Source organism: Streptosporangium sp. NBC_01639, assembly GCF_045209755.1.
Classification (GTDB): domain Bacteria; phylum Actinomycetota; class Actinomycetes; order Streptosporangiales; family Streptosporangiaceae; genus Streptosporangium.
This window is the reverse complement of record NZ_CP109272.1, coordinates 7,219,353-7,277,023: the sequence shown is the minus strand read 5'-3', so window position 1 is coordinate 7,277,023 and position 57,671 is coordinate 7,219,353. Positions and strand designations below refer to the sequence as shown.

Sequence of the window (57,671 nt, the reverse complement as noted above, 5' to 3'; positions counted from 1 at the left end):
GGAGCGACGACACGTCGTAGGAGTCGCGGACCTCGGCCGGCAGCCGCAGCATCCGGTGGAACATCGTCGGGACCATCATGGCGTTGGTCACCCGGTGCCTGTCGATCAGTTCGAGGACGAGGGCCGGCTCGAACCTGGGGGCGATCACCAGGGTGTGGCCCAGGTGCAGTGCGAACATCGTGTGGGCGCACGGTGCGGAGTGGTACATCGGCGAGGTCACCAGATGGATCTCGTCGCCCGGCCGCAGGTCGCAGACCTCGCCGAAGAACCAGGCGACGAGCGGGATCACCGCCTCCGGCTCGGCCCCGGACAGCGGCCGCTGCACGCCCTTGGGGAATCCGGTGGTGCCCGAGGTGTACCACATGACCGCGCCCGCCGTCCTGTCGCCGGGCGCGGTCACGGGCTGCCCCTCGGCCAGTCCGGCGGTGCCGGTGAGGGCCCCCGGCACGGGGTGGTCCCGGTCGGCGACCACGACCCTGGCGTCGCAGTCGGCCAGGATGTAGGCGATCTCGGCTTCGGTCAGATGCCAGTTGACCGGCACGTAGTACAGGCCGATCTGCCCGGTGGCCATCAGCATGACCACCGCGTCGAGGCCGTTGGGCAGCACTCCGGCGACCACGTCCCCCGAGGTCAGCCCCCGGGCCCGGAGCCCGTGCGACACCTGGTTCACCCTGGCCAGCAGTTCACCGAAGGTCGTCACCGTGCCGTCGGCGTCGATCACCGCCCGGCGACCGGGATCGGCCTCCGCGATCCGGTAGAAGCCGGGGAGCGCGCTGATGTCGGGCATGGGGTCCCTCCTGTCGGCTCAGAGCACCCGGGCAGCGCTCTACAGAGGTAGCAAAAGTGGTCTTTGCCTCCTCTTGGCCGTTAAACACCAGGAATCGGTAATCATTCCTTCAATGTGATCGTCTGATCTCGGGGGGAGATTGGCGTGATCACACGGAAATCACGGTCGGTGCGGACCCGGCTGACGTTGGTCGCCGTCGCCGTGGCCGCCCTGGGCAGCCTGCTCGTCACCGCCGTCCTGACATTCTCGCTGTACAAGGTGGCGAACGGCCTGCGCACGAACGAGGTGGCCGGCGCCGTCCTGGACATCATCCAGCTCGACAGGCGGGCGGAGACGCCCGTCGTCCTGCCGCAGGGGGACGCCGCGGGCGTCCAGGTCCTGGACGCGGCGGGACGGGTCGTCGCGTCCACCGCGTCACTGACCGGCGCCCCCCGGATGGCGGACTTCACCCCTCCCGACGGGAAGGCGCGAGCCGACCGGGAGGTCTGCGACATCCCCGCGTTCCCCGGCCGGTGCATGGTGGTCGTGGCCTTCCGGGTCTACCGGCCGCAGGGCGACCTGCTCGTCTACTCCGCCGACGACGTCGTCCCCTGGTACGTCCAGCCGGAGGTGTTCGCCCTGTTCGTCGGCGCGTCCCTGCTGTTCACCGCCTTGGCCGGGTTCGGCACCTACCACCTGGTGACCCGGGCGCTGCGCCCGGTGAGCGACATCAGCGACAACCTCGCGGAGATCACCGCGACCGACTTCGGCAAGCGCGTCCCGGTGCCCCGGGCACGGGACGAGGTCCGGCATCTGGCTGAGACGATCAACCAGACCCTGGACCGCCTGGAGGCGGCGGCGGAGCAGCAGCGCCGGTTCGCCTCCGACGCCTCCCACGACCTGCGCAGCCCGCTCACCGCCATGCGCGCCCAGGTGGAGGAGGCCCTGCTGTACCCCGAGGACACCGACTGGAACGCGAAGGCCGCCGCGATGCTCGGCAGCCTCGACCGGCTCCAGGCGATCGTCTCCGACCTGCTGATGCTGACCCGGCTGGACGCCGGCACCCCGGCGCTCAAAGAGCGGATCGACCTCAGCGACCTGCTCCGCGACGAACTGGACCGTCGGCCGCGCCGGGTCCCGGTGATCCGGAAGCTGACGGCGGGGCTCGTCGTGGAGGGCGACCGGCTCCGGCTGTCGCGGCTGCTGACGAACCTGCTGGACAACGCCGAACGGCACACCGCGTCACGGATCACGGTGAGCACCGCGGAAGAGGACGGCATGGCCGTGCTCGAAGTGCTGGACGACGGCGAGGGAGTCCCCAGGGACCAGTGGGAGATCGTCTTTCGCCGGTTCACCCGGCTGGACGCCTCCCGGAACAGGGACGCCGGGGGCACCGGGCTGGGGCTGGCCATCGCCAGGGAGATCGCCCAGGCGCACGGCGGGACCCTGGGGCTGGCGGAGAGCTCGCAAGGTGCACGTTTCGTCCTGCGGCTGCCCCTGATTCGCTAGGGTTCCCCTGTGGCACGGGGATTTGGGCGACTACGCCGCGATGATCTGCTCCGGACCGCCGGTGACGTCATCGCGGCCCAGGGATTCGGGCACACCCGGACGGTGGACATCGCACAGGCCGCCGGAGTCAGCCAGGCACTGCTGTTCTACCACTTCGAGACCAAGGAGAAGCTCCTCGCCCAGGCCTTCGCCTACGCGGCCGAACGCGACCTGGAGGCGCTCACCAAGCTGGAGGAGTCGGGCGGCTCCCCACTGGAGCGGCTGCGCGGCCTGCTCCGCCTCTACTCTCCCGCCGGCAGGTCCAAGGCGTGGGCGCTGTGGATCGACGCCTGGGCCGAGTCGATGCGCAACGCCGAACTGGAGGAGATGTCCCGCAGGATCGACCTGCGCTGGAAGCAGGCGTTACGCGCGATCGTCGACGAGGGAACCGAGACCGGAGCCTTCACCTGTGCCGACCCCGACGGCTCGACCTGGCGGATCATCTCGCTGATCGACGGCCTGTCCACCCAGATGACCGTGCACCGGCGCGTGCTGTCCCGGGCCCGGATGGCCGAGTTCGTCCGGACGGCTACCGCGGCGGAGCTGGGCCTGTCTCCCGACGCGCTGTCCTGAGCAGCCTGCCGGGCAGCACGACCAGAAGCATGGCCAGGGCGATCAGCCCTCCGCCCAGGAAGACGGTCCCGGTGAGCGGCTCGCCGTACATCATGACGGCCAGGGCGGTCACCCAGAGCGGCTGGGCCGCCAGGATCACCGCGGCGGCCACCGGCGGGACGTGGCGCTGGCCGAACGAGCGGGCCAGGAACCCCAGAGCGCAGGCCACGATCGACAGATGGCCGAGGACCGCCCAGTCGCCGGACGTCCGGGGCAGCGTGAGACCGTCCGGCGCGGCGAGGACACCCGTCATGATCGCGATGATGCCGAGCTGGATCACCGCGACCGCGTAGACGTCTCGCCGCGACCCGGCGAAGCCGCCGAGCACCAGCGTGTGCGCCGAGTACAGCACCGCCGACAGCAGGGTGACCGCCAGCGCGGGGAGGGAGACGCCGCTCCCCTCCACCTCCTGCAGCAGGGTGAAGGCCGTCAGCGCGGCCAGTGCGAGTGCCACCGCGGCCCAGGTGCGTCCCGAGACCCGGGCGCCGAGCAGGATCAGCCCGAGGACCGGGGTGATCACCACATTGGAGCCCACGGTGAACCCGGAGACCGGCGAGGACAGGTCGTGCAGCGCGACGGCCTGGGCCGTCTGCCCCACGCCGAACAGCAGTCCGAGCAGGACACCGGTCAGCCAGGTTCGCTCCGACAGCCCGCGCAGGCAGGACGGACTGAGGCCGAACAGGACGAGCGCCGCGATACCGTACCGCTCGGCGAGCAGGTCGGCCACCGGTATCCGGATGATGAGATCTTTCATCAGCGGGAACGCCGACCCCCAGGCGGCGCTGACGAACATCAGAAGCACTACTCCCACGAGGGGTCGGGGAGTGGAGACCACTGCCATGACGGCAGGATTGCATCACTGCTAGCTACCTCATGGTCACGGTGCGGATCGGGAGTGGCCTGAATACAACGTTGAGGGAAGGAGTTCACACCGGCCGGGAGAGCCGCCCTTCCCCCTCCAGCCGGGCGGGATCGGAGATCCGGAGACACCCAGGGTCATCGAACCTCCCGCCCGCCGGAACGTGCACCGGAACGCTCACCGGGGTCGCCGGCCCCGGCGCCCGGGCGGGACAGTGGACGTGGCCATTTGAAAGTTTCAATCTAGTTCCGAATATTGTGCAATCACAAAAATAAGTAAGGTAGTCGTAACACGTCGGCAGACCATGGGCTTCATGGACGTGACCCCGCCCCCTCCATGGCCGAACCTCCGAAAGTTTCGGTTATACTCCGTCGCATGCCAGCGAAGAGGCGGGTGACGATCGCCCTGATAGCCGAAGAAGCCGGGGTCTCGGTCCCCACGGTGTCCAAGGTCATCAACGGTCGCCCCGAGGTCGCCCCGAGCACCCGCCGGCGGGTGGAGCACCTGCTCCACAAACACGGCTACCAGCGGCGCGTCAGCCAGAGCGACGGGCCGGTGGGCCTGGTCGACCTGGTCTTCGCCGAGATCGAGAGCCCATGGGCCATGGAGATCGTCCGAGGCGCCGAGACCGCCGCCCGCGAAGCCGACGCCAGCATCGTGATCTCCGTGCTGCACACGCACGCCGGGCCCGGCCGCGACTGGCTGGAGCGCATCGCGGCCCGGCGCACCGACGGAGTGGTCGTCGTGGCGTCGAAGCTCTCCGGCGCGCTGCAGGGCCAGCTCAACGCACGCTCGATGCCCTTCGTCGTCGTCGACCCGGAGGGCGAGCCCGCCCCGCACGTCGCCTCGGTGGGCGCGACCAACTGGAACGGCGGTCTGTCGGCCACCCGCCACCTCCTGGAGCTCGGACACCGCAGGATCGGGATGATCGGCGGCCCGGCCGACATGCTGTGCAGCCGGGCCAGGATCGACGGCTACCGGGCGGCGCTGGAGACCGCGGGCGTCGCCGTCGACCCCGAGCTGGTCCGCCACGGCGACTTCCTGGTCGACTCCGGCCGTGACCAGGGCCACGCGCTGCTCTCCCTCGACGCCCCGCCCACCGCCATCTTCGCCGGCAGCGACCTGCAGGCGTTCGGCGTGTTCGAGGCCGCCCGCCAGCGCGGCCTGCGCGTCCCGGAAGACCTCAGCGTGGTCGGCTTCGACGACCTGCCCCTGGCGCGCTCGGCGTGGCCGCCCCTGACGACCGTCCGCCAGCCGCTCCAGGACATGGCCACCCTTGCCACCCGGATGGTCCTGGCGATCGGCCGGGGCGACTCCGCCCAGACCCGGCGCGTCGAGCTCGCCACCGACCTCGTCGTCCGCGAAAGCACGGCACCGCCCCGCGGCTGAACGTCCTTATCGACACCGTGACCGGCGCCGGTGGTAACACCGGCCCGCCGCCCCCGACGGACCGGCGGTCCTACACCTTGCGACGTAGCGTGCGGTGGACGGCCACCCCGCCGAACACGAGCGACAGGGCGGTCAGGACGGCGGCGTCGGTCCACTGGAACCGCCAGAACCGCGTGGGCGGGTGGTGGTAGACGACGAACCGGTAGCCCTTGCCGAACAGGCAGTTCTCGTACGTCTTCTGGTTCCGGTCGCTCCGCCCGACGTCCACCCTGCGGGGGCAGATCCCCGCGGGCGGGCTCATGACCTCCTTCCCGGCGGGGTCCAGCCAGGCGCTGCCGGTCAATCTGGCGTCGGAGTCCTCCAGCACGGTCGTGCCGGAGAGCACGGCCCGTGCCGGTTCGGCGTAGTGATCGCTGAGGCTGAACAGGGTGAACATCGTCACCGCGATCCCGGCGACGACCAGCGCCATCGCCGGCAGGGTCCGCCGGAACAGCACTCCCGCCAGGGTGCCCAGGGCGAAGGCGTACAGCCACCACGCGGCCGGGGCCACGCCGACCATGTTGAACACGCCGATGTTGCCGAACGCCGAGTCGATCCCGCTGCGGAAGATCGGCCGCCACAGGCTGACCATCAACGAGAGCGCCAGCCCTCCGGTGACCACCGCGCCACCGAGTACGGCGAGCTTGACCGCCAGCCAGCGGCCGGTGGAGACGGACTGCGTCCAGGCCAGCCGGTGGGTGCCGCGTTCGTACTCCCGGCCGAGCAGGGGCGCGCCCCAGAACGCCCCGATCAGCGCGGGGGCGACCAGGGGCAGCCAGCCGAAGATCGTGTAGATCGCGTCGTACCGCTCGCCCAGCGCCACCTCCAGCTCTCCGCAGGCCGGTGCGGGTCCGGGACAGCCCGGCGGCGCGTGGTCGGCGATGTAGACCACGGCCTCCACCGCCGACCCGAGGAGGAGCAGGCCGAGCGCGACCAGCATCCCGGCGGTGACGAGGATCTGCGCCCGGTGCTGGCGCCAGGTCAGCCAGATCATCTCCGCACCCCCGCAGGTCTCGGCAGCGCGGCCGACTCCGGGCTGCGCAGGTATGCCATCACCAGTTCCTCCAGATCGACCTGGTGCGCGTTCCATCGGGGATCGAGCACCGGCGTGTCCCTGACCAGCAGGCTGGCCTGCCTGCCGGTACGGCTTGCGGCGACCACCTGCGCCCGCGCCGCCATCCCGTCGGCCAGTTCGGCGGGGCCGGACAGCATGAGGTGGCCCGCGAGCAGGTCGTCGATGTCGCCGCTCACCTGCACGCGGCCGCCGTTCAGCACGACCAGCCAGTCGCAGGTGTCCCGTATGTCGGTGACGACGTGCGAGGAGAGCAGCACCGTCATCTCCCCGCCGGCGACCTCGGCCATGATCGACCGCATGACGTCGTGGCGGGCCAGCGGGTCGAGGTTGGCCAGCGGCTCGTCCAGCACGAGCAACTCGGGACGCTTGGCCAGAGCGAGAGTGAGGGCGACCTGGGCCTGCTGTCCGCCGGAGAGCCCGGTGACCTTGCGGTCGAGCGGGATGCCCAGCTCGGTCAGCCTGCTCCGCGCGGCCGAGTCGTCCCACCCGGGGTTCAGCCGGCGTCCGAAGGTCAGCATCTCGGTGACCGTGAACCCGTCGTACAACGGCTTGTCCTGGGCCACAAAGGCGACCTCGCCGCTGACCCTGATCGAGCCCCCGGTGGGGGTCTGCAGTCCGACGATCTCGTGGAGGAGCGTGGTCTTCCCGGCGCCGTTGGGTCCGACCAGGGCGGCGACCCGTCCGGCCGGGATGGACAGCGAGCAGTCGCGCAGTGCCCAGGTGCGCCGGTAGCGGACGCTCAGGCCGGTCACCTCAAGAGCGGCGTTCACGCTATGCCCTCCCGAAACGAGTCGGTCACCGCCACGTCGAACAGCGCCTCGATGTCCTCCTGGTCGAGCCCGGCGCCGCGGGCCTGCCGTACCCACTGGGCCAGGCTCCGCCGCAGCACGGTGTGGTCGGCCAGCGTGGCGCCCCCGACGGAACGCTGGACGAAGGTGCCCAGCCCCGGTTTCCCCTCGACCAGTCCCTCGCGCTCCAGCTCCCGGTAGGCCTTGAGCACGGTGTTGGGATTGATCGCCAGATCGCCGACCACCTCCCGCGCGGTGGGCAGCTTGTCGCCCGGCCGCAGCGTGCCCAGCCGGAGTGCCTGCTTGACCTGGTGAACAAGCTGGAGGTACGTCGACACCCCCGATCTGCGGTCCAGATGGAATTCGATCACGCGATAAACACCCTTTCACTAATTAAGTAGTGAAAGGGTGTTGCACGGGACCTCTCCCCGTCAACTCGGCCCCGCGCTCAGGAGGAGTCGGTGCCGGCGAGCAGGTTCATCGCCTCCTCGTCGGTCATGCCGGCCAACTCCTTGATCAGCAGGTCCTCCACCGCCTCGGCGAGGGCCGCGACCGTGCTCTGGGCGAAGATCGTCCGGATCGGGACCTCGACCGCGGTGGCCCGCCGGATGCGGGCGGCCACCCGGGTCGCCAGCAGGGAGTGGCCACCCAGGGCGAAGAAGTCGTCGAAGATCCCGTACGGACCGGTGCCGAGCAGCTCGTCCCAGATCCCCGCCACCAGCCGCTCCGCGTCCGTGCGCGGGAGGACCCGGTCGGCCGCCGGGGTGAGCACCGGCTCGGGGAGCGCGGCCCGGTCGACCTTGCCCCCGGTGGTGAGAGGCAGCGCGTCCAGGTGGACCCAGACGGTCGGGACGAGCTGGCGCGGGAGCGTCCGCTCCAGATGGGCGCGGAGGTCGGCGGGGTCGGCGGCGCCGGTGACGTAGGCGAGGAGCTCCTCCCCCCGCCCCATGACGAAGGCCTGACCCACCCCGGGGTGGGCGAGCAGGCGGCTCTCCACCTCGCCGGGCTCGATCCGGAAACCCCTGATCTTGAGCTGGCCGTCCGACCGGCCCAGGAACTCCAGCTGCCCGTCGGCGCGCCACCGCGCCCGGTCCCCGGTCCGGTAGCGGCGCGCTCCCGGCATGCCGGTCGGATCCGGGACGAAGGCCGCCGCGGTGAGGGCGGGCCTGCCGAGATAGCCGCGGGCCACCCCGGCCCCGCCGATGACGAGTTCGCCGGAGGCACCCGGCGGGAGGGGCTCTCCGCGGGCGTCGAGCACGTGGACCGTGGTCGCGCCGATCGGGCGGCCGATCGGCGGACGCCGCAGGGCCGTCTCCGCACCGAGGTCGGCCGCGGTGGCGATCACCGCGGCCTCGGTCGGGCCGTAGGTGTTGACGAGCCGGACGCCGTCGCCGAACCGCTCGCGCCAGCGCTCGACCGCGGTGGCCGAGACCTGCTCGCCGCCGAGGATCACCAGGCGGAGCGAGGGGGGCCAGGCGATCTCCTCCAGCTCCTCGACCAGCGAGTGCCAGTAGGCGGTCGGCAGGTCGAGGACGGTGACCCGCTCACCCGGGGGCGAGACGAGCAGATCGGGCAGGGTCGCCGCGCCGTCGGGGAGCAACACCAGCGTCGCCCCGGCCGCCAGCGCGGGGAAGACCTCCTCGACGTGGGCGTCGAAGCTGAGCGAGGCGAACTGGACGACGTGGTCGGCCGCGGTCAGGCCGTAGTCCGCGCACATCCACCGGACCCGCGCGGCGACGGCGCCGTGCTCGACCACCACGCCCTTGGGCGTGCCGGTGGAGCCGGAGGTGGTGATGACGTAGGCGGCGTCCAGCGGCGACCCGCTCCGCACGGCGCCGCCGGTCCCGGGACGGCCGGACCCCGTGCCGGTGACCGTACGGACCGCCGGGAGGTCACCGGTCTCCGGGTGGCCGACGGCCGTGGAACCCGTCGGCCCGGTATCGGTGACCGTACGGTCCGCCAAGAGGTCATCGGTCTCCGCCGGGCCGACGGCCGGGAAACCCGCCGGCCCGGCGCCGGTGGCCGTACGGCCCGCCGGGAGGTCGGCGGGGACGGCCGGGTCGACGGCCGTCAGGCCCTCGGGAAGGACCCGCCGGGTGATCACGTGGACGGCCGAGCTGTCCGCCATCGAGAAGGCCAGCCGCCCGTCCGGGACGTCCGGGTCGAACGGCAGGTAGGCGGCACCGGCCCGCCACACGGCGAGCAGCGCGACGATCGCCTCGACCGAGCGGGGCAGGCAGACACCGACGACGTCGCCGGGGCCCACTCCGCCGGCCCGTAGCGCACCGGCGAGCGCGCTCGCCCGGGCGAGGAGGTCGCGGTAGGTGACCGTCTCCGCGCCGCAGACCACCGCGACGGCCTCGGGCGCCCGCCGTACGGCCCGGTCGATCAGCTCCGGGACCGTCTCCGCGTCCGTCCCGGAGAACGGCGCCGGGACCGGAGCCGGTCCGGCGGCGAGGGCGCGGATGTCGGCCAGGTCGGCCCCGGTCCAGATGGGCAGAGCCGAGATCGGGGTGCCCGGGGCGTCCGCGACGGACTCCAGCAGCCGCGCGAACCGGTCGGCGAGACGTCCGACCGCCTCGCCCTCGAACAGGCCCGTGTCGTACAGGAAGGACAGGGTGAGCCCGTTCCCGTCCGACCACGCCTCGATGAGCAGGTCCACCTTGACCTGACGGAACTCCGCGTCGACGACGGTGACGGTCAGCCCGCCGAACGGCCGCCGTGCACCGGCGTCCTGGTTGTGCAGGATGAGCATGGACGGCAGCAGCGAGTCGGCGGGGTGGCTGAGCTTCTCGAAGGGGACGGCGGAGTTGCCCAGCGCGCCCAGGACCTCGCCCCTGGTGCGGGCGATCAGATCGGTGAACGACGGGTCGCCGCGCAGGTCCCCGCGCAGGATCACCGTCTGGGCCGTGTATCCGACCATCGGCTCCAGCTCGACCCGGTCCCGGCCCGCGACGACGCTGCCGACCAGGACGTCCTCCTGCCCGGTGTGCCGGAACAGCAGGGTCTGGTAGGCCGCCGTCAGCACGGCGAACAGGGTGGTGCGCTGCTCCCCCGCTAGCCGTTGCAGTTTCCGGGCCGTCGCGGGCGGCAGCACCACGTTGTGGTGCCCGCCCCGGCCGCTCGCCCCGCCGGAGTGCCGGAACGGCAGCTCGGGCACCGGCGGACGGGCGAGCTTCTCCGTCCAGTACGGCACGGCCCGCTCGGCCCGGCGGCGCTGCCACCGCCCGTAGTCCCCGGCCTGGACGGGCAGCGGGCGGAGCCGGGGTTCGACGCCGTCCAGGCGGGCGGTGTAGCAGTCGGCGAGATCGTCGAGGATGACGTTGAGCGACCACCCGTCCGCGACGATGTGGTGCATCGTGAGGCAGAGCACGTGCTCGTCGTCGGCGATCCGGAGCACCGCGACCCGCACGGGTGGCCCGTCCGCCAGGCCGAACGGCGCGTTGACCCGCTCGGTCACCAGCCGTTCGGCCTCCTCCCGGCCGCGCGGGCTCAGCCATTCGATCCCGGGGGTGCCGGGCTCCACCACCGCCCAGGGCACGCCCTCCTCCTCGGCGAACCTGGTGCGCAGGCTCTCGTGGCGGGTCAGGACGTCGGTGAGCGCCCCGGTGAGAGCGGCCCGGTCGAGCGGTCCGCGCAGGGACCGGACGAGATACATGGTGTAGGAGGCGTTGTCCGGGTCGAGGCGCTGCAGGAGCCAGAGCCGCTCCTGCGCCGGAGACAGGGGCGCCCTCATGCGCCCGGCGCCAGTTCGTCGAAGATGGCGGCCAGTTCCTCGGCACCGAGACCGTCGAGCTGCTCGCGCAGCGCGGCCACCTCGGCCAGGTCCAGGTCGTCGTCGAGGCGGTCCATCTCCAGGGCGAGTCCCGCGACGGTCGGGTGCTCGAAGAGCGCCACGATCGGCACGGCGGCCCCGAAGCGCGCCTGGACCCGGGCGATGATCCGGGCGGCGGTCAGCGAGTGCCCACCGAGCTCGAAGAAGTCGTCATCGACGCCGACGGGCTCCCCGATGCCCAGCACCTCGGCCCACATCACGGTCAGCTCGTCCTCCACGGGGGTCGACGGTGCCCGGTAGGGGACCGTCCTGCCGGATGTCCACTCGGGTGGCGGCAGCGCCTTGCGGTCCAGCTTGCCGTTGGGGGTGAGCGGCAGGGCGTCCACCATCACGAGGTGCGCGGGCACCATGTACTCGGGCAGGCTCGCCCGGAGCCTCTCGCGCAGCGCCGGCCACAGGTCTCCCGGTCCGGCCGGGACCACGTAGGCCACCAGGCGGGGCAGCCCGTCGGGGCCGTCGCACACGCCGACGGCGGCGTGCCGTGCCTCCGGCGCCGACCGCAGGGCGGTCTCGATCTCGCCGAGCTCGATCCGGAAGCCCCGGATCTTCACCTGCTGGTCGGCCCGGCCCAGATACTCAAGGCGTCCCTCGGCGGTGACCCGGGCGAGGTCGCCGGTGGCGTACATGCGCGCTCCGGGCCGGTCGGCGAACGGGTCGGGCAGGAAGCGGGCGGCGGTCTGGGCGGCCATGCCGTGGTAGCCCCGCGCCACCCCCGTCCCGCCGATGTGCAGCTCCCCCACCTCGCCGGGCGCCACCGGGACCCCGCTCTCGTCGAGAAGGTGCAGCGAGGTCTCGTCGATCGCCTCTCCCAGGTCCACGGCCGACGGTGCGGGCCGGACAGGACCGGCGGTGGACCACACGGTCGTCTCCGTGGGGCCGTACACGTTCCACAGGTTCACTCCGGGGCCGAGCAGCGCGTCGGCCAGGTCGCGCGGCAGCGCCTCGCCGCCGCAGAGCCGGGTGCCGACCGTGCCGGGCACGCCGCCGGCCTCCAGCAGGATGCGCCAGGTCGCCGGGGTGGCCTGGATGACCGTGATCCCCTCGGTGACCGCCAGCTCCCGCAGCGCCCGGCCGTCCGCCGTCTCCCGCGCGGACGCCACGACCACGCGCGCCCCGGACACCAGGGGCAGCAGGAGCTCCAGGACGGAGATGTCGAACGACAGCGTCGTGACGGCGAGCCAGCTGTCCTCCGCCGTGAGCCGCAGCCGGCGGCCGAACGACGCGAGCAGGTTGGCCACCGCCCGGTGCGGGACCGCCACCCCCTTGGGCCGCCCGGTGGAGCCCGAGGTGTAGATCAGGTAGGCCAGCCCGTCCGCCGGGGCGGCGTCCGCGGGCGCGGTCCCGTGCCCCGGCCCGGCCTCGTGATCGGCCCGGTGCCCCGGCCCGGCTCCGTGACCGGGTGCCCCCACACGCCCCGGTCCTGCTCCGTGGGCGGCGTCTCCCTGACCCGGGGCCCGTCCGGCCGGGGCGCGGCCCGCCGGGGGGACCGTACCGTCCTGGGCGAGGGTCAGGACATGCGGCACACCGTGCAGCAGGCTCCGGTCCACGCCCGGCTGGGTCAGGACCAGCTCGATCCTCGCGTCCTCGCGCATCAGCCGGAGCCGGTCCTCGGGAAAGGCCGGGTCGAGCGGGACGTAGGCCCCTCCGGCGGCCCAGACGGCCAGGACCGCGACCACCATTCCCGGCGTGCGCTCCATGCACAGCCCGACGGGGACCTCCGGGCCGACCCCCCGCTCGCGCAGCACCGCCGCCAGGTCGTCCACCCGCCGGTGCAGCTCACGGTAGGTCAGCTCGCTCCCGGTGCCGCTGACCGCGACCGCCTCGGGCGTCAGTTCCAGCCAGCGCCGGGTCAGCTCCAGCGTCGTCACCACGGTCGGTCACCTTTCAACTCGGACAGCCGGAGATCGGGGTCGGCACCGGCGCGCTCCACCGTGTCGGAGAAGGCCCGGACCAGGCGCCGCGCGGTCCCGGCGGAGAACAGGTCGCTGTTGTAGTCGAGGGCGCCGCCGAGGCCCTCGGGCCCCCGCCAGACGTCCACCGATACATCGGACTTGGTACGGCCCACCGCGGGAGTCGGGTAGACCTCGACGGCCAGGTCGGCCATCGTCGTCCGCAGCAGGTCGTCCTTGGGCAGGTTGTGCAGGTTGAACATGGCCTGGAAGAGCGGCGGCCGGCTCAGGTCGCGGGGCAGGCGCAGCGCACCGAGGATCCGCTCGAAGGGCACCTCCGCGTGCTGGAGTCCCCTGAACACCGCGATACGGGTGCGTTTGAGCAGCTCGCGGAAGGTGGGGTCGCCGGACAGGTCGGCGCGGAGCACCAAGGTGGTGGCGAAATAGCCGATCAGCGGTTCCAGCTCGGTCCTGTTCCGTCCCGCGACGGGCACCCCGACGCACAGGTCGTCCTGTCCCGCGGCCAGCCCAAGGGTCGCCTGGTAGGCGGCGAGCAGGGCCATGAACGGGGTGCAGCGCTGCCCCCTGGCGACCTCCTCCAGCCGGGTGATCACCTCGTCGGGTACGAGCAGGCTCTCCTGGCCGCCCCGCCCGCTCCAGCGGGCCGGGCGGGGACGGTCGGTGGGGAGACCGAGCGCGGGCACACCGGTGAGCGCCCGCGTCCAGTGGTCGAGGTGCTCGGTACCGGTGTGCTCGGCCCGCCGCCTGTCCTCGGCCACGACCTCGGTGTACTGGGCGGGGAGCTCCGCCAGCAGCGGCTCCCGCCCCTCACGGTGGGCCGCGTAGCACTCGGCCAGCTCACGCATGAGGACGTCCAGCGACCAGCCGTCGACCACGATGTGGTGCAGGACGATGCAGAGCATGAAGTGCCCGTCACCCAGCCGCATCAGCGCCACGCGCAACGGCGGCCCGGCCGCCAGGTCGAACGGCCGGTTGACGAACTCCACGACGGCCGGGGCCGGATCTCCCGTGACGTCCGTCCGTTCCACGGTGACCGGACCGGCGGGGGCGACGATCTGCACGGGACGGTCTCCGGCCAGGCGGAACCGGGTGCGGAGCACGTCGTGGCGCCCGGCCACGCGGGTGAAGGCCGCGGCGAGGCCGTCGGCGTCGACCGGGCCGCGCAGCCGTACGCACCAGGGGGTGTGGTAGGTCGTGTCGGCGGGGTCGAACCGGCTGAGGAACCAGAGTCGTTCCTGCCCGAACGACAGCGGCCAGGCGCTGCCCGCGTCCTCGCCCCCGTCGCCGTCCCGTAGCTGCCTGAGCAGGGCCGCCCGGCGTTCGGGCGACAACGTGGCGAGTCGGTCGAGCAGCGCGGCACGGCGGTCCGGCGCGGTCATCGGCCGCCTCCCTCGGCGACGGCGGGATCGAGGTCCTCTCCAGCCCCGGCCGGACCGAGCGGATTCCGTGTTCCGGCCGGTCCGAGGTCCTCGCCGGCACCGGCCGGATCGAGCGGGTCCCGTGTTCCGGTCCCGGCCGGGGCCGTCCAGCCGGAGGCGGTCCGCACCCAGTCGGCGGGGCGCTCGATCGGGGTGATGCCGCACAGTTCGGCGACCGCGCCGAGGGGCACCTCACCGGCGACGCCGCGCAGCAGCAGCGTCTCCACCCCCCGCAACAGCGTGTAGGCCGTGGAGCGCGGCAGACAGGCGGTGTCGGTCAGCAGATAGAGCTGGCAGGTGTTCGTGGCGGGGCCGGTGGCGAAGAAGACCGTGGCGTCCACCTCCGACCACGCGCCGACGAAGAAGGTCCGGGTCCGCTCGGCGAGGGCGGCGAGCGCGGCGGGGTCTCCCGGCGGGTCCACCCTGGGCAGGTTGGGCCAGTGGCCGATGGTCCGCGCATCGTTGAAGTAGGCCGACAGGTCGACGGGCCCGCCACGTGCGCGGCCGACCTCCTCGCGGAGCGCCATCATCCTGACCGGGTCGTAGTGCGCGTGCCGGTAGGTGGTCAGCGCCTGCCGGTGCCCGGCGCGCACGGCGTCGGCGAACGTCCCCTCCGGCAGATCCAGGACGAAGAGGCCGTCCTGGACGGCCGTACCCGCCATGACACTGGTCCGGGGGTCGTGCCGGTTGGCCACGATGAGCTGCATGACCGCCGCTCCGTGCCCCGTCAGGGCCGCCAGGAGTACGGCGCTCGCGGTGGTCAGCACGCTGGCCGTGCTGACCGACCAGCGTGCCGCCAAGGTCTCCGCGGCGGCGGCCACGGCGGCCGACTCCATGCCCACCCGGACGAACCGCTGCTCCTCCGGCTCCCGGCGGGGGAAGTCGAACAGGGATCTGGGCACCCGCTCCAGTGCCGCCCGCCAGTGCCGGAACGCCCGCTCCCCACGCGCGGCGCCCGCGCCCTCCCGTTCGAAGGCCGACTGGTCCAGTGGCTGCCACCCGGGGTCGGGCAGGTCGTCCCCCGCGAGCAGCCCCTTCCAGTCCGCGGCGAGGATGTCCAGTGCCCATCCGTCGACCGCCAGATGCGACAGGGCGAAGGCCACCGCCCGGGGGCGCCCGCCACCCGTCACGACGGCGCAGCGCAGCGGCGGTTCGGTCGCGTAGTCGAACCCCTTGGCTGCCAGATCGGCGGAGAGCTCCCTGGCCGCGGCGAGCGGCTTCGCCTCCCCCGCGTCGAACACCTCGACCGTCAGCCTGCCCTCGCGGGCCACCCTTTGGACCGGCCCGACCGGGGTCTCCTCGCAGGTCGTCCGGAGGGTCTCGTGCCGCTCGACCAGCCTGCGCAGGGCCAGCAGGACGGTGTCGAGGTCGCGTCGGCCGTAGACGGGCAACGTCCAGGGCATGTTGAAGTACGGGTCGCCGTCGTCCAGCCACCGGGTCAGCCGCCAGATCGCCTGCTGCCCCCAGGTGAGCGGGGCCGCACCGCCCCGCGTGCCGGTGAACTCCACCGCCGCCGTCCGCTGCCACGTGAGACCGCCCGTCACCGGGATCGGGCGATCTCTTCGGCGACGCCGACGACGGTCGGGGTGTCGATGAACACGTCGAAGGGGAGCTCGACACCCATCCGGTCCCGGACGCGGGCGATGATCTGGGTGATCGTCAGTGAGTGGCCGCCGAGGTCGAACAGGTCGTCGTCCGGTTCGATCTCGTCGACGCCGAGCACCTCGCGCCAGATCGCCTCGACCTCTCCGAGCAGCCCGGGGTCCACCCCGGCCGGGGAGCCGGTCACGACATCGGTCACAGTGTCGGTCACGGCGCCGGTCACGGCGCCATGCGTGTGCGCTGCGGCGGAGGGGGCCGGAGCGGGCTCCGCCAGACCTCCGGATACGGCCGCACCCGGCCCCCCGGGTGCGTGCTCCGGGGCCGCTCCGGGAGCGACGGCCCGGCCCGTGTCCCCCATGGGCGCGACGGGCGGCAACTCCCCGATCGGGGCGTCGGGGCGGGCGGCGACGCCGCGCAGCAGAGCCTGCAGGTGCTCGGCGACACGCTCGCAGGCGGCACGGCCGAGGACCCGCGGGTTGAACTGCAGCCGGGCCGTGAGATCGCCGGCGGAGTCCACGACCTGCAGGTGCAGGGTGTTGCGGACCGCGCCGTTGAACATCATCCAGTCGACGGAGGCGTCGAGACCGGCGAAGACGGGATCGGCCGCGGAGCGCCCGCGGTAGCTGACCGAGACCGGGGTGAGCGCGGTCCGGGGACTGATCCCGCCCAGGGCCCGGGCCAGGGGCACCTCACGGTAGCGATAGACGGCGCGGAGCTCCTCCCGGAGGGTGCTCGCGAACTCGGCGAACGTCCCGTGCGGGGTGGAGAGCACGGGCAGCTCGTTGACGAACGGCCCGATGTGGTCGCGCGTCTCCTCGGTCCGGGTGGACAGGTCCACCGCCACCGCGACCCGGTCGTTGCCGTACTTGTGCAGCAGCGTGTGGAGGGCGGCCAGCACGACCTCGAAACGGGTGAGTCCCAGCCGTTCCGCGATGTCGGCCACCTCACCGCCGAGCGCGAGGTCCACGGCCTCACCGGGGGCGGCACGCAGCGACGGCCGGGTGGCGCCGGGGAGGAGGAGGTCCTGGCCGTCGTGCCAGCGGGGGCGCCAGAAGTCCGCCGCCTCCGCCAGCCGGGCGGCCACCCGGTCCTGCTCGGCGTGGGCCGCCTCGCCGGAGGAGACCGGCAGGGGCGGCAGAGCGGCGCCGTCGTAGGCGGCGGCCAGGTCGCGCAGCACGACGTCCTTGGACATGCCGTCGAAGACCGCGTGGTGGGCGACGATCAGCAGCAGGTGCCGCTCGGGCGCCAGCCGGAACAGGGTGAACCTGGCCAGCGGGCCGGTCACCAGGTCGAGGGGGCGGGAGAGTTCCGTCTCCGCGAGTCCGCGCGGACCGGCGAGACCTCCCGGCGGATCCGCGAGGGCCCCAAAGACACGGGCCCCGGAGCCGGAGCCGCCTTCGGATCCGCTGAACAGGCCGGAGCCGCCCCCGGACGAGCCGGAGACGCCCTCGGACCCGGAGCCCGATGAGCCGGAGCCGCCCTCGGACGCGGGGTCCGGTGAGCCGGAGACGTCCTCGAAGCGGATCGGCGGCGGCACCTCGCCGGGGACAAGGCGAACCTGCCCATCCCGCTCCGCCAGAGCCGACGCGAGGACGGGGTGGCGCTCGACGACCGCGGCGCAGGCGGCGAGCATCACGTCCACGTCGAGCGTGCCGTCGAAGCGGACGGCGAGCGGCATGGCGTAGACCCGGCCGCCGGCGCCCATCCGCTCGGTGATCCACATTCCGTGCTGGGCGAAGGATGCCCGGTCCCACTCGTCTACCAGAGATACCGACATCTCACATGCCTTCCGTCTGACCCGTCGCGGCGGCGTCGAAGAGCCCCCGCAACTCCCTTTTGATGACCTTCCCCGACTGGTTCCTCGGCAGGGCGTCGACAACGAGCACCCGTTCGGGGAGCTCGTGCCTGGCCAGCCGTTCCATCAGGAAGGCCCGTAGATCACCGCCGGTGACCCCGGCGGACCGGGGCACCACGGCGGCGGCGAGCGTGGTGCCCAGCACCGGATGGGGAAGGCCCAGCACCGCGGCCTCCGCGACGTCCGCGTGCTCGTACAGCGCAGCCTCGACCTGGAGCGTCGAGACCTTGAACGCGCCCGACTTGACCACGTCGCTCTCCCGGTCGACGAGGTGGAGGTAGCCGCCGGCGTCGAGGTAGCCGACGTCCCCCATCCGCACCCACCCGTCGCGGAACGCCTCGGCGCTGGCCCGCTCGTCCCGGTAGTAGGACCGGGGGGCGGTGGGCGAGCGCAGCCAGACCTCCCCGGTCTCGCCCTCGGGCAGCGGCTCGCCCCCGGGGCCGGCGATGCGCAGCGACCCACCGAAGGCGGGCCTGCCCAGTGCTCCGGGCCGGGCCGGATCGAAGATCATGATGGTCTGGGCGGGGGCGGCCTCAGTGGAGGTGTAGTAGTTCGTGATCGTCGCATTGGGGAAGGCGGCGGCCAGTCGTACCGACACCGAAGGGGGAAGGGCCGAAGCCGCCGACCCCAGCAGCCGGACGCCCGACATGTCGTAACGTTCGTGCAGGCCGGCGTTGAGGAACTCGATCGCCATGGCCGGGACGACGAACACGGTTCCGGCCCCGTACGACTCGATCAGGCGGGCGAACCTGCCGGGGGTGAACCTGCCGAGGGTGAGCATGGCCGGACGGGCGTCCAGTGCGTTCATCAGCATCGTCTGACCGGCGTTGGTGCCGATCGGGAAGGCGTGCAGCAGGTGACGCGAGTGCCCGAACCTGCGGCGGTTCGGTCGGGTCTCGCCGCCGAAGGTCAGGTTGGCGTGGCTGGCGCCCACCCCCTTGGGCAGTCCGGTGGTGCCGGAGGTGTAGAGGATCTGGGCCAGGTCCCCCGGCCTGACCCGCACGTCCACCGGCCCGGCCGCGTCACCCTCCAGCTCCCCCGGCGCGGCGCTCCAGTAGTCGCCGCCGGGCGGGGCGAGGTCGCGTCCGTACAGGACCGCGGAGGCCGAACAGTGCGCGAGCATGTGCCGGACCTCGGCGGGGGCGAGGCGGTCCGAGAGCGGTACGGCGACCGCCCCGGCCTGCTGCACCGCGCAGTAGGCGACGGAGAAGTCGATCCAGTCCCAGCTGCCGAACAGCAGCCCGACCCGGTCGCCGGGCCGTACGCCGCGGTCGAGCAGCCCGTGCGCGAGGGCGCCGGAGCGCCGTTCCCACTCGCCGAAGGTCATCGTCCCGTTGCCCTCGACGACCACGGCGATCCGGTCGGGCTCCTGCGCGGCGCGGAGCCCGAGCATCTCCGGGACGGTCCTCGGGACCGGCACGGCCGGTGAGGTCACGACGTCCCCGCGTCCACGTAGGCGACCAGCAGCGGGAAGCTGTCGAGATAGGGTGCGCCGCCGCCGAGGTCGAGGACGACGTCGAACTCCTCCTCGACGGCGTCGATCAGCCGCAGCAGCGCGAGCGAGGTGACGCCGAGCGCGGACAGGGAGGCGCCGGAGGCGAGGACCTCCGGAGCCGCGAGCCGCCCGTCGCAGGCGGTGGAGATCATTTCAGCGAGCCGGGACGCGAGTTCGCCGGTCATGCCCGTGCCCGCCGCAGGCTCAGCGGGCGCATGTCCGTCCACACCTGGTCGATGTGGGCCAGGCAGTCATCCCGTTCCCCTGCGAAGCCCTCGGCCCGCCAGCCACCGGGCAGCTCCCGGCCGGCGGGCCACAGGGAGTACTGCTCCTCGTCGTTGAGCACCACCAGGAAACTCATCCCTGGACCTCCTCTTTCCTCTTACGGGTACGGCTCCGCAGAGCCTCGAATCCGACCAGGTCGTCGGGGAGCGCGTCGGGGACGTCGGCGTCGAACCGCGCCAGCACCCGCACGCGCATGGCGACGAGCGCGATGACCGCGATGGCCAGGCCGAAGCAGGCGTACATGAATCCGATGCCACGCCCCGCGCCGGTGCCGATCAGCGCTCCGACGGTGCCCGCCAGCGGCCCGTCGGGCGCGAGCAGCGGGTCGAACAGGGCGGCGCCGTACGGCGCGACCAGGCCGAAGCCGATGGGCAGGGTGGACCAGGCGACCAGGGTGTTGAGCGCGATGACCCGGCCGTGGAAGCGCTGCGGCACCTTGACCTGGATGATCGTGGCGTAGACGCCGTTGAGCAGGGTGAGGCAGAACGACATGCCGAAGGCGCCGGCCGCGATCAGCGGGAGGTTCCGCTGGACGCCGGTGACCACGCAGAACACCGCGAGGGCGAGCGTGGCGAGCAGCACCCCGTACAGGCGCCGCCGCCGGGGGCCACCCCAGGCGGTCATCAGCAGGCCGCCGAGGAAGACCCCGAGGCCTCCGGCGAACGCCACGGTGCCCACGTCGTCGAGCGTCGCGAACGACAGCACCAGCGGGGAGATCATCAGGAAGAGCGGCGACAGGAAGACGTTGAGCACCGCGAAGAACACGAGCATGCCCCGGAAGCCGGGGTTGCCCCAGGAGTGGCGGACGCCGTTCATCATCTCGGCCACGACGCCCTCCCGGCGGCGCCACGGCATGGCGGCGGGGAACCGGACGCACAGCAGGACGGCCGTGGCGACGGCGTAGCTGGCCACGTCGATGGCGAGGATGCCGCCGAGCCCGATGGTGGCCATCAGGCCGGTCGCGATCAGCGGCACGATGAGCTGGGCCGTGCCGGTGGCCGTCTGCACGACGCCGTTGGCATGCCCGAGGAACCGTTTGGGGACGATCTGCGGGATCGCCGACGCGTACGCGAACCGCTGGAAGGTGAGCGCGACCGACAGGCAGGCCAGCAGCGGGTAGATGTGCCAGATCTCCAGGTTGCCGGTCCACAGCAGGACGCCCAGCGCGAGCTGGACGCCGCCGGCGGCGACGTCCCCGCAGAGCATGACCCTGCGCCGGTCGTAGCGGTCCACGATCGCCCCGGCGAGCGGCGCCACCAGCATGCCGGGCACCAGTCCCAGCACCGCGAACAGCGCGAACCTGGCCAGCGACCCGGTGGTCAGGTAGATCCAGATGGGGATCGCGAACTCGGTCAGCGCCGATCCGGTGATCGACACGAGCTGTCCCAGCGAGATCAGCAGGAACCGCCGCATGCTGGCCTGCGGCGCCTTCGTGCCACCGGCGGGCCCGGCCCCCGCCTCCCCCGGGGCCGCCCCCGCCTCCCCCGGGGCCGCCTCCGGCTCCTCCGGCCGGACGAGCTTCAACGGAGTCCGCCCGGGGCGGACGGTCTCCGCCGGGGCCCCCTCGGCCCCGGTCTCCGCCGCCTGGATCTCCGCCGTGCCCGTCTCCCGACGCCCGGTCTCCCCTGCTCCGGTACGGCGGGCGGCCCGGCCGTCGAGGCCCTGCAGCCACCAGGTGGACTCCTCGGTGCGCGCCAACGGCGCCGTCTCCCCCGAGGCGATGGCCCGGTGGGTCCCGGTGAGGATGTCGGCCAGCTCTTCCGCCCGATATTTCACGAAAAAGTGTCCGGCCTCGTCAAGCACCACACAGGCGACCGTCTCCGACAGCCGCTGCCATTCGCGGTAGCGCTCCTGGTAGAACTCGGTCGCCGGGTCCCGCTCTCCCACCACCGAGATGACCGGCGCGCGGAACGGGTCGCCCTCCTCCTCGAACAGCCGGGTGAAGTAGCGCTCCGCCGTACGGGTGCCGTGGCGGCGGTTCTCGATGATCAGCTTGAGCTGGTCGCGCTCGAACTCCTCGACGTCGAGACCGGCGGCGGAGAGCGCGTTGATCCGGCCCTGGTCACTGGTCATCCGGTCCATCAGCGTGCCGAGCCACCCCAGGCCGCGGCCCGGCCGCGCGAACGGGAACACGCCCCCCAGATAGATCGCGTCGATGTCGCGACCGGCCGCCTCCAGGCGGCGGGCGATCTCCGCGATCAGCATGACGCCGAGGCCGCAGTGCCCGTAGAGCACCAGCGGGCCCTCGACCCCGGCGAGGATCTCCTCGGCGCATCCCTGCGCGACCTCGTCGAAGGGCCGGGCCTGCTCCCCCAGCTCGTGGCCGGGGACCGCGACCGAGTGGAGCGCCCAGCCGGCGGGGAGGGCGTCGGCCAGCGGCTGGTAGACGACCGCGCTGCCGCCGCCGAACGGCACGCACACCAGGGTGGAGGTCGCGGCGCGGGCCGGGGTGAGCCGGTGCAGCAGACGGCGCGGCCCGTCGTCACCGGCCTCCAGCAGCCGGGCCAGGTCCCTGACCGTGCGGTGCTTGAACAGCTCCAGCACGGTGAGGGTGCGTTCGGGGACCTCCTTGCGCAGCCGGGCGATCACCCTCATGGCGAGCAGGGAGTGGCCGCCCAGGTCGAAGAAGTCGTCGAGCGCGCCGACCCGGTCCACGTCGAGGATGTCCGCCCAGACCGCGGCGACCGCCTGCTCCAGGCCGGGCTCCGGCGGCACGTACTCGCCGGCGGGGCTCTCGGTCTCCGGCTCCGGCAGCTTCGAGCGGTCCACCTTGCCGTGGGACTTCAGCGGCAGCTCGTCCAGCCACAGGTAGCGGACCGGGATCATGTAGTCCGGGAGCCGGTCGGCCAGCCACGCCCGCACCTCGCCGGCCGCCGCCCCGGCGGTCCCGGACAGGTAGGCGACCAGCCGCCCGCCCCGCAGCTCCACCACCGCCTGCGTGACCCCGGGGAAGTCCCCGAGCACCGACTCCACCTCACCCAGCTCGACCCGGTAGCCGCGGATCTTCACTTGGAGGTCGCGGCGCCCGAGGAACTCCAGCTCCCCGCCGGGCAGCCAGCGGCCGAGGTCTCCGGTCCGGTACATCCGGTCGCCGGGTCCGCCGTCCGGGTCGGGCAGGAAGCGGTCCGCGGTGAGTCCCGGCCGGCCCAGGTAACCGCGGGCGAGGCGGTCGCCGCCCAGATGGATCTCTCCGGGGACGCCGACCGGCACCGGCCGCAGATTCCCGTCGAGCACGTGGACGCGGGCACCGGGCAGCGGCGACCCGATCGGCAGTGCCGTCCCGGCGCCGGTGCCCGCGGCGCCGGTGACGCCCGGCTCGACGGCGTAGGTGGTGATGCCGACGGTGGCCTCGGTGGGACCGTAGTGGTTGACCACCCGGCACCGCCCCACCGCCGCCAGCTCGGCCGCCCAGCCGCGCGGCGCGGCCTCGCCGCCGAGGATCAGCAGCCTGCGGGGCAGCAGCTCGGCCGGGGCGGTGTCGGCGAGCAGCGCCGCCAGGTGGGAGGGGGTGATCTTCAGGTAGTCGATGCCGTGCGCGCGGAAGTAGGCGGCCAGCTCGGGGCCCGCCGTACGGGACGGGATGAGGTGGAGCGCGCCGCCGGTCATCAGGCACAGGTAGAAGACGGTGACGCCGAAGTCGAAGGCGAGCGACTGCAGCAGCCCGAACGCCCCGCCCGGCTCCACCTCCAGCCGCTCCCGCACGCCGGCGAGGTAGACCATCACCTGCCGGTGCTGGACCGCCACGCCCTTGGGCCGCCCGGTGGTCCCGGAGGTGTAGATGACGTAGGCCAGGTCGTCGGGCGTGACACCGCTGTCCACCGGCCCGGTGTCCGCCTCGTCGAGGTCGTCCGGGAGGACGGCGGGCAGGTCGCCCGGCAGCCGGTCCCGGAGCCCGGCGGTGGTGACCACCGCCCGTGCCCCGGCGTCGGACAGCACGTAGGCGAGCCGGTCGGCGGGGTGGTCGGGGTCGAGCGGGAGGTAGGCGGCACCGGCCTTGAGCACGCCGAGCACCGCGACGGCCAGCTCGGCGGACTGCTCCAGGCAGATCGCGACCCGGTCGTCCGGGCCGATGCCCCGCCGTCGCAACAGGTGCCCGAGCCGGTTCGACCGCCGGTCCAGCTCCGCGTAGGTGAGCGAGGTACCGCCGGCGACGACCGCGACGGCGTCGGGCGTCCGTTCGGCCTGCGCGCGGACGGCCCCGTGCAGCAGGCCGCTCCCGGCGAGCGTCACGGGTTCGGACCGGCCGAAGGCCGCCACCCGGCGGCGCTCGTCCGCCGGGAGCAGCTCCAGCTCGGAGATCCGCGCGCCGGGGTCGGCCACGATCGACCGCAGCAGGCTCTCGAAGCACGCGGCCATCCGCTCGACCGTGGCCGGGCGGAACAGCGCGGTGCTGTAGGTGAGGTTGCCGCGCAGCCCCTCGGGGGTCTCGAACAGGTAGAGGGCGAGGTCGAACCGGCTGGCGGTGGTCTCGACGGGGAAGGCGGACATGGTCAGGCCGGGGGTGCGCAGCGGCGCCGACCGGTAGTTCTGCAGGGCGAACATGACCTGGAACACCGGTGACCGGCTGACGTCGCGCTCCACGGCCAGCTCGTTGACGAGCCGGTCGAAGGGGAGTTCCTGGTGGGCGTAGGCGTCCAGCGCCGTCTCCCGGACCCGGGCGAGGAGTTCGGCGAACGTCGGGTCGCCCGACAGGTCGGCGCGCATCGGCAGCGAGTTGACGAAGACGCCGACCACCCGCTCCAACTCGGGCAGGTCCCGTCCCGAGACCGGCGAGCCGACCGCGAACTCCTCCTGCCCGCTGTAACGGGCGAGCAGCACCTCGAAGGCCGCCAGCAGCGTCATGTACGGCGTCGCACCGTGGGCCAGCCCGAGCGCGGTGACCGCGTCGCCGAGCCCGGCGTCCAGCGCCAGCCCCCGCACGGCGCCCTCCCACCGCTGCTCGGCCGGGCGTGGCAGGTCGGTGGGGAGCTCCAGTGACGGCAGCCCGTCCAGGTGTTCCCGCCAGTAGCGGATCTCGCGGTCGTAGGCGCGGTCACGCTGCCAGTACGCGTAGTCGCCGTAGCGCACCGGAACCGGCGGGAGCTCTGCCTGCCGGCCCGTCCGGTGGGCGGCGTGCAGGATGAGGAGTTCCTCCATGACGATGTCGCAGGACCAGCCGTCGGTGACGGCGTGGTGCATGGTGAGCAGCAGCACGTGGTCCAGCGGGCCGAGCCGGACCAGGAGCAGCCGGAGCAGAGGCCCCGCGGCCAGGTCGAAGGGGCGGGCCAGCTCCCGCTCGATCAGGGTGAGGTCGTCGGTGGACCGCAGCTCCGCCCTCGGCTCGTCGTCGACGACGAGCTCCGGGCCGCCGTCCTCGGTGGTGCGCAGGCGCGTGCGCAGGCTCTCATGCCGGGCGGTGACCTCGGTGAGGGCGACGGCGAGCGCCTCCTCGTCGATCTCGCCTTCCAGCCTGGCCGCGAACGCCACGGTGTAGGCGGCCGTCCCCGGGGCGTACTGCTCCAGGAACCACAGCCGCTCCTGTGCCGGGGAGAGCGGCGGCGCGCTGCCGGGCGGGCGCGGCGGGATGGCCGCGGCGACGGTACGGCCGGCGAGCCGCTGGGCGAGCAGCGCCTGTTTGGCGGGCGACAGGCTGGTGTGCGTCACGGCACCTCCGTGCGGGCGGGGGGAACATCCGTCGTTCCCCGGCGGTGGTGGAAGGGATCGCCCTCGTGGGCGGCTCCATGACGACCGGCTGGGCCGGCCGCCCGAGGGCGGTCCGATCCGGTGACGTGAAGACGAGCGGCGCGGAATTCCTCCAGCACCGGGGGTGCGGACGCGCCGGCGGAACGGTTGATCCCGTCGGCGCGGTACTGCGGTCGCGCGAAGGAACATGGTGGCATGGGAACGCTCCCACGGAGGAGGCTAAGGATTACGCGCTAAATTCGTCAAGGTTTCAGGATTGTTTTCGGTCTTGACAAACTGAAACTTTCTGACGTTTAGTCAATAACCGCAGGCAGGGGTAGGTCGCAAGGGTTTTCGGATCAGATCGGCCGGATTTCCTGATTGACAGTGATCTCGACGACTCCTACGCTCCGCTGGGAGCGCTCCCATGCTGTCGTGTCATCCGACGGCCGAGCGTGTCACCCCCGGTCGCCGACGCCAGGAGCGCACACGTGATCGTCACCGCACCCATGCCCTCGGGCCAGCGGAACGCACCGTCCCCACCAGCGGACGAGGATCTGGAACTCCTCCTCCTCATCCGGCATTTCGAGCTCGCCCTGCTCAAGCTCTTCGAGGCGGGTGAGCTGAGCGGGACCACCCACACCTGCCTGGGGCAGGAGTACATCCCGGTCGCGCTGAAACCGCTGCTGCATGAGGACGACCACGTCTTCAGCAACCACCGCGGCCACGGCCACTTCCTCGCCCGGCACGCCGAGCCGTACGGACTGCTCGCCGAGATCATGGGCCGGGAGGGCGCGCTCTGCGCGGGGGTGGGCGGCAGCCAGCACATCTACCACCACCGGTTCCTGTCCACCGGCGTCCAGGGCGAGAGCCTGCCCGTCGCGGTCGGCGTGGCGCTCAAACTGAAGGGGACCGGCGCTCTGGCCTGCGTCTACATCGGCGACGGCACCTGGGGAGAGGGCTCGGTCTACGAGGCGCTCAACATGGCCCAGCTCTGGCGGGTCCCGCTGCTGGTCGTCGTCGAGCACAACGGGATCGCCCAGTCGACCCCGACCACCGCGCAGATGTCGGGCGGCATCGCCGCCCGCGCCGCCGCGTTCGACGTCCTGCACCACCGCATCACCTCCACCGAGGTCGACGAGATCCGCGCCGAACTGGCCCCCCTGGTCGGCGTCGTCCGCGGGGACTCCCGGCCGCTGGTCGCCGAGTTCGTCACCCACCGGCTCGGCCCGCACAGCAAGGGCGACGACACCAGGACCGCCGAGGAGATCGCGCTGGCGGACGGCCACGACTGGTACGCCCGCTACGCACGGATGTTCCCCGACCCCTTCGCCCGCATCGACCGGGAGCGGCGCGAACTGGTCGAGCGGATCGCGGCAGAGGTCGCGGCCCGCCCTCCGTCGGTGTGGGAGCGGCCGTGACCCGCGTCTCGGAACACCTCAACCGGGCCCTGCACGACCTGATGGAGGCCGACCCGCACCTGCACATCCTCGGCGAGGACATCTCCGACCCGTACGGCGGAGCCTTCAAGGTCACCAAAGGCCTGTCCACCAGGTTCGGCACCCGGGTGCGGTCCACCCCGCTGAGCGAGGGCGCGATCACCGGGGTCGGAGCCGGCCTCGCCCTGGCCGGGGACCGGGCGATCGTCGAGATCATGTTCGCCGACTTCGTCGCGCTCTCCTTCGACCAGCTGGTGAACTTCGCCGCCAAGTCCACCTCCATGTACGGCCGGCCGGTGCCGATCCCACTGGTCGTCCGCTGCCCCTCGGGGGGCAACCGGGGCTACGGCCCCACGCACAGCCAGAGCCCGCAGAAGCACTTCATCGGCGTCCCCGGCCTCGCCCTGTTCGAGATGACCCCCTTCCACGACGCGGGCGAGCTGTTCACCCGGATGTTCGCACTCGGTCGGCCCTGCCTGTTCTTCGAGGACAAGGTCCTCTACACCCGGCGGATGTACTCCGGCGGGGTCGTGGACGACCTGTTCCGCTACGAGCTCGACGGCGACGTCGCCCGGGTCTTCCTCGACGGCGTGACCGAACCCGACTGCACGCTCATCGCGCCCGGTGGCATGACCCACCGGGCGCTCTCCGCCATGCGCGCCCTGCTCCTGGAGCAGGACCTGGCCTGCGAACTGCTGGTGCCCGCCCGGCTCCACCCCCTCCCCGAACTCCCCGGCCTGGAGCGCGCCCGGCACGTGTGCGTCGTCGAGGACGGCTCGGAGGGCGGAACCTGGGGGGCGGAGGTCGCACGGCTGCTCTACCCCCGGCTCTGGTCCGGCCTGCGCCGTCCCATCAGCCTGATCAGCGCGGCCGACAGCGTCATCCCGGCCGCTCCCCACCTGGAGCGCGAGGTCCTCGTCCAGGCCGGCCGGATCCAGCAGACGATCATGGAGGCCCTGTCGTGAACGAGATCCGGGTGCCCAAGCTCAACAACAACGACGCCGCCTACCTGCTGGTGGAGTGGACGGCCGAGGACGGCCAGGCCGTACGCGCCGGGGAGCCGCTCGCGGTGCTGGAGACCTCCAAGGCCGCCGAGGAGCTGGCCGCCGAGGAGGACGGGACACTGCAGCGTCTACTGGAGGCGGGGGCCGAGTGCGCCCCCGGCCAGCTGATCGCCCGGCTGCTGGCCGCCGGCGAAGAGCCGGGGCTCCCGGCCGGGGTGGGGTCCCCCGGCCGGGAATCCCTCTCCACGGTCGCCCGCCACCCGGCGGAGGAGCAGGAGGAGATCGTCGTCACCGCGCCGGCCCGGCTGCTGATGGACGAGCGCGGCATCTCCATGGCGCAGTTGCGGGGCCTGGGCAAGAAGGTGATCAGGCGGACCGACCTGGAGGGGCTCAACCGGACCGGCCCTCCCCCGGCCGAACGGGACGGCCACCGGCCGCTCACCCCGTCCCCGGCCGGGCCGGGCACCTCCAGCGTGCTCCCCCTTCCTTCAGCGGAACAGGACGCCCCGGGCCCGGCCGCACCGTCGCTGACCGGACCGGCCGAACCGGGCGACCCCGCACTGATCGAGCTGTCCCGCGCCCAGCGGCGGATCGCCGAGGTGGTGGAGCGGTCGCACCGTGACATCCCCGCCGCGTTCACCGTCATGAGAGTGGACGTGACGGACGCGCTGCTGTTCGCCCGCCAGGAGACCAGGCGGCTGCGCGCCCTCATCGGCCTCCCCGAACTGCTGGTGGCGGCGACCGGCCGGCTGCTCGACCGCTTCCCCCTCTTCTTCGCCACGCCGGTCGACGGCCGCAGCGTCCGCCGGGCGGCGACGGCGGGGGTCGGCGTGACCGTCGACGTGGGCAGGGGGATGTCCGTGCCGGTGGTGCGGGACGCGGGACGGCGCCCGCTGGAGGAGATCGCCCGTGACCTCACCCGGTTCCGTCAGACCGCGCTGAACGGGACCTTCCGGGAGTCCGACCTGCAAGGCGGCACCATCATCGTCACCCTGCACGCCGACGCCGCGGTCGTCCTGGCCGTCCCCGTCGTCTTCCCCGGCCAGATCTGCGCGCTGTCGCTCACCGCCCCGCGCCCGGAGGTCGTGGAGACCCGCGACGGCGGCTTCACCGTACGGAAGGTGGTCAACCTGGGCCTCGCCTACGACCACCGGTACGTCAACGGCCGCGAGTCGGCCGAGTTCCTCGGCGCGCTCAGAACCGCTCTCGAAACCTCCGGCGACGGCGCCCCCCGCCGATGAGCCCGGCCGGCCGCCGGTCCCGCCCCCCACCGGGACGCACGACCACCGGACCGCCCGGTTTCCCGGGGGAAGGCGGCGATGGGAGCATTGCCGGGTAATGACGAACCCGACGGAAGGCCACCACCGGTGAGGCGGCTACTCACGGTCCTGCTGTTCGCGTGCGCCGCGCTACTCGGCGTGGTCACCCCCGCGCAGGCCCACAACGTGCTGATCGGCAGCGACCCCAAGGACGGCGCCCAGCTCGCCACCGGTCCCGGAAAGATCACACTCACCTTCGACCAGGCAGTACGGCAGGGCTTCGCGCAGATCAGCGTGACCGGCCCCGACGGGACCCGCTGGGAGGACGGCACGACGGCCGTCGACGGCCGGCAGGTCAGCATCGGGGTCAGGCCCCTGGGCCCGGCCGGGCAGTACACCATCGGATACCGCATCCTGTCCTCCGACGGCCACCCGGTGGCCGACAAGGTGACTTTCGCCCTCACCACCGCGGGCACCGGCACCGCGTCCCAGCCCGCCCCGGCCGCCTCGGCCGCCGCGCCACAGGCACCCGGCCTGAGCGCCCAGGCCGCCGAGGCCGCGCAGAACGGCGGGGCCGGGATGGCCGTGCTGTGGATCGTCTGCGCCCTGGTCGTGCTGGGCGGAGCCACCGTCGTGGCGCTGCGCCGTACGAAGGAGCAGGGAGCCCAGAGATGACCGTCACCCTTGACCGGACCACCGGAGCGGGCACGGTCAGAAGGCTGCTGGCCGGCGGGCTCGTCTCGGGAGCCGTGCTCGCCGTACTGGCCGCGACGATGTTCACCGCGCAGCAGGCGGTGCCGGGGATCACGCTGCCCGGCCCGCTGGTGGAGTACGGCCTGCCGGTGCTGCGGGTGCTGCTGGACCTGGCCGCGGTGGCCGTGGTCGGGCTGAGCCTGCTGCCCCGGCTGCTCGGCTTCGACGACCCGGAACGGACCGAGCCGGTGATGCGCCGGGCCCGGCCGGCCGCGGTGACGTTCGCGTGGGCCTGGGCGGTGCTCGCCCTGGCCGTCATCGTCTTCCAGACCGCCCAGCTCAACCCCGGGCTCGTGCCGACCCCGGGAATGGTCGCCGAGTATGTCGACAGCGTCGGCGCAGGCCAGGGGATGCTCTTCAGCGCGGCCTGCGCGCTCGTCTACGCCGGGATCGGACTGCTGGCCGTACGGTTCGGCGAGAAGGTCCCGGCCGAGCTGCGGATCGTGATCGCCTTCTTCGGCCTGCTGCCGATCCCGGTCACCGGCCACGCGGTCGACTCGGTCTGGCACGACCCCATCATGATCTCGATGGAGCTGCACGTGATGGGTGCGGCCGCCTGGACCGGCGGGCTGCTCACGATCGTCACGCTGCTCACCGGAGACCGCGAACTGCTGGCACGGGTGCTGCCGAAGTTCTCCCGGCTGGCCACCCTGGCGCTGGTCCTGGTCGGCCTCTCCGGCCTGGTGAACGGCCTCGCCACGATGGCCCTCACCCAGGGGGTGGAGCTGCCGGGCGCGGTGTTCACCAGCGACTACGGGCTGCTCGTGGTGGCCAAGACGGTGTGCGTGGCGCTGCTCGTACCGTTCGCCGCCCACATCCGCTTCCGCCTGCTGCCGCGCATCGCCGCGCGGCAGGGGACGGCGGTCGCGGCGTGGGCGGCAGCGGAGATCACCGTGATGGGTCTGGCCTACGGCGTCGCGGTGGCGCTGACCACGGCCTCCATGTCCTGAGCGCGCAGCCGGTAACGGCGCATGGCCCACTCGCCGCCCACCCACAGGGCGGCGAGCAGGAGGCCGCCGATCAGCATGGTCATCGGCGGCACCAGCGGCGGGGTGTGGTAGGCCACGCTCTGCAGGCGGAGCGCCTGGTCGACGACGACGGTGGCCGCGAGCGAGCCGGCCAGCGCCCGCACCACCGGGATCCGGATCAGGAAGGCCAGGTCGACGGCGAGCGCCCCGGCGATCAGGAAGACCGGCACCGACGAGCGCGGGAAGTCGGTGAGCGCCAGGAGCGGCCAGATCAGGGTGCGGTAGGCGATGTAGACGCCGACCACGGCGGTGGCCGCGAACATCCGGCCGATCATCGCGCGGGCGAAGATCAGAGTGATCATGGCGGCGACCGCGGCGTAGAGCGGGTAGACCTGGTCGGGCACCGGCAGGGTGAAGTTGACGACCATCGTCCGGTCCACCGCGCGGCCCATCTGGTCGGCGGCGAACTGCAGCAGGATGGGCTCGGCCTCCGGACGCCCCTGGTCCCAGGCGGCGAGGCCGAACACCCCGTACTCCTGGTGCTGGGCCGGGAACCAGACGTTCTCGAACAGGAACACGAAGAGCCCGCCGAGGACCATCGTCCGGGCCCGCCCCACGGGCGCGCCCATGAACCAGCCCCGGATCACCCCGCAGATCATGAGGAGCGTGCCGAAGTAGAGCATTATGTGCGACGGGCTCCACGAGGTGATGTCGAGCCCGTTGATCCGGTGGTTGATCAGGTCCAGCGGCACCGCGGTCAGGAAGATCCCGGTGCCCCAGCCGATGAGGCGCTGCGCGGTCCGGTCCACGCCGTAACCGGTGTAGAGATGGATGATCGTGAGCGTCAGGGCGATGACCGTGCCGACACTGTTGAGCAGGTGCGGCGGCGCCAGGTCGTCACGGAGCCACTTGAAGTGCCAGGAGACGTCCCAGGAGGCGCCCAGCACCTTGAAGGAGAAGGCCACCAGCCACCCGAGATACAGCAGCCGGAACAGATCCTCCGGAGTCTCACGGCCTGCCTTCCCCCTGGTCCAGTAGGGCAGGGCCCACTCAATGGCTGGAGTGGCTCTTCGTCTGAGGATCTCGACTGACTTCACGTGTCGAAATGATGCCTGGGCTTTACCTTGCTCCGCAATCGGGAACATCCCTCAGACATCCCCGATCATCGATCGGAGACCCCCTTCCGGCTCCGGGCGACCGCCCGCACGGAGGCCTCGGCGGGCCCGGCCGTCTCAGGTCTCTCTCAGCTCCCCTTAGTAGGCTCTCGGCATGAAACTCGCAGGGAGGCCGGCCACCTGGGTCGCGGTGGTCGCCGTGCTGGTCATCGGTGTCGCGACCTGGGTGCTGTGGCCGTCCGCACCACCGGTGCGCGTCCAGGACCAGAAGATCACAGTTCTGGACGGGCCCGGAGACGACCAGCGGGTCACGCTTGACGCGAGTTTCTTCCCGCCCGCCGGAGGCGGCCGGGCACCGGCGGTGCTGCTCGCGCACGGTTTCGGCGGCAGCAAGGAGAGCGTCCGGGCCGCGGCCGTACGGCTGGCGCAGGAGGGCTACGCCGTGCTGACCTGGTCGGCGCGGGGCTTCGGCCGCTCCACCGGGCAGATCGCACTCAACTCCCCCGACTACGAGGTCAAGGACGTCCGCCAGCTCGTCGACTGGATGGCCAGGCGGCCCGAGGTCCGGCTCGACGCGGCCGGCGACCCGCTGGTGGGCGTCGCGGGCGGCTCCTACGGCGGGGCGATCGCACTGATGGCCGCCGCGTACGACGGCAGGATCGACGCGATCGTCCCCCAGATCACCTGGTATGACCTGGCCGACGCGCTGTTTCCCGACGCGGGTGGCCAGGGGCCGCAGAACGGCGTGTTCAAGCGGATGTGGGCGGGGCTGTTCTTCAGCCGGGGCGGCCCGACGCCGGAGACGGGACTGGGCGGGCCGGCCGGAACGAGCGGTCGCACCGCCGTCCCGCCCGTCACCCCGCAGACCGCGCAGGAGGTCCGGTGCGGCCGGTTCCTTCCGGAGATCTGCGACATGTACCAGCAGGTGGCCGAGACCGGCCGGGCGACGCCGGGCGCGATCGAGACCCTGCGCAGATCCAGCCCGGTATCCGTGCCCGGGAAGATCAAAATTCCGACGCTGCTGCTCCAGGGACAGCAGGACTCACTGTTCCCTCTGGGACAGGCGGACGCCAACGCCAGAGCCGTCGCCGCCACCGGCGCTCCCGTCGGCGTGGCCTGGTTCGACGGCGGCCACGACGGCGGCAACGGCGAGGTCGACTGGATCCACGAGCGAACCCTCGGCTGGTTCGACCGTTATCTGAAGAAGGACACCGGCACGGATCCGGCGGGCAGCCCGTTCACCGTCACCCGCGACGGCGGCCGGGATCCGGGGACCCGCCGCCCGGTCCAGCTGCACGCCACCGCGGACGGCTACCCCGGCCTGGGCGGCACCGCCCGGACCACGGTGCCGCTCAGCGGCGCGGACCAGCAGGTGGCCAACCCGCCCGGCGGATCGCCCTCCTCGATCAGCGCGGTCCCCGGATTCGGCGCTCTCGCGAGCGGCGCCGGAAACCTGAGCGTGTCCGTCGACATGCCGGGCCAGAGCGCCACCTTCGACTCCGCGCCGCTGGAGCTCCCGCTGCAGGTCACCGGGAGCTCCACCGTGAAGGTACGGGTGCGGCCCGCGGAGTCCTCCGCAGGCGGGAGCGCGGAGTCCTCCGCGGGCGGGAGCACCGGAGCGGGCGACGTGACGCTGTTCGCCAAGCTCTACGACGTGGCCGGCGACGCCCAGGCACCGCTGCTGCCCGAGTCGCTCGCCGCCCCGGTCAGGATCGCCCTTCCCGAGGGCGGCACCGGCGAGGCCGAGGTCAGCCTGCCCGCCATCGACCACCGCTTCGAGGTCGGGCACCGGCTGCGCGTCGCCTTCACCACCACCGACCTGGGCTACAGCACCCCCTCGGCACCGGCCGTCTACACGGTCGGCCTGGTCTCACCGGCCGTGACCGTGCCGACCGACGCCACCCTGCGGACCCCGGCCGGCGGCCCCGCCTGGTGGACCTGGGCACTGCCGCTGGCCTCCCTCGTCGTCGCGGGAATCCTGCTGCTCACCGGACGCCGGCGCGGCGGCGACGACCACGAGCCCGCCCAGGACACCGTGCCCCTGCGGATCAACGGCCTGACCAAGGCCTACCGCAACGGCGAACTGGCGGTGAACGACCTGTCCTTCACCGTCGAGCAGGGCCAGGTGCTCGGCCTGCTCGGCCCCAACGGGGCGGGCAAGACCACCACCATGCGCATGCTGATGGGACTGATCCACCCCGACGCGGGCGAGATCCGGATCTTCGGCCGCCGGGTCGTCCCCGGCGCCCCGGTCCTGTCCCGGCTGGGCTCCTTCGTCGAAGGCCCCGGCTTCCTGCCGCACCTGACCGGCCGGGCCAACCTGGAGCTCTACTGGAAGGCGACGGGCCGTCCCACGGAGGACGCCCACTTCGCCGAGGCCCTGGAGATCGCCGGGCTCGGCAACGCGCTGGAGCGCGCCGTACGGACCTACTCCCAGGGCATGCGCCAGCGCCTGGCCATCGCGCAGGCCATGCTCGGCCTGCCCGATCTGCTGGTCCTCGACGAGCCCGCCAACGGTCTCGACCCGCCCCAGATCCGGGAGATGCGCAGGGTCCTGATCTCCTACGCCGAGCGGGGCCGCACCGTCATCGTCTCCAGCCACCTGCTCGCCGAGGTGGAGCAGACCTGTAGCCACGTGGTGGTCATGCACCGGGGCCGCCTCATCACGGCCGGCCCGGTGAGCGAACTGCTGCGCGGCCGTACCTCCGCCAACGGCTCGGGCACCCGCCTGGAGGACGTGTTCCTGGACCTGATCGGGGAAAATGCATGAGTGACGTCCACGGTTCCGGTACGGCTCTGGCCCGCGGTCCGGCGAATGCCGGCTCCCCGGACGGCGGTTCGGCGGCCGGCTATCTGCCCGGACGCACGCTGCCGCTGGCGGTGGAGATCGTCCGCCAGTTCAAACGGCGCCGCACGCTGGCCATGTTCGGCCTGCTGCTCGTGCTGCCGTGGGTCCTGGTGATCGCGTTCACGCTCGGCGCCGGATCCGGGCAGCCCGGTGCCACGCTGCGCATCTCCGACCTGGCGACCGAGGGGGGCCTGAACTTCGCCGCGTTCGCGCTGTCGGTTTCGGTGGGTTTCCTGCTGGTCGTCGCGGTGGCGCTGTTCTGCGGTGACACCGTGGCCAGCGAGGCGAGCTGGTCGTCGCTGCGCTACCTGCTGGCCGCGCCCATCCCCCGTGACCGGCTGCTGCGGCAGAAACTGATCGTCGCGATGGGCTACTCGGCGGCCGCGGTGATCTGCCTGCCGCTGATGGCGCTGCTGGCCGGGACTCTCGCGTTCGGCTGGAACGACGTCCGCGTGCCCGGCACCGGCGAGACCATCGCCGCGCTGGACGTGCTGCCCCGCTTCGGGATCGTGATCCTCTATGCGCTGGTCAGCCAGTTCGTGGTCGCCGCCCTGGCCTTCCTGCTCTCGGTCAGCACCGACTCCCCGCTCGGCGCGGTCGGCGGGGCGGTCGGCCTGGTGATCGTGAGCAACATCCTGCAGGCGGTGGAGGCGCTCGGCTCACTCCGGGAGTTCCTTCCGACCTTCTGGAACACGGCCTGGCTGGACGCCCTGGCGCCGCAGCCCGACTACGGCGGCATGGTCAAGGGGGTGGCCGTCTCGGTCACCTACTCGGCCGTCCTGGTCGCCTTCGCCTTCCGCCGCTTCCGCCGCAGAGACGTCGTTTCCTAGCCTTTAGTCGCCCTTTCCAGTCACTTGCCCTTTCGCCTCACATATTCGTCACGCGTACCTCGGCGGCATGGCGGCATGGCGCCTTTCATATAAGGCGCACCATGTCCGCTTTTTACCCTTTTGAGTTTTTTCATCACGTTCTAGGGTAGGAATCCTGCCGACTCGGAAGCGAAATGCCTCCGACATTCAGCGCGACAGACGCCAGTCCTCAGCGGCGTCTTTCTCCGTCCGGCCGCTGACCGAAGCCTCGTGGACGGACGGATCCCAAGGCGGAGTGATCGATTGGGGAGTGGTGATCGTGAAGTGCGGACCACAGATAGCCCTGGCTGTCGGTGCCGGTTACCTTCTGGGCCGGCATCACAAGCTACGGATGGCGCTCGGGCTGGCAGCGGCCGGCGCGACCGGCAAACTGGGGGCGAGCGGGAGCGACCTGCTGCAGCAGGGCCTGAAGCTGCTGGGTTCCTCTCCGGAGCTGGAAAAGATCGTTAACAGCGTCCGCGGCGAGCTGTTCGAGGTCGGCAAGTCCGCGGCGCGGGCGGCGGCGGGCAAGCAGATCGACACGCTGACCTCCAAGCTCCACAACCGGGTGGAGTCGCTACGGGTTCCGGGCGGAGCCGGCGGCGAGGAGGAAGAGGAAGAGGAGCCCACCCGCGGACGCAAGGGCGGCAAGGGTGGCAAGGCCCGCGCCGCTCGCCCGGAGCCCGAGGACGAGGACGAGGACTACGAGGAGGAGCCCGAAGAGGAGGAAGAAGAAGAGGAAGAAGAGGAGCCGGCCCCGGCCCGCGGGCGCCGCGCCACGGGCGGACGGAGCCGCCCGGCGGCCAAGACCCGTCCCGCACCCGAAGAGGATGAGGAAGAAGAAGAGGAGGACGAGGAAGAGGAGGACGAGGAAGAGGAGGAGGAAGAGCCACCGGCCAAGAGCGCACGGCGCCGGGGCGGCGCACAGCGCGAGAAGGCCGCCGCAGGCAGCCGTCCGGTCCGCCGGGCACGGGGGTGAGCGGGATGGCCGAGAAATCCCGAGCCCAACCGGCAGAGGAAGCCGGGCAGGTGCTGCCCATCGACCAGCTCACCCAGGAACTGCGGAACCTCGCCGAGGCGCTCGGGGAGCGGATCCTGTCGTCCGCGACCGACAAGATCGGCGGGCTGACCGACCGGTTGACCGACTACGCGGGCGGCAGCGGCGGATCGGACCTGCTGGGGGCGATCACCGGAGGCTCGAAGCACCCCATGTTATCCGGGCTGAAAGGGGTGGCCAAGATGGCCGGTGGCGGACTGCTCAAGAAGATCACCGGGGGCGGCAAAGGCGGGAAGAGCAAGAAACTCAAGCTGACCAACATCGTCGAGTCGCTCGACGTGGGCGCTCCCCGGAGGCTCGTCTACGACCAGTGGACCCAGTTCCAGGACTTCCCCAGCTTCATGAAGAAGGTCGAGGGGGTCGACCAGCAGTCCGACGAGAAGACGACGTGGAAGGCCCAGGTCTTCTGGTCGCACCGGACCTGGGAGTCGACGATCGTCGAGCAGATTCCCGACCAGCGGATCGTCTGGCGCTCCAAGGGAGCCAAGGGCTACGTCGATGGTTCCGTGACCTTTCACGAGGTCACCCCCGACATGACCCGGATCCTGCTCGTACTGGAGTACCACCCGCAGGGGTTCTTCGAGAAGACCGGCAACATCTGGCGCGCACAAGGCCGGCGGGCGCGCCTGGAGTTCAAGCACTTCCGGCGGCACGTCATGATGCAGACGGTGCTGAACCCCGACGACCTCGAGGGCTGGCGTGGCGAGATACGCGACAGCCAGGTCGTCAAGGACCACGAGACCGCCATCCAGGAAGAGCAGGAGCAACAGGAACAGGAACAGGCGCCGGAGGAGATCGAGGACCAGGAAGGCGGAGAGGAGGGAGAGGAGGCCGAGGAGCAGGAGGAGCCCGAAGAGGGAGAGCAGGACGAGGAGGAGCCCGAAGAGGACGAAGAAGAAGAGGAGGAGGAACCCGAGGAGGAGCCCGAGGAGGAACCCCAAGCCAAACGCCCGGCACGGCGCGGCCGCCGTACCGCGGAGGCGGAGGAGGAACCGGAGGACGAGGAGTCCGCACCGGCGAAGCGTCCGGTACGGCGCCGACGCGGTGAAACGGAGGCAGGCACGGACAAACGACCGCCGCCGCGACCCGCCCGCCGCCGGACCGGAACCCGGGGCACGTGACCGGGAGACGGGGCACGTGACCGGGAGACGGGCCGCCGGCCCGGCGCCATGGCCATCGCCCGCCGGACGGGCCACGCCCGGCGAACCGCGCGGCACCGCGTCGCGCTTCCCTCCCAGAACCACATCCGGGATCTCCACGCTGGAGGATTGAGATGACCATCGTGCAATCTTCAGGAGGCGGGGCAGGCAGCCGCAGGTCCTCGTCGAGCCTGGCCGACGTCATCGACACGATTCTCGACAAGGGCATCGTGATCGACGCCTACATCAGGGTCTCGCTGGTCGGGATCGAACTTCTGACGATCGACGTGCGCATCGTCGTGGCCAGCGTCGACACCTATCTCCGCTTCGCGGAGGCCGTCAACCGGCTGGACCTCACACAGACCGGCGGAAAGGGCCTGCCGGAGGTCATGGAAGGCATGACGCAGGGCGTGAGCAAGTCGAAGACCAAAGGCGTCACCCAGGGCGCGGTAGAAGCGGCCGGGGAGAAACTGCGCGAGCTCATCGGCGACTCCGATGGGCATGATGAAGATCACGAACCGGTCCCCCGCCGGCGTCGGAGACGGGAGGAATGAAATGCCCGGTTCTACCAGCAGAACGCGGACCGCTGGGACGGAGGAAGCCACCCGGCGCAAGCAGGACAGCGGTTCCTACATCTACGGCATCGTTCCGGCTGACGTCGAACTCTCCCCCGATGCCCGCGGCATAGGCGACCCACCGGGGCGGATCAGGCTGGTACGGCACGGCCGGCTCGCCGCCCTGATCAGCGAGGTCACCCTGGACCGCCCGCTCGGCAGGCCGAACGACCTGATCGCCCATCAACAACTGCTGGACGGCGCGGCGGCCGAGGTACCCGTGCTCCCGCTCCGCTTCGGAGCGGTGGTGACCGGCCCGAAAGCAGTCGTCGACGAACTGCTCCGCCCCTATCACGACGAGTTCCTGGCCGCCCTGAACGAGCTTGAGGGACGGGTGGAGTACGTCGTCAAGGGGCGCTACGTCGAGCACGCGGTGATCGGCGAGGTGCTCGCGGAGAACCCCGAGGCCGCACGACTGCGCGAGGAGATCCACGGCCGGCCGGCGGAGGCGACGTGGGACGCGCGGATCCGGCTCGGCGAGCTGGTCGGCGAGGCGGTCGCGGCGAAGCGTGCGGCCGACACGGACATGCTGGTCGACGCCCTCGCGCCGCGGAGCGTCGCCGTCGTCGTGCGTGAGCCGACCCATGAGCAGGACGCGGTGCACGTGGCCTTCCTGATCGAGAACGACCAGGAGGCCGAGTTCCGGCGGATCGTCGAGAAATTCGGCAAGCAGTGGACCGACCGGGTCGCCCTGCGTCTCCTCGGTCCGCTGGCGCCGTACGACTTCGTCATGACGCGACGGGGGGAGGAATGACGATGGAACTACTGACCATGATCTTCGGCCTGCCATTCGCCCCGATCCAAGGGCTGATCAAGCTCGGCGAGCTGGTGCAGGACCAGGCCGAGCTTGAGACCCGGCACCCCGCGGCGATCCGGCGCCAACTGGAGGAACTGGAGGAGGCCAGGCTCGCCGGTGAGATCACCGAAGAGGAGGAGGCCGAAGCGGTGGAACAGCTCCTCGAACAGATGACGGCCCAGCAGGACCTGCCCGGCATGGCCATGCCGGGCAGGGGTGGAGAAGAAGAGGACGAGGGGGGATGAGCTCGTGCCGGTCAAACGCGTAACCCGCGACGAGCGCGCCACCGAGACGGACGCCCCCGACGACCTCTACGACGAGGAGAACGAGACGTACGAAGACGAGGACGACTTCGACGAAGACGAAGACTCCGACGAGGACGAGGACGAGGACGCGGAGGACGCGGACGCGGAGGAGGACGTTCCGGCCAGGGGGCGGCGGTCACGCGCCCTCTCGGCGGTGACCGCGGGCAAGGCCGGGCTGCGGCACATCAGCGACCTGACGTCGAAGGAGGTCGAGGGCGTCACCTTCGTACGGCCTGCGGAGGACGGCTGGCAGGTCGGGGTCGAGGTCGTCGAGGACCGCCGGATCCCCTCCTCGGGGGACATCCTCGCGCTCTACGAGGTCGAGATGGATCAGGAGGGGAATCTGCTGTCCTACCGCAGAACGCGGCGCTACAAGCGCGGCAGTGGCGACAACAGTTAGCGAGGCGTCGTTGAGATGACCAATCCAGCACGGTCCGGTTACATGGCCCCGCAGAGCTACGGCAGCAGACCGTCCTCCGCCGGTGGGTCGGCCAACCTGGGCGACATCCTGGAGCGGGTGCTCGACAGAGGCGTGGTGATCGTGGGGGACATCCGCGTGAACCTGCTGGAGATCGAGTTGCTCACGATCAAACTGCGATTGCTGATCGCCTCGGTGGACACCGCACGGGAGCTGGGCATCGACTGGTGGGAGCGCGATCCGTGGCTCAGCTCGCAGGACGGTGAACTCGCGGAGGAGAACCGCAGGCTCCGCGAGCGGCTCGCCGTCGCGGAGGGCCGGGAGAGGCGCCGGCCCATCGAACCGCGGAAGGAGGCCGCCCGGGAGCGGCCGTCCAGGGCGAGGGAGCGCGGTGACTGAGGTCGGCACGTACGTCTACGCGATCACACGCGAACCGCACGGTTCCCCTCCGGCGGAGCTGACGGGTGTGGGAGGAGCACCGGTGAGAACGGTCGAGCACGCGGGTCTCGTCGCGTATGTGAGCACCGTCCCGCTGGAGGAGTTCGGGGAGGAGCCGCTGCGCCGCTCGCTGGAGGACCTGGACTGGATCGGGCACACGGCCCGCGCCCACAACCACGTCGTGGAGGCCGTGGCGGAGACGGTTCCGACCGCCCCCGTCCGGCTCGTGACCGTTTACACCAGCGAGGAACAGGTGAGCGAACTGCTGGCCCGGCGGCACGACGATTTCGTCGCGGTGCTCTCCCGTGTCGTCGGACGCCGGGAGTGGGGTGTCAAGGCGTACGCGGAGCAGGAGGCGGCGGCGCCCTCGACCGAGGAGGAGAGCGTCGGCGGGGAGAGTCCCGGTACGGCCTACCTGAAACGCCGGCAGGCGAGCCTGCACAGCAGGGAGGACGCGCAACGCCACACGGTCGCTCAGGCCGAGCGCGTCCACGCCGCACTGGCCGCCGTCGCCGCCGCGAGCCTCCGCCATCGCCCCCAGGACCCGGAGCTGTCGGGCCGTGCCGAGTGGATGGTGCTCAACGGCGCCTACCTCGTCGACGACGACCGCGTCGACGAGTTCACCGCCGCCCTCGACGCTCTCCGCGGACAGGGGATCGATCTGGAGCTCACCGGCCCGTGGGCCCCCTACTCCTTCACCGCTCTCGACCTCGACACGGCCGGTCCGGAGGCATCCGATGCCGTCTAGTGGCTCCCGAGGTGCCGCGCTGGCCGCCGAGGGCCGCCTTCCCTCGCAGCGCGTGGCGCTCGTCGACCTGCTGGACCGGCTGCTGGCCGGGGGCGTCGTCGTGAGCGGGGACATCGTCCTGTCCATCGCCGACATCGATCTCGTGCGCATCTCGTTACGCCTGCTGATCATGTCCGTCCGGGAGTCCGGCACGATCGGATGGGATACCCCGGCCGCGCGGGAGGCCCGACACGAACCGGTCTGGAAGTGAGTCATCGATGAAAGGCACCGGGAAAGACACCGGCCCGCCGGATGCGCGAAGCGGCGCCGCGCGTCCTGACCTCCCACGTCCCAACGCACCGCAGCCGGACGGCTCACGCCAGGACGGCTCACGACCGAGCCCACCGCCGGACAGCCCACGGCAGGACGGCGCACGGTCCGCCGGCTCACGGCCGGGCGGCACACCATCCGCCGGCTCACGATCGGACGGCTCACGGCCGGACACCGCGCGATCGAGCCGCTGGCGCATCGACACCGACTCGGAGAAGGTCGAGCGCGATCTGACCTGCCTCGTGCTCACCCTCGTCGAACTCGTCCGTCAGCTCGTGGAGCGGCAGTGCGTGCGGCGGATGGAACAGGGCGACCTGTCCGACGAGCAGATCGAGACGCTGGGGATGACGCTGATGCGCCTTGAGGAGGCGATGACCGAACTGCGGGAGCGTTTCGGTCTGTCCCCCTCCGACCTCAACCTCGATCTCGGACCGCTCGGGACGCTGCTGCCCACGGACTGAACGGTGGCGCGGTCCCTATCCCCAGTGGGGCGGGCGGTCCTCCAGCAGGCGGGCGTCGTTGTCGTCCGAACCTCGCCATTCGCCCCACCCGAGATCGGTGTCGTCGCTGGTCTGGTCGGGCAGGATCGGTGGCCCGTCGTCGGAGAGATCGACGGGACGCAGGTCGTCGGGCTCGTTCACTGTCACCCGTACATGCTAACCAGCGTCGCGGTGGAGCATTCCTCCCCGGAGGGAGCGTGTCGCCTTACGTCCGCGATGTGAAGGCCGCGCGATTGCGGGCCAAAGGACAGGCAGGGGCGCAGGCGGTACGATGCGGTGTCAGATGTGAGCTACGCCCCCTGTCAGCTACCCCCCCGTGAGGCGGCCCATGGCAACGCCATCAGGATGGCGGCAAGACGGCAATCTCCCCAACGAGCTGACCAGCTTCGTGGGACGCACCAGGTTGCTGACCACCCTCCGGCAACGGCTCCGCGAGCACCGCCTGGTCACCGTGACCGGTATCGGCGGTGTCGGCAAGTCCCGGACGGCGCTGCGCATCGCGCACCTGATGCGCGGGCAGTTCAAGGACGGCATATGGTTCGCCGACCTCGCCCGGCTGCAGGACTCGGGGATGGTCCGGCACACGATCACCTCGGCGCTCGGGATCGCCGACCAGTCGTCCCGCTCGGCGGACGAGACGCTGGTGGAGTGGCTGGGCGACCGTGAGATCCTCCTGATCATCGACACGTGCGAGCACCTGGTCGACGCCTGTGCCTCGCTCTTCGAGGACCTGCTGACCAGTGCCCGCGGCCTGACCATCCTGGCGACCAGCCGCCAGTCGCTGAACGCCAGGGGCGAGCACACGGTCACCATCCCGCCGCTGGCCGTCCCCGGCGAGGTGCCCGGAGAGGACGTCTTCAGCAACGAGGCGGTGCAGCTCTTCGCCGCGCGGGCGTGCGCGGTGGTGCCCACCTTCATGCTGGACGAGCAGAACATCGGCCCGGTGGCCGAGCTCTGCCGCCGCCTGGACGGCATACCGCTCGCCATCGAACTGGCCGCGGTCCGGATGCGCGCGCTGTCGGTGGAGCAGATCCTCGGCCTGCTGGCCGACCGGTTCAGCCTGCTCGCGGGCGCCAGCCGCACGGCGCTGCCCCGCCACCAGACGCTGCGTGCCGCGATCGGCTGGAGTCATGAGCTGTGTGCGCCCGCGGAGCGGCTCCTGTGGGCCCGGCTGTCGGTCTTCGCCGGTGACTTCGAGCTGGACGCCGCCCGCTACGTCTGCTCCGGGGAGAACCTGCCCTCCGAGGACATCCTGGACCTCATCTCCAGTCTGGTGGAGAAGTCCATCCTGCTGAGCGACGGCACGGCCTCGGGCCAGCGCTACCGGTTGATCGACACCCTGCGCCAGTACGGCGAGGAGTGGCTGGAGAAGCTCGGCGAGACCGCAACGATCCGGGAGAAACACCGCGACTACTACCTGCAGTTGGCCAAGAGGAGCGAGGACGCCTGGTCCGGCGCCCGTCAGGTCTACTGGTACGTCCGGATGCGCCATGAGCACGACAACGTCCGGGTGGCCCTGGACTACTGCCTGCGTGAGCCTTCGGAGGTGCAGGCGGGGCTGAAGCTCCTGTCCTCCCTGTGGTTCATGTGGGTGGCCTGCGGACTGGCCCGTGAGGGCAAGGTCTATCTGGAGAAGACCCTGGAGCTGACGCCCCAGCCGAGCCCGGAACGGTGCAAGGCGCTGTGGGTGCTCTCCTACATCCACAGCGCGCAGGGCAACATCGCGGGAGCCGTCGACGCGGCCGAGAAGTGCAGTTCGGACGCCGTCCGGGTGGGTGACTCCGGCGCGGTCATCCTGGCCACCAAGATGCTGGGCACGGCCGCGTTCCTCCAGGGTGACGTGCAGAAGGCCAGTGCGCTGCTGGGCGTCGCGATCGAGTTCCACAAGAGCGGCCGGGAGCTCAACCCGGGGCTGCTCCCTTCGATCGTCGAGCTGTCGATGGTGCTGCTCATGCAGAACGACCCGGCCGAGGCCGAGGTGCTGCTGCGCGACTGCATCATGGTCTGCACCCAGCGTGGCGAGCTGTGGCTGCGCTCCTATGCCATATACGCGCTGGCCAGCGTCCACCAGGCGATGGGCAACGCCGCCGAGGCGATGATCAACGCGCGCGAGGCGCTGCGGATCAAGCGCCAGTTCCACGACGTGCTCGGTATCGGCCTGGCGATCGAGGTGGTCGCCAAGCAGGCCATGGAGAGCGGGCAGCCGCTGCTCGCGGCCCGGCTGATGGGCGCCGGACACGCGAACTGGCGCACTTTCGGGATGCCCCAGATGAACTCGCCGTTCTTCAACTCCGAGCATGACCGGTCCATCAAGGAGTGCAAGCGCGTCCTCGGCGATCAGGCATACGAGGAGGCGTTCGCCCAAGGCAAGAAGCTGAACCTGGAGGAGCTGATCGAACTCGCGCTCGGCGACGACGGGCAGGACGGCCCGCTCTCCCCGCTGCGGTGATCAGTGAGGGGACGCCTCCGGAGAGTGCTGCCGCCAGGCGTCCGTGTAGCGGGAACTGGTCAGCGAGTAGTCGACGCTTCCGCTGATCCAGAACTCCAGGCCGCGCACGTAGGCGAGCACCGCCTCCGAGCCGAGCGCCTCCAGCGAGGGGCGGGCCGCCACCATGTCGGCGATGGCCCGGTTGCGCATCCGGCCGACCGTCTCCATGGCCCGCTGCCTGGAGTAGCGCCGGTGCCTGGCGAGCACGTTCACCAGGTTGTTGCAGGAGTTGCCCCCGCCGCTCTCCTTGGCATAGGAGATGAGGTCGTTGTCCCAGACGACGACGTCGTTGGCACTCTCGGTTATCGCCCGTATCGCCGGGTGGCGCCACTCGTGGGGGGTGAGACGGCAACCGCTGGCGATGTCGATGAGGGCGAAGACGGTGAGCATCGCTCCGGTCCGCCGCCGCATGAAGATGTAGTCGGCCAGGGGCGGAACCACCTCGTTCTCGCGGTTGGCCGCCTCCCAGACCTGGGCGGAGAGATATTCCTTGGTGAGACTGCGCCAGCGGTCGAGCTGGTCGGCGTCGCCGAGGGCGGCGATCCTGCCTTTGATCTCCAGCAACGCCTTCGCGAACACGTCGTCGACCTGCTGGCCCGCTTCCATGTCGTCCAGGACGGCGTGGAAGCGGGGCAGTTCGCGGGCCATGTCCGCGGCGCACCGGTCCGACTCGCAGAAGACGTCGTCGAAGGCGAACAGCCAGACGCACCAGTCGGTCACCAGGCGGAGCGCGTCGTGCTCGGCGTAGGGATACGTCCTGGCCGACAGCCATCCGTATTTCGCCTGCCGGTAGCGCTCCACCGAGTCCTCGTCCTGGAGCATCCGCGAGTCGATGAGCCATTCGAGGGTCTCTTTGTCGACCTGCTCGACGTAGGGGTTCACCTCGCTTGGGAAGGGACAGGGGAGCGGGGGAATTTGGAGATTTTGGACGAACTTATGAGCAGCACGGGTTCCCACCCGTCAAGGATGGCCGAAAAAAGGGTCTTTTCCTATACATCTAACAACACTGCGTCATCAGACGTCCGAATCAGGGCTGAACCAACTGAGGTATTCGTCCTGTCCGAAAATCCGGGCCGCCTCCCGCGCCGAGGGGGTGCCCGCGTCCGGATCGGCGCCGGCCGAAAGGAGTGCCCTGATCACCTCCGGCTCCTTCTTGAAGACCGCGCCGGACAGCGGCGTCTGCCCCCGGTCGTTCGCCCGCCCCGGGTCGGCGCCCAGAGCGGTCAGCGCGCGGACCGTTTCCGGGTGTCCGTGATAGGCGGCGAGCATCAGCAGGGTGTCCCCGCTGTCGTTGGACAGGTTGGCCGGGACCCCGGCCTCCACGTACGTGCGGAGCCGATCGGTCTGACCCGTCCTGGCCAGGTCGAACAGGCGGGTCGCGAACTCCTCCAGCTCCGGGTCAGGCTGCATGGAATCCATTGTGCCCCGATAGGGTGCCATTGACCCGGCGGGAGGCGGAATTCACCGGAGACTCCACGGGTTCATGTGAAGAGACGACCGACGAAAGGCTGGAACACGGTGTTCGACCCGACGGATCTCTACCGGCTCAGCGGAGACGTCCCTGAGCTGACCGATCCGGTGCTGCTCTACCACTTCGACGGGTTCGTGGACGCGGGCGGTGCCGGACGGCTCGCCATCGGCCACCTGCTCGGCGAGCTGGAGCACCGGGTCGTCGCGACCTTTGACGTGGACCGCCTGATCGACTACCGGTCCCGGCGGCCGATCATGACCTTCGACACCGACCGGTGGACCGACATGGAGAGCCTGGAGATCGTCCTCCGACTCGTCCATGACAGCACGGGCACGCCGTTCCTGCTGCTCAGCGGCCCCGAACCGGACCGCGAGTGGGAGCTGTTCAGCGCCGCCCTCGAAGCGCTCGTCACCCGGCTGAACGTGGGCAAGCTGGTGACCGTCCATGGCATCCCGATGGCCGTCCCGCACACCCGCCCGCTGGGCGTCACCGGTCACGCGAGCCGCTCCGAGCTCATCACCGGCCAGACCAGCGACTTCGGCAAGGTCCAGGTACCCGGCAGCGTGGCCGGGCTGATCGAGTTCCGGCTCGGCGCCAAGGGGCATGACGCCCTCGGCTACGCCGTCCACGTCCCGCACTACCTCGCCCAGGCGGAGTATCCCGCGGCCGCGGTGACCGCCCTGGAGGCGATCACCACGAGCACCGGCCTGGTGTTCCCGCTGGAGGGCCTGCGCGAGGCCGCCGGCCGGACCGACGTCGAGATCGCCGAGCAGATCGAGGCCTCCGACGAGCTGTCCACCGCGATCACCGGGCTTGAGCAGCAGTACGACGCGTTCGCCACCGGCTCCCAGCGCACGAGCCTGATGGCGGAGCCCGCCGAGATGCCCACCGGCGACGAGCTCGCCGCCCAGTTCGAGGCCTTCCTCGCCGAGCGCGACGAGCAACGCGGTGACTGACGTCCGCGTCGGCCTCATCGGGTACGGCGTGGCCGGGGCGTTCTTCCACGCCCCGCTGATCGCCGCGACCCCGGGGCTCCGCCTGTCCACCGTGCTGACCGGCAGTCCCGAACGGGCCGCCGAGGTGCGGCAGAAGTACGGCGCGCGGGTCGTCGGCGACGCCGCCGAGCTGTGGGACGTGAGCGACCTCGTCGTGGTCGCCTCGCCCAACCGCACCCATGTCCCGCTGGCCGAAGCCGCCTTGAAGGCGGGCCTGCCGGTCGTGGTGGACAAACCGCTGGCGGCGACCGCGGCCCAGGCCCGTGCCCTGGTACGGCTGGCGCACGATCTCGGCCTGATGCTGACCGTGTTCCAGAACCGGCGCTGGGACGGCGACTTCCTGACGGTCGAGCGGCTGATCTCCTCCGGAGAGCTCGGCACGGTGAACCGGCTGGAGTCACGGTTCGAGCGCTGGCGTCCCACCCCGAAGGGGGGCTGGCGCGAGCTCGGCGGCGCCGACGAGGTCGGCGGCCTCCTCTACGACCTCGGCAGCCATCTGGTCGACCAGGCCCTGCGCCTGCTCGGTCCGGTCACCCACGTCTACGCCGAGTCCGACATCCGCCGTGCCGGGGTCGCCTCCGACGACGACACCTTCATCGCCCTCACCCACGCCGGCGGCGCCCGTTCCCAGTTGTGGGCAAGCTCGGTCGCCCCCCGGCTCGGCCCCCGTTTCCGGGTCCTCGGCTCCGAGGCCGGCTACCTGAAGTACGGCCTGGACGTCCAGGAGGACCGCCTGCGTGCCGGTCTGACCCCTGACTCCCCCGGTTTCGGGGAAGACCCCCGGGAACGATGGGGCACCCTGGGCACCGACGACGCGCACCGGCCCGTCCGCACCGAACCCGGCGACTACCTCGCCTTCTACGCCGCGGTGGCGGCGGCTCTGCGGGACGGCACCCCGCCCCCGGTGGACCCGGAAGAGGTGGTGGAGGCACTCACCGTCCTGGAGGCCGCCCGCCGGTCGGCCGCCGAGCGCCAGGTGATCGCTCTCTGAGCGCGCCCGCAGGCGCCCTGCCGGGAGACACCGGCCGGGCCCTCCCCCGTCGCCGGGAGACCGTCTCCTCTCCCCGGCCGTGACGGCGGGGAGAGTGAGCTCTCGGCCGGTGTCAGTCGCGCAGGCGGGAGCGGAGCGCTCCGGCGTCGGACTCGGTCCACCCCTGGGAGGCGAGCCAGGGTAGGGGTCCGCCGAAACGGTCGTCGAGCACCCTGAGGAACTGCTCGATGTATTTCCGGCGGGGCCGATGGTCGTCGGCCGGGCGGGAGTCGAGATCGTCGCGGTAGGTGGCGCTGGAACGCAGCCGGGCCAGGATGCCCTCCAGCCGGTCTCCCGTCGCGACGTAGTCGGTGACGATCGCCTCCCGAGTGGCTCCGGCGACCTCCAGCGCCAGGGCGCAGACGACCCCGGTGCGGTCCTTGCCCGCCGCGCAGTGCACGACGGCGGCACCGTCGTCGTGCGCCATGGCGCGCAGCGCGGCCAGCACCGAGTCGGGGCGGTCACGCAGGTAGTTGTAGTAGAACCCGGTCACCTTGAGCTCGGCCAGGTCCTCCTCGTTCCGCTCCTGCCAGGGCAGCACCCGGTCGGCGTCGATCCGGTCGACCCGGTCGGCCTCGACGTCGGTGTGCCTGCCTCCCTCGGCGAACAGGGTGAGGTGGTGAATGCTGATCTCCGGCACCGCGGTGAGCGGCCCGGGGCCCTCCAGGAACACCTCGGTGCCGGAGCGCAGGTCGATGACATGACGGAGCCTGAGCTCGCCGACGAGCAACTCGACGTCGCGCTCCGTCAGTCCCTGCAGGTTGTCCGACCGGTACACCCGGCCGAAGCGCGTGGTCCCGCCGTCCACCGTCGCGAGCCCGCCGAGGTCGCGTACGTTGACGGCACCTTCAAGATCGATCCATCGCGTGAAGTCGTTCATCATCGATGAGCCTATACGTCGGGTATGGCCGCGCGGTCAACGTCCGATGTCCGGTTCCGCAACGCCGGCCGGGCAGGAGGGGCCGTAGAGCGCGGGGGCGCCGTCCGTCTCACTCTCCCGCGCGGCGCAGCAGTTCGAGGGTCCGGCCCATCCCCGCCTGATTGCCCAGGCCTCGGTAGATGTCCTGGGCCTGCCGGAGCGGGGGGACCGCCGCCTCGGGATCGCCCGCCTCCAGATGCGCCTCACCGAGGTAGATCAGGCTCCTGGCCATCCACCAGCGGTCGCCAAGGTCCTCGAATGCGTGTACGGCCCGCTGGAGCCATTCCTGCGCCTCCCGGGAACGGCCCAGCCGGCCGTGGGCACGGCCCGCCGACAGCTCGGCCCTGGCCACCCCCCAGGAGTCACCGAGCGCGGTCAGCATCTCCGTGGCCCGCCGTACGTAGGCCAGCTCGCGCAGGCCGTCCGCCGGGTTGCCGACCTCACCGGCCGCGCGCAGGCACCTGGCCTCCTCCCAGACCTCACCCCTGAGCCGGAACGTCTCCGCCGCCCTTTCCAGGCTGAACCCGGCCCGGACGAAGTCGTGCTCGGCCGCCCTGGTCTCCCCGCGGTTCCGCAGCGCCCGCGCGTTCGCGCCCAGCACCTCACCGTAGGCGCGCAGGGTCTGCGCCTCGGAATAGCGGTTGCGGTCGTGCTTGAAGATCTCCAGGGCGTCCTCCAGCAGTTCCTTCGCCTCCTCGGACCTGCGCTGGGCGAGCCGGAGCTCGGCCAGGTTGCGCTGGGTCCTGGCCGACCACCAGCGGTCGTCCTCCCCCTTGAAGGCGGTGATCGCCCCGATCAGGTAGCCCTGCCCCCTGTCGAGGCTGCCGTCGCTGAACAGGCTCATGCCGATCGAGCGCATCGCCCGTGCGGCCCACCACGCCTCTCCGAGGTCGGTGAAGATCTCCAGTGCACGCTCGGCGTCCGCTCTGGCGGCCTGGTGGCTGCCCTGCCCACCGGTCACGGCGGCCCGGTCCAGCAGGGCGATACCCAGGACTCTCGGATCGTCCAGGTGGATCGCGGCCTGGCAGCCGATCTCGGCGACCGTGTGCCAGTCGGACCAGTAGGCGCGCAGCGAGTGGCAGAGCGAGCTGAAGGCCCGGCCCAGCCCCCAGGCCAGCTCCCACATCTCCAGGCTCCGGGCCTGGTTGACGGCGGCGACCAGGCTCAGCCGCTCGGCGTTGAGCCAGTCGGCCGCCGACGCCTGAGCCTGTGTCGTCGACACCGGATCGGTGTTCCTGCCGCTGCGGCCCCAGTCCTGCGGCCAGCGGGCCATCGCCGCGGCCTCGCCCCGGCGACGGTATCCGGACAGCACCCGCTCGATGGCCGCCCGGCGGCGGCCGTCGTCGTCGCCGGAGACGGACAGCTCGCGGGCGAAGATCCGGACCAGGTCGTGCAGCCGGTAGCGCATGACACCGGAGAAGTCGACGCCCGAGCACTCGGCGAGCTGGGCGTCGATCAGCGCCTCCAGCTGGTCGGCACCCTCCAGCTCGGAGGTGGCCAGCAGTTCCCCCGCCACCCAGCCCGGCACGTCGGGGGCGGTGAGCAGGCCGAGCAGGCGCAGCAGCCGACGCTGGAGGTCGGTGCAGTCGTCGTAGCTGAGCTGGAGCGAGGCGCGCACGCTCTTGTCCAGGCGGCGGGCGAGTTCGAGCTGGTCCAGGCGGCGGCGCTCGTCCCTCAGCCGGTCGGCGAGCTCGCGCAGGGTCCACTTCTCCCGGGTCGCCAGGCGCCCTCCGCAGATGCTGATGGCCAGCGGCAGGTGGTCGCACATACGGACGATCTCCTGCGCCGACTCCAGGTCGCTTGCCACCCGGTCGTCCCCCGCCAACCGGGCGAGCAGTTCCACCCCCTGCGCCTCGCTGAAGACCGAGAGCCGCTTGTCGTAGGCGTTGAGCAGGTATAACGGCTGCCGTGAAGTGATCATGACCGTGCAGCCCGGCTCGGCCGGGATCAGATCCTTGACCTGGTCCCCGTTCTGGGCGTTGTCCAGGCCGATGAGGATGCGCCTGCCCTTGGTCCAGGTCAGCCAGAGCTTGCGCAGCTCGGTGAGGCCACCGGGGTCGGTGGTCAGCCGCACCCCCAGCGCGCGCAGGAAACCGATCAGCACCTCCTCGGGCTGGACGGGCGCCTCCACCGTGCCCCGCAGGTCGGCGTAGAGGCGGCCGTCGGGGAACCGGTCGGCGATCTCGTGCCCGAACCTTGAAATGATCATGGACTTGCCCACGCCGCCTCTGCCGTACACCGAGACGACTAGCGGCGAGGTCTCCTCATCGGCGCCGCGGGAACGCCTGCGGCCGGCGAACACCTGGCGCAGCTCGGCCAGCGACTCGGTCCGCCCGGTGAAGTGCGCGACGACCGGGGGCCACTGGTCGGGCGGGCGCCAGGACGGGCTGTCGCCGGCGGCGGGCTCCTCCGTCCGCGTGCTGTTGGTCGCCCAGGTGAGCAGGCCGACCAGGAGGGCGGCGAGCACGGTCACCCCGACCTTGGCCCCGGTGGGCAGGTCCCAGACGTCCAGCGAGGTGGCCAGAATGCTGGCCACCGCGGCGGCGATTCCGGCGGCGGCGGGCGCCGCCAGCGAGACCGACCGCCTTGCCGGTCGCGGACTGCGGTGATCAGGCACGTTCGACGGCCCGGACATCTGCACCTCTCGGAGAAGACCGTGGCACGTCTGCGGCCCCGGCCCAGCCGACGTGTCATGTCAAGATTTATTCAACCAGACGACCGGTCGGCAAAGGGGCGCCTCATAGGGCGTTCACCGGTCGGCGAAGTGACATCTCGGTGAAATCCCGGAGACGGGCGCCTGCGCGCCGGGCGCGGGTGGAGCCGGACAGCGCGCTTCCGGGCCCCACCCGCGCCCGGCCACCAGGGCCACGGCCATCCGCCGGGGTACGGCGTGCGTGCCGTACCCCGGCGGTGGCCCCGCGCCGCTCCGTGCGGCTCTTTCGCGAGGCCCGCCTACCGGCCGATCACGTGACAGGTGGCCTGGGCGGTCTTGGACGGGTCACTTTCGGAGGTCGCGGTCAGCGTGACCTTGGCCAGCCGGCTGCCACCGGAGGCCTGCTGGGCCTTGACGGCCACCGGTGCCTGCTTTCCGAAGTCCGCGGCCACGAGCCGGTTCGGCAGCGAGGCCGTCCAGCCCTTGCCCGCGACGGTGGCCGAGAGCCGGTAGACGTCGCTCTTGAGGTAGACGCTCACGTCTTCGGGGTGCTCCCCCTGGGTGGCGGCGGACCTACCGGTGTTGAACAACGGGAAACGGCAGGAGGACAGACCCTTGCCGTCGGGGATACCGGCGGCGGGGAGCAGCTTGAGGCCGCGTTTCTGCGGCCCGGCGCCGTCCAGGGAGCGGACGGCCACCGTGTAGGACAGGATGCCCTTGCGGTCGCGCTGCACGTCGAGGACGTAGAAGTGGAGCCGGTTGGCCTCGTCCACATACTCGTACTCGGACCCGGAGTCGGTGCCCGCGTGGAACAGGGCGTCCGACAGCTGCCGGTAGTCGCCGATGGTGATGGGTACGGCGGTGCCGTCGGGCAGGACGTAGTCGGTCATGCCGATGTCCTGGGGGTTGGCGTCGACGACCCACTCGAAGGGCGCGCGGTCGGCGTTCTTCGTCTTGGCCAGCAGCACGCCGGAGTCGGGGGTGAAGGAGTCGGCTCCCATCCGGTCGACGACCTCGACGGTGTAGTTGTCGTATCCGCCGCCGTCGCAGTACGGGTCCGTCGCGACGGTGCAGGCGGGACTGCGGTCGCCGTCGCCGAAGGCGATGTTGACCCCGGACAGGCCGGTCGGCCCCGGCTGGGCCACCCGGGCGGTCACCTTGGCCACCACGAGACCGGACTCCGCCAGCGCCCCGCGGGACAGGCGCAGCACGTTCTGCTCGTCCACCATCGCAAGCTTGATCTTGTTGCGGAGCATGTGCTGGGCGCCCATGGATCCGCCTCCGGTGGGCGGGATCGACCAGCGGCTGTGCGGGCCACCGGGTCCGTTGAAGCTACCCCGGCTGAGCATCTCCCAGATACCGGTGTAGGCGCGGCGCGGCGGCACCCCGAACGGGTTGTTGTAGTTGTCGCCGATGCCCAGGATGTGGCTGAGCTCGTGGGCGTAGACGCCCTGGCCCGAGCTTTCCGCCTGGGTGGACGACCCTCCTCCGGCGTTGGGCCAGATGGAGGAGGCCGAGGCCCAGGAGGTCCAGTCCACGTACCGGGTCTCGGCCCAGTTGGGCAGAGCCGGGTCCGGCGGGCCGAAGTCGTCGGTCACCGCCTCCTTGGTCGGGAACTTGATCGGCCCGAACTCCTGCCAGGTGGCCGACTCGTCCTGGCCCGCGCTCAGATAGAAGACGAAGTCGAATCCGGCGGGGATCTCCTGGCCCTCGGCGCCGACCCACGCGGCCCGGCCGTCGGTCCTGATGTCCTTTTCGCAGCTGTCGCCCGCCGGGCAGGCGGTGCCCCCCTGGAACTCCATCGCGTACTCGTGGGACTTGCCCGGCATCTGGTACGGGCCGAAGGAGGTCAGGTCGACGCCGTAACGGCCCCCGGAGTCCTCCATCCAGTACTCGTGGATGGTGTGGCCGCGGTTGAGCTCGTTGGGGGTGTTGAGGAAGTCCTTGTAGAACTGGGCGACCTTCTCGCGTGGGATGTCGTGGGCCTCGGCGCTGGGATTCTTGAAGACCGTCGAGCCCTGCGGCCGAGTGACCACGAACGGCTGGTTGGGATAGTCCAGCAGGACCAGTGCGCCGCGGAAGGTCCTCGTGGAGCCCTTGGCCGCGGGATCGGCCCAGTTGGTGCCGGGCGGTTTCCGGTAGTCGGCCCACGTCATGTGGTCCGGGTTCTTCCAGTCCTGCGGGTCGATCGGAGCCGGACCGCCGGGCTTGGACCGCAGCGTGGCGGCGGGTTCGTCCCGCTGCCACGGCTGGGTCTGGGGCCACTGGTTCAGGCGCCAGGGGTGTTCGGGTTCGGGGGAGGGCTCGGCGGAGGCGGGGAGGGAGGCGATGCCGATGGGGATCAGCACCACCGCTGCGATCAATGCTTTCAGCAACCTGGGGGGACGAGTCACGACAAATGACGTTATAGATCGCTTTGACAGCGATCAATCATCTTCTAGAGGAAGGTCGCCTTGACTTCCACGATCGTCGGGTTGAGGCCGGGCTTCCGAGCGACCCGCGAGCCAGGCGCTCGACAGCGTCCTTCACGTCGGCCGCCACGCTCCCAGCCGAGGGATTCCACTGCGCCGGAACACCGGCTTCCCGCGTGCTTTTCTGGCAAAGTGTCGTGATCATCCCCCCGACAAGGACGACTGATGACCAACCCGTATGACAACCAGAATCCGCAACCGGAATACGGCCAGTACGGCCAGCCCGGTCAGTACGGCCAGCCCGGCCAGCCCGGCCAGCCCGGCCAGGGACCGTACACCCAGCCCTCCTACCCGCAGCAGGCAAACCAGCCCGGCCCCGCGGTGAAGGGGTTCCTCGCCCGCCTTTTCGACCTCAGCTTCGACCACTACGTGACGACGAGCATCGTAAAGATCATTTTCGTCATCCTCGTGGTGCTTCAGGGGATCTGGGCGCTCCTGTTCCTGGCCTTCGCCTTCGACCTGAACCCGGGGTTCGGCATTATCTCGCTCGTCATCGCGCCGATCGCCTGGTTCCTCGCCGTGCTGCTCACCCGCGTGGGGCTGGAATCGCTGGTGGTCGTTTTCAAGATCAAGGAAGATCTGGGGGCGATCCGCAACCGTGGCGGATTCTGAGGACGCGCCGCCGCCCCAAGGGCCACCGTCCCGGATCTCCTGACACGTGGTCTGATATCCGCCGGTCCGTCCGTGGCTCTTGAGTGCCGTCCTTTCTACTGGGACCCGGCCGCCGTCTCCGACGTCTGCCGTCGGCCCGGCGACTGAGCCGGGGCCCAGCGGGCGGGTGGGCCCGCACCGGCCTCCGTCGCCGCCGGCCCACCCGCGATCCCGGTCACCGGCCGGAGGCGAACCCGCTCTCGGCGACGGCCTGCGGGAAAGCGGGAAGTACGGCTGAGCCGCAGATTATGATCACGTCGTATGACTCCCGACGTCACGATCGCCACCCGGGCCTATCTCACCCTGGTCGACGATCAGGCACCAGGACTTGTCGACGGCTTCTATCTCGTCGGGTCGCTGGCCCTCGGCGACTACCGTCCCGGACAGAGCGACATCGACTTCGTCGCCCGGATGGCCGCCGAACCCGCTCCGGAGCAGATCGCCGCCCTCGGCCGTGTGCACGCGGAGCTCAGCACCCCCATGCCCTTCGACGGCGTCTACGTGACCGCGGACGACCTGCTCGGCGACCCCACCCGAAGTGCCGACAGGCCTCATGCCCACGAGGGCCGGTTCGAGGTCGGCGACAGCTTCGAGGTCAACCCCGCCGTCTGGCAGACCCTCGCCCAGAGCCCCGTCGTCCTCCGTGGCGGGCTCCCGCAGGTGTCCACCGACAGGACACGTCTCGACGGATGGACCCGTGACAACCTGCGCGACTACTGGCTTCCGTTCCGGTCGGAGATCGCCGGCGCCGATCCCTCCCGGGTCGTCGACGCCCTCGTCGTGTGGGTCGCCCTTGGCGTGACCCGGCTGTATTACACCCTGGTCACCGGGCTGGTCACCGCCAAGAGCGGTGCGGGAGAGTGGGCGTCGGGCGAGGTCGGGCCGCGCCCGATCCTGCGAGAGGCGCTCCGCCTGCGCGCCGGCGACGGCTCCGGCTACACCTCACTCGCTGAGCGCCGACAGGACCTGCTCGATTACCTGAGCGAAATCCTCGCCCGCGCCGGACAGGTGGACCCTCCGGAGGTGTCCGGGACGGTCGGCCATCGACCGGCAGGGTGTTGACCTCGACGTAGCCGAGAACGCCGGTCGGCGCGGTGCAGGTCCGGGAGCCGAACAGCTCGTGCGCGGCGCGCCGGGCGACGGCGTGGGCGGTCTCGGCGATGGAGGGCGGCGGTCGAGGTCAGCGCGGCCGGATGTCAGGCCCCGCGGGCCGTCGCGCGTACACCTCGATCTCGAGCTTCATCCGGGGATCGGCGAGGCCGCACACCAGCATCGTCGCAGCCGGACGTACGTCACCGAAACAGCGGCGCAGGGTCGGCCAGCACGGCTCGAAGTCCGCGCGGTCGGGCAGCAGGTAGCGCACCCGGACGACGTCGGCGAACGAGCAGCCCGCCTCGGCAAGCGCCGCCCCGATGTTGCGCAGACACTGCTCGACCTGCTCGACCACGTCATCGGAGATCGTCATGGTCGCGTAGTCGAAACCGGTCGTCCCGGACACGTGCACCTGGTCGCCGTCGACCACCGCCCGCGCATACCCGATCTCCTCTTCGAAGGTGGAACCGCTCAAAATCGCACGTCGCTCTGTCATGGGGCAGAGGTTAGGCACCCCCGGGTGATACGTCCAATACTTCGGTATGCATCGTGTGATATCTCTGAGCATATGGACCGTCCCGAGCTGGCACTGCAGCAGCTGCACGCCTTCACGGTGCTCGCCGAGGAGCTCCACTTCGGACGCGCCGCGGAGCGGCTGGGCATCGCGCAACCGCCGCTGAGTCAGCAGATCCGGCGGTTGGAGCTGAAGGTCGGGCATCCGTTGTTCGACCGGCGCCCTGGCCGGATCGCCCTCACCGCCGCAGGACACGAGCTCCTGCCGGCGGCTCGGCGCGCGCTCGACGAGGTCGCCGGCGGCCTGGACGCGGCCCGGCGCGCCGGCACCGGTACGGCCGGCCGGATCCGGATCGGCTTCGCCGCGTCGCTCGCCCTGACCGTCCTGCCGGAGCTGTTACGTGCCTACCGGACCCGGTATCCGGGAGTGGACATGGAGATCCGCGAGATGACCACCGCACCTCAGGTGGCGGCCCTGCACGGGCAGACGATCGATGTCGGGCTCCTGCGGGAGCCACCGGACGGCGAGCAGGGGCTGGCGGTCGAGCCGCTCCTGGCCGAGGAGTTCGTCGCGGTCCTACCGGCCGCCCACCCTCTCGCCGCCCGGCGCGTCGTCCCCGTTGCGGCGTTGGCGGACGAGCCGTTCGTGCTGCTGCCCCGTGCCGCCGGAACGACCGTCCATGATCGGATCATTGACCTTTGCCGTGAGAGGGGCTTCGAGCCGCGCATCGGTCAGCACGCGGTGGAGTGGCAGACGGTCTCCGCGCTCGTCGAGGCGGGGCTCGGCGTTTCGCTCGCCCCGGCGAGCATCCGGCGGATCCGTCTCAGGGGTGTCGCGTACCGCCGTATCGAGCCGGACACCGCGCGCACCGTCGTCGGGATGAGCTGGCGCAGCGACGACCCGAACCCCCTCGTCGCCCGGTTCCTGGAGACTGCCCGCGCGGCCCGCTCCGGTGCGGGCGCGGACGGCCCGGAGAGCCGGACCCGGGATGTGCTCGGCTAGAGCACCCGGAAGGCCAGCAGGCAGATGTCGTCATCGGACTGCTCACCGCCGACCTGCCGGATGATGGATGCGATGTCCTTTTCCAGGTCGCCCTCGACGCACCGGCCCGCCGCGTCGAGCAGCGCGTTCAGGCCCTCGTCCAGATCGCGCCCCCGGCGCTCCACGATGCCGTCGGTGTAGAGCAGCAGCAGGTCTCCCTCGGCCAGCTGGGTCGTGTTCACCGTGTACTTCATGGCCTCGAACGCCCCGAGCATGGTGCCGACGCTCCCCTTCAGGAAGGAGGCGCCGTCGCGGACCAGGATGGGAGGCAGATGGCCGGCGGAGATCCAGTTGAGGATGCGGCGGGACGGGTCGAAGTGGCCGATGATGGCGGTCCCGGTGGCGGTGATGCCCTGGTTGGCGTGGTAGATGAGCTCGTTGAGCCAGGACGCGAGCTGGTCGGCCTCGGCTCCGGTGTAGGCCAGCCCGGCCAGGCCGCTGCGCATCTGGACCATCAGGCTCGCCGCCGTCAGCCCGTGACCCATCGCGTCGCCGATGGCGAGCAGCACCCGGCCGTCGGGCAGCGGCCGGGCCTTGAACCAGTCGCCGCCCAGGCCTTCGACCTCCTCGCCGGGGAAGTATCTGAGCCCCACAAGGAGTCCCGGCAGATCGATCACCCCCTTGCGCAGGGGCACGATCGTGTCCTGCAGC

At 71.5% G+C, this 57,671-nt stretch carries 49 protein-coding genes (2 of these 49 cut by a window edge); 26 read left to right on the top strand and 23 right to left on the bottom strand.

Features of this window, described 5'->3' with window-relative positions:
- A protein-coding gene (locus OHA77_RS33065) for an AMP-binding protein (RefSeq protein WP_406313229.1) crosses the window boundary here: on the bottom strand, positions 1–787 show its 5' portion. Its footprint begins 695 nt before the window's first position; 787 of the gene's 1,482 nt are visible here — the first part of the coding sequence; it begins with the start codon at positions 785–787; the stop codon falls past the left edge of the window.
- A gap of 144 nt (positions 788–931) precedes the next feature.
- On the opposite strand from OHA77_RS33065, the gene OHA77_RS33060 reads away from it, so the two are divergent.
- A complete protein-coding gene (locus OHA77_RS33060; RefSeq protein ID WP_406313228.1) occupies positions 932–2,275 on the top strand; it encodes a sensor histidine kinase in 1,344 nt (447 codons plus the stop codon).
- A gap of 9 nt (positions 2,276–2,284) precedes the next feature.
- Positions 2,285–2,887 carry a TetR family transcriptional regulator C-terminal domain-containing protein gene (locus OHA77_RS33055; protein WP_326824269.1) on the top strand — a complete coding sequence of 201 codons (603 nt, stop codon included), beginning with the start codon at positions 2,285–2,287 and terminating at the stop codon, positions 2,885–2,887.
- Here OHA77_RS33055 and OHA77_RS33050 read toward each other — a convergent pair.
- A complete protein-coding gene (locus OHA77_RS33050; RefSeq protein WP_406313227.1) occupies positions 2,844–3,719 on the bottom strand; it encodes a DMT family transporter in 876 nt (291 codons plus the stop codon). The genes OHA77_RS33055 and OHA77_RS33050 overlap by 44 nt on opposite strands.
- Positions 3,720–4,160: 441 nt before the next feature.
- On the opposite strand from OHA77_RS33050, the gene OHA77_RS33045 reads away from it, so the two are divergent.
- Entirely contained in the window at positions 4,161–5,174 is a 1,014-nt protein-coding gene (locus tag OHA77_RS33045) for a LacI family DNA-binding transcriptional regulator (RefSeq protein WP_406313226.1), read from the top strand.
- Between the two features lie 70 nt (positions 5,175–5,244).
- On the opposite strand, the gene OHA77_RS33040 is transcribed toward OHA77_RS33045, so the two are convergent.
- The 12 genes from OHA77_RS33040 to OHA77_RS32985 all read right to left on the bottom strand — a co-directional run bounded on the left by OHA77_RS33040 (position 5,245) and on the right by OHA77_RS32985 (position 25,119).
- Positions 5,245–6,207, bottom strand: coding sequence for a hypothetical protein (locus tag OHA77_RS33040; RefSeq protein ID WP_406313225.1), 963 nt, complete (start codon positions 6,205–6,207; stop codon positions 5,245–5,247).
- Positions 6,204–7,058 (bottom strand): ABC transporter ATP-binding protein, encoded by an 855-nt coding sequence (locus tag OHA77_RS33035; protein WP_406313223.1) that lies wholly within the window; start codon positions 7,056–7,058, stop codon positions 6,204–6,206. The genes OHA77_RS33040 and OHA77_RS33035 overlap by 4 nt, the downstream gene beginning before the upstream one ends.
- Entirely contained in the window at positions 7,055–7,447 is a 393-nt protein-coding gene (locus OHA77_RS33030) for a GntR family transcriptional regulator (protein ID WP_406313222.1), read from the bottom strand. Before OHA77_RS33030 ends, OHA77_RS33035 begins: the two co-directional genes overlap by 4 nt.
- 77 nt (positions 7,448–7,524) lie before the next feature.
- Complete coding sequence (locus OHA77_RS33025; RefSeq protein ID WP_406313220.1) at positions 7,525–10,812, bottom strand: amino acid adenylation domain-containing protein; 3,288 nt, start codon at positions 10,810–10,812, stop codon at positions 7,525–7,527.
- Positions 10,809–12,782, bottom strand: coding sequence for a non-ribosomal peptide synthetase (locus OHA77_RS33020; protein ID WP_406313219.1), 1,974 nt, complete (start codon positions 12,780–12,782; stop codon positions 10,809–10,811). Before OHA77_RS33020 ends, OHA77_RS33025 begins: the two co-directional genes overlap by 4 nt.
- Positions 12,776–14,200 carry a condensation domain-containing protein gene (locus OHA77_RS33015; RefSeq protein ID WP_406313218.1) on the bottom strand — a complete coding sequence of 475 codons (1,425 nt, stop codon included), beginning with the start codon at positions 14,198–14,200 and terminating at the stop codon, positions 12,776–12,778. Before OHA77_RS33015 ends, OHA77_RS33020 begins: the two co-directional genes overlap by 7 nt.
- Positions 14,197–15,783, bottom strand: a complete 1,587-nt coding sequence (locus OHA77_RS33010) for a condensation domain-containing protein (protein ID WP_406313217.1) — start codon at positions 15,781–15,783, stop codon at positions 14,197–14,199. The genes OHA77_RS33015 and OHA77_RS33010 overlap by 4 nt, the downstream gene beginning before the upstream one ends.
- A complete protein-coding gene (locus OHA77_RS33005; RefSeq protein WP_406313216.1) occupies positions 15,780–17,618 on the bottom strand; it encodes a condensation domain-containing protein in 1,839 nt (612 codons plus the stop codon). Before OHA77_RS33005 ends, OHA77_RS33010 begins: the two co-directional genes overlap by 4 nt.
- A gap of 1 nt (position 17,619) precedes the next feature.
- On the bottom strand, positions 17,620–19,089 hold the full coding sequence (locus OHA77_RS33000; RefSeq protein WP_406313215.1) for an AMP-binding protein: 1,470 nt from the start codon (positions 19,087–19,089) through the stop codon (positions 17,620–17,622).
- A gap of 38 nt (positions 19,090–19,127) precedes the next feature.
- Positions 19,128–19,376, bottom strand: coding sequence for a phosphopantetheine-binding protein (locus tag OHA77_RS32995; protein ID WP_406313214.1), 249 nt, complete (start codon positions 19,374–19,376; stop codon positions 19,128–19,130).
- Entirely contained in the window at positions 19,373–19,552 is a 180-nt protein-coding gene (locus tag OHA77_RS32990) for an MbtH family NRPS accessory protein (RefSeq protein ID WP_326824282.1), read from the bottom strand. Before OHA77_RS32990 ends, OHA77_RS32995 begins: the two co-directional genes overlap by 4 nt.
- Positions 19,549–25,119, bottom strand: coding sequence for an amino acid adenylation domain-containing protein (locus OHA77_RS32985; RefSeq protein ID WP_406313213.1), 5,571 nt, complete (start codon positions 25,117–25,119; stop codon positions 19,549–19,551). The genes OHA77_RS32990 and OHA77_RS32985 overlap by 4 nt, the downstream gene beginning before the upstream one ends.
- A gap of 509 nt (positions 25,120–25,628) precedes the next feature.
- On the opposite strand from OHA77_RS32985, the gene OHA77_RS32980 reads away from it, so the two are divergent.
- The 5 genes from OHA77_RS32980 to OHA77_RS32960 all read left to right on the top strand — a co-directional run bounded on the left by OHA77_RS32980 (position 25,629) and on the right by OHA77_RS32960 (position 30,542).
- Complete coding sequence (locus OHA77_RS32980; RefSeq protein ID WP_406313212.1) at positions 25,629–26,558, top strand: thiamine pyrophosphate-dependent dehydrogenase E1 component subunit alpha; 930 nt, start codon at positions 25,629–25,631, stop codon at positions 26,556–26,558.
- Positions 26,555–27,541, top strand: coding sequence for an alpha-ketoacid dehydrogenase subunit beta (locus OHA77_RS32975; RefSeq protein WP_406313211.1), 987 nt, complete (start codon positions 26,555–26,557; stop codon positions 27,539–27,541). Before OHA77_RS32980 ends, OHA77_RS32975 begins: the two co-directional genes overlap by 4 nt.
- Complete coding sequence (locus OHA77_RS32970) at positions 27,538–28,821, top strand: 2-oxo acid dehydrogenase subunit E2 (protein ID WP_406313210.1); 1,284 nt, start codon at positions 27,538–27,540, stop codon at positions 28,819–28,821. Before OHA77_RS32975 ends, OHA77_RS32970 begins: the two co-directional genes overlap by 4 nt.
- A gap of 126 nt (positions 28,822–28,947) precedes the next feature.
- A complete protein-coding gene (locus OHA77_RS32965) occupies positions 28,948–29,514 on the top strand; it encodes a copper resistance protein CopC (protein ID WP_406313208.1) in 567 nt (188 codons plus the stop codon).
- Entirely contained in the window at positions 29,511–30,542 is a 1,032-nt protein-coding gene (locus OHA77_RS32960) for a copper resistance D family protein (protein WP_406313207.1), read from the top strand. Before OHA77_RS32965 ends, OHA77_RS32960 begins: the two co-directional genes overlap by 4 nt.
- On the opposite strand, the gene OHA77_RS32955 is transcribed toward OHA77_RS32960, so the two are convergent.
- A complete protein-coding gene (locus OHA77_RS32955; RefSeq protein WP_406313206.1) occupies positions 30,500–31,657 on the bottom strand; it encodes a hypothetical protein in 1,158 nt (385 codons plus the stop codon). The genes OHA77_RS32960 and OHA77_RS32955 overlap by 43 nt on opposite strands.
- A 172-nt stretch (positions 31,658–31,829) precedes the next feature.
- On the opposite strand from OHA77_RS32955, the gene OHA77_RS32950 reads away from it, so the two are divergent.
- The 12 genes from OHA77_RS32950 (at position 31,830) to OHA77_RS32895 (ending at position 41,656) form a co-directional block, all read left to right on the top strand.
- Positions 31,830–34,445: a CocE/NonD family hydrolase gene (locus tag OHA77_RS32950; RefSeq protein ID WP_406313205.1), complete on the top strand. Its 2,616-nt coding sequence runs from the start codon at positions 31,830–31,832 to the stop codon at positions 34,443–34,445.
- A complete protein-coding gene (locus tag OHA77_RS32945; RefSeq protein ID WP_406313204.1) occupies positions 34,442–35,353 on the top strand; it encodes an ABC transporter permease in 912 nt (303 codons plus the stop codon). Before OHA77_RS32950 ends, OHA77_RS32945 begins: the two co-directional genes overlap by 4 nt.
- Before the next feature lie 370 nt (positions 35,354–35,723).
- Complete coding sequence (locus OHA77_RS32940; protein WP_406313203.1) at positions 35,724–36,350, top strand: hypothetical protein; 627 nt, start codon at positions 35,724–35,726, stop codon at positions 36,348–36,350.
- 5 nt (positions 36,351–36,355) lie between these two features.
- On the top strand, positions 36,356–37,549 hold the full coding sequence (locus OHA77_RS32935; protein WP_406313202.1) for an SRPBCC family protein: 1,194 nt from the start codon (positions 36,356–36,358) through the stop codon (positions 37,547–37,549).
- A 152-nt stretch (positions 37,550–37,701) separates the two neighbouring features.
- The gene (gvpJ, locus tag OHA77_RS32930) at positions 37,702–38,121 is read left to right on the top strand and encodes a gas vesicle protein GvpJ (RefSeq protein ID WP_326824294.1); all 420 of its coding nucleotides are present in this window, start codon (positions 37,702–37,704) and stop codon (positions 38,119–38,121) included.
- A 1-nt stretch (position 38,122) separates the two neighbouring features.
- A complete protein-coding gene (locus OHA77_RS32925) occupies positions 38,123–38,935 on the top strand; it encodes a GvpL/GvpF family gas vesicle protein (protein ID WP_406313201.1) in 813 nt (270 codons plus the stop codon).
- Positions 38,936–38,937: 2 nt separating this feature from the next.
- Complete coding sequence (locus OHA77_RS32920) at positions 38,938–39,222, top strand: gas vesicle protein GvpG (protein WP_406313200.1); 285 nt, start codon at positions 38,938–38,940, stop codon at positions 39,220–39,222.
- Between the two features lie 4 nt (positions 39,223–39,226).
- Positions 39,227–39,682: a gas vesicle protein gene (locus OHA77_RS32915; RefSeq protein WP_406313199.1), complete on the top strand. Its 456-nt coding sequence runs from the start codon at positions 39,227–39,229 to the stop codon at positions 39,680–39,682.
- Between the two features lie 42 nt (positions 39,683–39,724).
- Entirely contained in the window at positions 39,725–40,099 is a 375-nt protein-coding gene (locus tag OHA77_RS32910; protein ID WP_326826875.1) for a gas vesicle protein, read from the top strand.
- The gene (locus OHA77_RS32905) at positions 40,092–40,886 is read left to right on the top strand and encodes a GvpL/GvpF family gas vesicle protein (RefSeq protein WP_406313198.1); all 795 of its coding nucleotides are present in this window, start codon (positions 40,092–40,094) and stop codon (positions 40,884–40,886) included. Before OHA77_RS32910 ends, OHA77_RS32905 begins: the two co-directional genes overlap by 8 nt.
- On the top strand, positions 40,876–41,136 hold the full coding sequence (locus OHA77_RS32900; RefSeq protein ID WP_406313197.1) for a gas vesicle protein: 261 nt from the start codon (positions 40,876–40,878) through the stop codon (positions 41,134–41,136). Before OHA77_RS32905 ends, OHA77_RS32900 begins: the two co-directional genes overlap by 11 nt.
- Before the next feature lie 301 nt (positions 41,137–41,437).
- A complete protein-coding gene (locus OHA77_RS32895) occupies positions 41,438–41,656 on the top strand; it encodes a gas vesicle protein K (protein WP_406313196.1) in 219 nt (72 codons plus the stop codon).
- A 15-nt stretch (positions 41,657–41,671) separates the two neighbouring features.
- On the opposite strand, the gene OHA77_RS32890 is transcribed toward OHA77_RS32895, so the two are convergent.
- Positions 41,672–41,842 carry a hypothetical protein gene (locus OHA77_RS32890; RefSeq protein ID WP_326827124.1) on the bottom strand — a complete coding sequence of 57 codons (171 nt, stop codon included), beginning with the start codon at positions 41,840–41,842 and terminating at the stop codon, positions 41,672–41,674.
- 181 nt (positions 41,843–42,023) lie between these two features.
- Between OHA77_RS32890 and OHA77_RS32885 the strand changes: the two genes are divergently transcribed.
- Positions 42,024–44,144 (top strand): ATP-binding protein, encoded by a 2,121-nt coding sequence (locus OHA77_RS32885; RefSeq protein WP_406313195.1) that lies wholly within the window; start codon positions 42,024–42,026, stop codon positions 44,142–44,144.
- Here OHA77_RS32885 and OHA77_RS32880 read toward each other — a convergent pair whose 3' ends face one another.
- Positions 44,145–45,065, bottom strand: a complete 921-nt coding sequence (locus tag OHA77_RS32880) for a 4-epi-cubebol synthase (protein ID WP_326824302.1) — start codon at positions 45,063–45,065, stop codon at positions 44,145–44,147.
- Between the two features lie 132 nt (positions 45,066–45,197).
- Positions 45,198–45,602, bottom strand: coding sequence for an ankyrin repeat domain-containing protein (locus OHA77_RS32875; RefSeq protein ID WP_406313194.1), 405 nt, complete (start codon positions 45,600–45,602; stop codon positions 45,198–45,200).
- Between the two features lie 99 nt (positions 45,603–45,701).
- Between OHA77_RS32875 and OHA77_RS32870 the strand changes: the two genes are divergently transcribed.
- Positions 45,702–46,610, top strand: coding sequence for a proteasome assembly chaperone family protein (locus OHA77_RS32870; protein WP_406313193.1), 909 nt, complete (start codon positions 45,702–45,704; stop codon positions 46,608–46,610).
- A complete protein-coding gene (locus OHA77_RS32865) occupies positions 46,603–47,640 on the top strand; it encodes a Gfo/Idh/MocA family oxidoreductase (protein ID WP_406313192.1) in 1,038 nt (345 codons plus the stop codon). Before OHA77_RS32870 ends, OHA77_RS32865 begins: the two co-directional genes overlap by 8 nt.
- A 112-nt stretch (positions 47,641–47,752) precedes the next feature.
- Here OHA77_RS32865 and OHA77_RS32860 read toward each other — a convergent pair whose 3' ends face one another.
- From OHA77_RS32860 to OHA77_RS32850, 3 genes are all read right to left on the bottom strand, one after another.
- Entirely contained in the window at positions 47,753–48,559 is an 807-nt protein-coding gene (locus OHA77_RS32860) for a tyrosine-protein phosphatase (RefSeq protein ID WP_406313191.1), read from the bottom strand.
- Positions 48,560–48,668: 109 nt separating this feature from the next.
- The gene (locus tag OHA77_RS32855) at positions 48,669–51,134 is read right to left on the bottom strand and encodes a tetratricopeptide repeat protein (RefSeq protein ID WP_406313190.1); all 2,466 of its coding nucleotides are present in this window, start codon (positions 51,132–51,134) and stop codon (positions 48,669–48,671) included.
- Between the two features lie 416 nt (positions 51,135–51,550).
- Positions 51,551–53,644: a M6 family metalloprotease domain-containing protein gene (locus tag OHA77_RS32850; RefSeq protein WP_406313189.1), complete on the bottom strand. Its 2,094-nt coding sequence runs from the start codon at positions 53,642–53,644 to the stop codon at positions 51,551–51,553.
- A gap of 243 nt (positions 53,645–53,887) precedes the next feature.
- Here OHA77_RS32850 and OHA77_RS32845 point away from each other — a divergent pair, with 243 nt between their 5' ends.
- Together OHA77_RS32845 and OHA77_RS32840 are read left to right on the top strand one after the other, a co-directional pair.
- The gene (locus OHA77_RS32845; RefSeq protein ID WP_406313188.1) at positions 53,888–54,334 is read left to right on the top strand and encodes a DUF4282 domain-containing protein; all 447 of its coding nucleotides are present in this window, start codon (positions 53,888–53,890) and stop codon (positions 54,332–54,334) included.
- A 300-nt stretch (positions 54,335–54,634) separates the two neighbouring features.
- Complete coding sequence (locus tag OHA77_RS32840) at positions 54,635–55,435, top strand: nucleotidyltransferase domain-containing protein (protein WP_406313187.1); 801 nt, start codon at positions 54,635–54,637, stop codon at positions 55,433–55,435.
- 118 nt (positions 55,436–55,553) lie between these two features.
- Here the strand turns inward: OHA77_RS32840 and OHA77_RS32835 are convergent, their stop codons facing one another.
- The gene (locus OHA77_RS32835; protein WP_406313186.1) at positions 55,554–55,961 is read right to left on the bottom strand and encodes a RidA family protein; all 408 of its coding nucleotides are present in this window, start codon (positions 55,959–55,961) and stop codon (positions 55,554–55,556) included.
- A gap of 72 nt (positions 55,962–56,033) precedes the next feature.
- On the opposite strand from OHA77_RS32835, the gene OHA77_RS32830 reads away from it, so the two are divergent.
- The gene (locus OHA77_RS32830; protein WP_406313184.1) at positions 56,034–56,981 is read left to right on the top strand and encodes a LysR family transcriptional regulator; all 948 of its coding nucleotides are present in this window, start codon (positions 56,034–56,036) and stop codon (positions 56,979–56,981) included.
- Here OHA77_RS32830 and OHA77_RS32825 read toward each other — a convergent pair.
- On the bottom strand, positions 56,978–57,671 hold the end of the coding sequence (locus OHA77_RS32825; protein WP_406313183.1) for a SpoIIE family protein phosphatase. 1,100 nt of this gene lie beyond the right edge of the window; 694 of the gene's 1,794 nt are visible here — the last part of the coding sequence; its start codon lies beyond the right edge, outside the window; the stop codon is at positions 56,978–56,980. The two genes, OHA77_RS32830 and OHA77_RS32825, sit on opposite strands and share 4 nt — an antisense overlap.

What these genes read in the sequence shown, in the direction of transcription:
- OHA77_RS32935 (WP_406313202.1), top strand. Translation starts at nt 36,356, where the DNA reads ATGGCCGAGAAATCCCGAGCCCAACCGGCAGAGGAAGCCGGGCAGGTG.
- OHA77_RS32960 (WP_406313207.1), top strand. Translation starts at nt 29,511, where the DNA reads ATGACCGTCACCCTTGACCGGACCACCGGAGCGGGCACGGTCAGAAGG.
- OHA77_RS32840 (WP_406313187.1), top strand. Translation starts at nt 54,635, where the DNA reads ATGACTCCCGACGTCACGATCGCCACCCGGGCCTATCTCACCCTGGTC.
- OHA77_RS32940 (WP_406313203.1), top strand. Translation starts at nt 35,724, where the DNA reads ATGGCGCTCGGGCTGGCAGCGGCCGGCGCGACCGGCAAACTGGGGGCG.
- OHA77_RS32875 (WP_406313194.1), bottom strand. Translation starts at nt 45,602, where the DNA reads ATGGATTCCATGCAGCCTGACCCGGAGCTGGAGGAGTTCGCGACCCGC.
- OHA77_RS33000 (WP_406313215.1), bottom strand. Translation starts at nt 19,089, where the DNA reads ATGCTCGGGCTCCGCGCCGCGCAGGAGCCCGACCGGATCGCCGTGGTC.
- OHA77_RS32860 (WP_406313191.1), bottom strand. Translation starts at nt 48,559, where the DNA reads ATGAACGACTTCACGCGATGGATCGATCTTGAAGGTGCCGTCAACGTA.
- OHA77_RS32885 (WP_406313195.1), top strand. Translation starts at nt 42,024, where the DNA reads ATGGCAACGCCATCAGGATGGCGGCAAGACGGCAATCTCCCCAACGAG.
- OHA77_RS32995 (WP_406313214.1), bottom strand. Translation starts at nt 19,376, where the DNA reads ATGACCGGCGAACTCGCGTCCCGGCTCGCTGAAATGATCTCCACCGCC.
- OHA77_RS32925 (WP_406313201.1), top strand. Translation starts at nt 38,123, where the DNA reads ATGCCCGGTTCTACCAGCAGAACGCGGACCGCTGGGACGGAGGAAGCC.
- OHA77_RS33050 (WP_406313227.1), bottom strand. Translation starts at nt 3,719, where the DNA reads ATGTTCGTCAGCGCCGCCTGGGGGTCGGCGTTCCCGCTGATGAAAGAT.
- gvpJ (WP_326824294.1), top strand. Translation starts at nt 37,702, where the DNA reads ATGACCATCGTGCAATCTTCAGGAGGCGGGGCAGGCAGCCGCAGGTCC.
- OHA77_RS32910 (WP_326826875.1), top strand. Translation starts at nt 39,725, where the DNA reads ATGGCCCCGCAGAGCTACGGCAGCAGACCGTCCTCCGCCGGTGGGTCG.
- OHA77_RS32945 (WP_406313204.1), top strand. Translation starts at nt 34,442, where the DNA reads ATGAGTGACGTCCACGGTTCCGGTACGGCTCTGGCCCGCGGTCCGGCG.
- OHA77_RS32990 (WP_326824282.1), bottom strand. Translation starts at nt 19,552, where the DNA reads ATGAGTTTCCTGGTGGTGCTCAACGACGAGGAGCAGTACTCCCTGTGG.
- OHA77_RS32845 (WP_406313188.1), top strand. Translation starts at nt 53,888, where the DNA reads ATGACCAACCCGTATGACAACCAGAATCCGCAACCGGAATACGGCCAG.
- OHA77_RS32835 (WP_406313186.1), bottom strand. Translation starts at nt 55,961, where the DNA reads ATGACAGAGCGACGTGCGATTTTGAGCGGTTCCACCTTCGAAGAGGAG.
- OHA77_RS32900 (WP_406313197.1), top strand. Translation starts at nt 40,876, where the DNA reads ATGCCGTCTAGTGGCTCCCGAGGTGCCGCGCTGGCCGCCGAGGGCCGC.
- OHA77_RS33015 (WP_406313218.1), bottom strand. Translation starts at nt 14,200, where the DNA reads ATGACCGCGCCGGACCGCCGTGCCGCGCTGCTCGACCGACTCGCCACG.
- OHA77_RS33045 (WP_406313226.1), top strand. Translation starts at nt 4,161, where the DNA reads ATGCCAGCGAAGAGGCGGGTGACGATCGCCCTGATAGCCGAAGAAGCC.
- OHA77_RS32920 (WP_406313200.1), top strand. Translation starts at nt 38,938, where the DNA reads ATGGAACTACTGACCATGATCTTCGGCCTGCCATTCGCCCCGATCCAA.
- OHA77_RS33025 (WP_406313220.1), bottom strand. Translation starts at nt 10,812, where the DNA reads ATGAGGGCGCCCCTGTCTCCGGCGCAGGAGCGGCTCTGGCTCCTGCAG.
- OHA77_RS33040 (WP_406313225.1), bottom strand. Translation starts at nt 6,207, where the DNA reads ATGATCTGGCTGACCTGGCGCCAGCACCGGGCGCAGATCCTCGTCACC.
- OHA77_RS32830 (WP_406313184.1), top strand. Translation starts at nt 56,034, where the DNA reads ATGGACCGTCCCGAGCTGGCACTGCAGCAGCTGCACGCCTTCACGGTG.
- OHA77_RS33005 (WP_406313216.1), bottom strand. Translation starts at nt 17,618, where the DNA reads ATGTCGGTATCTCTGGTAGACGAGTGGGACCGGGCATCCTTCGCCCAG.
- OHA77_RS32950 (WP_406313205.1), top strand. Translation starts at nt 31,830, where the DNA reads ATGAAACTCGCAGGGAGGCCGGCCACCTGGGTCGCGGTGGTCGCCGTG.